Source organism: Nocardioides sp. NPDC058538 (genome assembly GCF_042719275.1).
In the GTDB taxonomy this organism is placed as follows: Bacteria; Actinomycetota; Actinomycetes; order Propionibacteriales; family Nocardioidaceae; genus Nocardioides.
Genome location: NZ_JBHXNY010000017.1, coordinates 56235 through 112463, shown reverse-complemented (window position 1 = coordinate 112463; position 56229 = coordinate 56235). Strand labels below are relative to the sequence as shown.

Genomic DNA, 56229 nt, shown 5'->3' with positions numbered 1-56229 from the left:
TCGATCCAGGGTCGTGCGCATCTGCTCGGACGCGGAGTCGCCCAGGCGGGTGAACGCGGGGGTCAGCAGTGGGGCCACCATCCTGGCCATGCCTTTCAGCTCGAACTCGGCCACGTAACGCACAGAGGTGCCGCCCGTGGCTGTCGGTACGAAGGTCATCGTGTCATGGGCCACGACAGTCTTGTTCTCGCCGCGGAGCACGATGCGCGCGCCGGGTTCGTAGACCTCCACCACGTAGGTGAGATCGGTGTCGCGCCCGAGGAAACGAGAGGTGTTCGCGTACGCCGTGCCCACCTCTCCGTCCCCGGAGACGCGGTCGGTGCGAACCGTGCCCGGGTCCCACTCCTCGGTGTTGGTGAAGTCGGCCAGGAAGTCGAACACCTGGGCGGTCGGTGCGGAGGTCTCCACGGTTCGATCGATCCTCATGTCGTGCCCCTTTCAAACCTTTGACATACCTTGTACAAACATTGTACGTTCAATCTCAGAAACTAGCCAGCGGCCATGCCGTGGCCTGACGAGGGAGTTCCCATGAGCCGAGCGGCCCAAACACCGCGGCCAACGGTTGCCGTGATCGGTGGCGGAGTCTCGGGCCTGACCGCGGCGTACCTCCTCGGCCGCAGTCATGACGTCACGCTCTTCGAGGCCGAGCGGAGGCTCGGTGGCCATGCGCACACCCACGATGTCCCGACCGCGTCGGGAGCCGACCTCCGGGTCGACAGCGGCTTCATCGTGATGAACGAGCGCACCTATCCGAACCTGCTCCGCCTCTTCGCAGAGCTCGGCGTCGAGACTCGGCCGACCGAGATGAGCATGAGCATCGACTGCGCCGACTGCGGGCTGTCGTACGCCGGCGGCAAGGGGCTGGGCGGCATTCTGGCCGACCCGCGTCGCCTCGGTGACCCGCGCTTCCTCCGCATGCTGGCGCAGGTGCCGCGGTTCCACCGTCGCGCCCGCCGTCTCCTCGAGACCGACAGCGACCTGACGTGGGGGCAGTTCCTCGACGAGGGCGGTTTCAGCGACTACTTCGTCCAGCACTTCGCCGTGCCGCTGGTCTCCTGCGTCTGGTCGTGCGGTGACGAGGACGCCGCCGCCTACCCGGCGCGGCACCTGTTCGCCTTCCTCGACCACCACGGGATGCTCCAGGTGACCGGGTCGCCGACGTGGCGCACGGTCGTGGGCGGCTCCCGTGCCTATGTGGACAAGATCGCCGAGCAGGTGGGTGAGGTCCGTATCGGCGAAGCGGTGAGCGCCGTGGAGCGGCACGCAGACGGGGTCGAGGTGCGCACCGAGACCGGGTCCAGGCACTTCGACCGCGTGGTCCTGGCGACCCACGCCGACCAGACCCTGCGGCTCCTGGCCGATGCGTCCCCGGAGGAGAAGGCGGACCTGGCGGCGATCGGGTACTCGCGGAACGAGACCTGGTTGCACCGCGACGCCACCCTGCTGCCGGCCTCGCCCCGTGCCAGGGCATCGTGGAACTATCGCCTCGCCTCGTGCGGCGGCGGCGCCGACAAGGTCGTCGTCAGCTACTGGATGAACCGGCTCCAGGGTCTCGAGGACAACGTCGAGCATGTGGTGACGCTCAACGCCACCGAGCACGTCGACCCGGCCAAGGTCACCGCACGGATGAGCTATGAGCACCCGGTCTTCACCACCGAGGCGGTCGCGGCGGCGGCCCGGCTGCGTACGGCCGGCGGACCTCGCCTGGCCTTCGCCGGTGCCCACCTCGGCTGGGGCTTCCACGAGGACGGCTGTCGCTCGGGCGTGGAGGCGGCAGAGTCGTTCGGGGTGACGTGGTGATCCCGTCGCCGGTCTTTCCCGAGGTTCCCGCGCTGGTCGTCGGTCATGTCGGCCACACCAGAGAGGTGCCGCTGCGTCACGCGTTCCGTCACCGCAGCTACCAGTGGCTGATCGACGTCGACGATCTGCCACGACTGCCGTTCTGGCTGCGTCCCCTGGCCGGGTTCCGGGCCGAGGACCATCTCGACGGGGGCTCGTCAGGACGTGGTGTCCGTGGCGATCTCGGCGTGTTCCTCGCCGGCCGGGGCATCGATCTCGCGCCCACCGACCGGGTGCTGATGCTGGCGAACGCCCGCGTTCTGGGCCATGTCTTCGACCCGCTCACCGTCTTCTGGGTGCAGTCGGACGACGGTGTGCTGCGCGCTGTCGTCTTCGAGGTGCACAACACCTACGGGGGCCGACACGCCTACCTGCTCGACATCGATCGAAGCGGGCACGCCAGCACCGACAAGGCCTTCTACGTCTCGCCGTTCAACGACATGGCCGGAACCTATGACATCCGGTTACAGGTCGACTCGGAACAGGTCGCCGTGACCGTCGGCCTCGACCGCGACGGCGGGCGCGTGCTGACCGCGACCACCCGCGGGACCCCGGAGCCCGCGACGCGTCGTGCGCTGCTGCGGGTCAGCCTCACCCACCTGCTGATGCCCCATCGGGTTAGCGCGCTCATCCGGTTCCACGGGATCCGGCTGTGGCTGCGCAGGTTGCCCATCGTCCCCCGTCCGACCCCATCGAAGGAGGTCACATCATGAGTGCAGAGCCGGCGTCGCTCGAGCTGCCGGTGCAGAGGGAGCCCGCAGCCGCCGTGGGCCTACGAGCCGGTGTCGCCAAGCAGATTCTGCGTCTGGTCACCCGGCAGGTCCCGGTCGACCTCGTGCTCCCGGACGGCAGCCTGCTCAACCAGCGAGGCGGGTCGCGTACGGAGGGGCGGCCGGGCATCGTCCTGCAGCGCCCGGAGTCGCTCTACCGACGACTCGCGGAGAACCCGAAGATCGGCCTCGGCGAGGCCTACACGGCCGGAGACTGGCACGCGGCCGAGGACACCGATCTCGCGGACGCGCTGGCGCCGTACGCCGAACGCCTCTCCGGGCTGGTGCCGGGCTGGATGCTGCGGCTGAGCCGCCTCGTCGACCTGCCGATCCCCGCCGACCAGCGCGGCGCCGTCGAGCACACCCAGGAGAACATCTCCGCCCACTACGACCTGGGGAACGACATGTTCGCCGCCTTCCTCGACCCCAGCCTCAGCTACAGCTCGGCGCTGTTCGACCGCAGCCGTCCGGTGGCCGATCAGGACCTGGAAGAGGCCCAGCTGCGCAAGGTCAACGCGGCCCTCGACCTGGCGGGCGTCGGTGCCGGTGACGAGGTCCTGGAGATCGGTACGGGGTGGGGGACCCTCGCGATCGAGGCAGCACGCCGCGGCGCCCGGGTCACCACCATCACGCTGTCGGTCGAGCAGGCGGCGCTGGCCCGGGAACGGATCGAGGACGCGGGGTACACCGACGGTGTCGAGGTGCTGGTGCAGGACTACCGGCACGTCGTCGGCACCTTCGACGCCGTGGTCAGCATCGAGATGATCGAGGCGGTCGGCGAGCGCTACTGGCCCGACTACTTCGCCGCCCTGTCCCGTCTGGTCCGTCCCGGCGGTGCGGTCGCCCTGCAGGCGATCCTGATGCCGCACCAGCGCTATCTGGCGACCCGGAACTCCTACGGGTGGATCCAGAAGTACATCTTCCCTGGCGGCCTGATCCCGTCCGCCACGGCGATCTCCGAGCAGGCCGGCCAGGTCGGCCTGAGCGTGACCCGCGCCGACAGGTTCGGCGTCGACTACGCCGAGACGCTCCGCCGCTGGCGCTCAGCCTTCCTGGCCGCGTGGCCGGCGATCCGGTCCGAGGCGTTCGACGAGGAGTTCCGTCGCACGTGGGAGTTCTACCTGGCCTACTGCGAGGCGGGCTTCCGAACCGGAGCCATCGACGTCGCCCAGATCCGGCTGGCGGCCGAGGACCGGGACCACTCATGACTACATCGGTGATGTGGTTCCGGCGGGACCTGCGGCTGGGAGACCATCCCGCCCTGCAGGCCGCGGCCGCCGAGGGACCGGTGGTGCCGCTGTTCGTGCTCGACCCGCGCCTGGCCGGCTCCGGGCGGAGGTGGGAGCGGCTGCTCGCCTCGCTCGCCGCACTGCGCGAGGAGATGGGCGGGGCACTGGTGATCCGTCAGGGCGACCCGGCCGAGGTGGTGGCCCAGGTCGCCGCCGAGGCCGGAGCGGGCCAGGTGCACGTCTCGACCGAGACGACCCCCTACGGCCGGCGACGTGATGGGGCCGTGGAGCAGCGGCTGGCGGATGCCGGCATCGGCCTGGTCGGCACCGGCAGCCCGTACGCCGTGACCCCGGACAGGATCCGGAACGCAAGCGGGGCCCCGTACCGCGTCTTCACGCCCTTCCTGCGGGCCTGGCGGGAGCACGGGTGGAGGGCGCCGGCCGGTGACGCTCAGGTCGAGTGGATGACAGAGCTCGAGTCGGACCCGCTGCCGGAACATCCCGAGCATCTGGACCAGGAGGCCGGCGAGCGTGCGGCACTCCACCGCTGGGAGGACTTCTGCACCGAGGACCTGGCCGGCTACGCCTCGGCCCGGGACCGGCCCGACCTCGACTCGACCAGCCGCATCTCGACGGCCTTGAAGTTCGGCGAGATCCATCCGCGTACGCTCCTCGCCGATCTGGATCAGCACGGCAGCGGTGCCTCAGGAGAGGACGTCGAGCGCTTCGTCGCGGAGCTGGCCTGGCGCGAGTTCTATGCCGACGTGCTCTGGCACGACCCCGGATCGGCCTGGCGTGACCTGCGGGACGGGCTGAGAGGCATGCCGTACGACGACGACCCCGAGCTGCTGGAGGCCTGGAAGGCGGGCAGGACCGGCTTCCCGTTCGTCGATGCCGGCATGCGTCAGCTGCTCGCGGAGGGCTGGATGCACAACCGCGTACGGATGGTCGTCGCGAGCTTCCTGGTCAAGGATCTGCACATGTGGTGGCCGGCCGGCGCCCGGCACTTCATGGATCATCTCCTCGACGGCGACATGGCCTCCAACAGCCACGGCTGGCAGTGGGCGGCCGGCACCGGAACCGATGCCGCGCCCTACTTCCGGGTGTTCAACCCGATCACCCAGGGACTTCGGTTCGACCCGCAGGGTGACTACGTCCGGCGCTGGGTACCTGAGCTGCGCCACCTTCCGGGAGCGGCCGCCCACGAGCCGTGGCGCCACCCCGAGGGCTTTACCAACGGCTACCCTGAACGCGTCGTCGACCATGCCGAGGAGCGCCGCGAGGCGCTGGCCCGACTGACAGAGCTGAAGGAATCGACCTCATGACTTTGTTGCGTACGGCGACCCACGAGTTCCGGCACACGGTGCCCGACGCGGCCGACGTCGTCTTCGACTGGCACGGACGACCCGGCGCGTTCCAGCGGTTGGTGCCCCCGTGGCAGCCGGTCCGGATCGCCGAGGAGGCTCGCGACCTCGCCGGAGGCACGGCGGTGCTCGAATTTCCCGCCGGCCGACGCTGGGTGGCTCAGCACCTGCCCGAGGAGTACGTCGCCGGCCGCAGCTTCGCCGACCGCCTGGTCTCCCGCCCGTTCCTGGTGCCGGTGTCGTGGCACCACCGCCACGACTTCGAGAGCACCGATGACGGCACCACCGTGGTCGACCGGGTCACGACGACGCTGCCGAGGCGGCTGCTCGAGCCGATGTTCGCCTACCGGAAGCGCCAGCTCGCCGACGACCTGGCGGCTCACCGCTCGGCGGCCGGCACACCGCGGCTCACCGTGGCGGTCACCGGCGCATCCGGGCTGGTGGGGAGCGCGGTCTCTGCCTTCCTGACGACCGGTGGAAACACCGTGGTCCGCCTGGTGCGCCACCGGCCGACCGCGCCGGACGAGCGGGCCTGGGACCCGGACGACCCCGACCCGGCCTCGCTGGCCGGAGTCGACGCCGTCGTCCACCTGGCCGGGCACAGCATCGCCGGCCGTTTCACAAACAGGCACAAGGAGCTGATCCGCGACTCACGCATCGGGCCCACCCGCCTGCTGGCCCGGGCCAGTGCGGAGGCAGGGGTGGGGGTCTTCGTCTGCGCCTCGGCGATCGGCATCTATGGAGCCGACCGCGGCGACGAGGTCCTCACCGAGGACTCCACCCCCGGTGAGGACTTCCTCGCCCACGTCGTCCGCGACTGGGAGGAGGCGGTGCTGACGTCGGCGGATACCGGGATGCGGGTCGTCCTGGTGCGCACCGGGATCGTGCAGAGCCCGCGAGGGGGAGCTCTGCGCCTGCAGCGGCCGCTGTTCGCCACCGGCCTCGGCGGCCCGATGGGGTCGGGGGAACAGTGGCAGTCCTGGATCGCGATCGACGACCTCGTCGACATCTACCACCGGGCTCTGGTGGATGAGGGCCTCTCGGGCCCGGTGAACGCCGTCGCGCCGGAGCCTCTGCGGCAGCGTGCCTACGCCGCTGCCCTGGGCCGAGCGCTGCACCGCCCCGCGATCCTGCCGACACCGTCGTTCGGTCCCCGTCTGCTCCTGGGCAGGGAGGGCGCGCAGGAGGTGGCCTTCGCCAACCAGCGGGTGGCCCCGCAACGACTCCTCGGGCTCGAGCACCGCTTCCGTTTCGTCGATGCCGAGCAGGCGCTGCGACACGTCCTCGGGAGCGTGCGCGCATGAGCGGGGCCTCAGCACCTGACCAGGGTCTCGACCGCGTGCTCGACCGCACGGTCGTGCTGGGTTACTCCCGCCTCGGCTACGCGATCCGTCGTCGTCGCTGGGCCGAGGGTGACCCGCGCCCCGAAGCGCTGGCAGGGCGGACCGCCGTGGTCACCGGCGGCGGTAGCGGTCTCGGCGAGGCCACCGTGCTGGGCCTGGCCAGGCTCGGTGCGCGCGTCCACATCCTCGTCCGCTCGCCCGAACGCGCCGCACCCGCGGTCGCACGGATCGAGCGTCTGCTGCGCGTCGAGGGGCGGGCCGCCGAGCTTCGGACGGAGCGCTGCGACGTCTCGGATCCGGCCATGATCGACGCGTTCGCCGAAGAGTTCTGCGCTCGTGACGGCGGCCGCACCGCTCTCGATGTGCTCGTGCACAACGCAGGGGTCATGCCGCCCGAGCGGACCGAGTCGGTCGAGGGCCACGAGCTGTCCGTCGCCACCCATGTGCTCGGGCCGATCCGGCTGACCGAGCACCTGCTGCCGGCCCTGCGCCGCTCGGAGCGCGGCGCCAGGCAGGTCTTCGTCGCCTCGGGCGGGATGTACACCCAGCCCCTTGCCGTAGACGACCCGGAGTTCGAGCAGGGCACCTACCAGGGTGCCGTGGCCTATGCGAGGTCCAAGCGCATGCAGGTCGAGCTGGCGCCGATCCTCGACCGGCGGTGGTCACCGGACCGGATCTCCACCTTCGTCATGCACCCCGGCTGGGCGGACACACCGGGCCTCGCCCGATCGCTCCCCGCCTTCCGTACGTTGAGCCGACCGCTGCTGCGCCCGGCCGAGGAGGGCGCGGACACGGCGGTGTGGCTCGCGGCCACCGAGCCCGTCCCGCCGTCCGGCACCTTCTGGCACGACCGTCGCCAGCGGCCGACGAGCTATCGCTCAGCGACCCGCCCGGGCCGCGGAGATGCCGAGGCGCTGTGGACCTGGGCGGCGGCTGCCGCCGGCCTGGACTAGCTCCGATGTCACCCCACGCATTCACCATCCCTACTCGAAAGGCCCGGCCATGCGCTCCGCGCTAGCAGCTCTCGCACAACTCACCACGAGAAAGGCCACGGCATGGCTGGTCCTGGTGATCACCGTCCTCCTGGCCGGTGCGGTGATGGTCGTCGGTTCTTCCCTGGAGTCCGCCAGCTCGGCGCCTGACCCGCTGCCGGCGGACGCCGAGTCGGCCCGGGTCGCCGAGCTCCAGCAGAGCTTTCCGGGCGGGGACGTGCTGCCCGCGGTTGCGGTGGTCGAGCGTGACGGTGGGCTGACCGCGGAGGACCGGGCGTGGGTCGCCGAGGTGTCGCAGAGTTGGGCCGAGATCACCGGGAACGAGGTCTCGCCGCCGATCCCGGCGACCGACGGCGATGCCCTGATCGTCGCCATCGACGTCGATGCCGACGTGACCGGACTCGATCTCACCGAGCTCGTCGGTGAGCTGCGGGAGACGGTCGACGAGGACCGGCCTGACGGCCTCACGGTCCAGCTCACCGGAGGTGCCGCCTTCGCCGCCGACATCTCCTCGGCGTTCGAAGGCGCCGACGTGCGGCTGCTCCTCGTCACCGCAGCGGTCGTCGCCATCCTGCTGATCCTGACCTACCGATCGCCGGTGCTGTGGCTCGTGCCCCTGATCGTGATCGCGGTCGCCGATCGCACCGCCTCGGTGGTGACCCAGATCGTCGCGGACTGGACGGCCAGCGGGCTGGACGGCTCGACGTCGGGGATCACCAGCGTGCTGGTCTTCGGTGCCGGCACGAACTACGCCCTCCTGCTGGTCTCGCGCTACCGCGAGGAGCTCCGGCGGCACGCCCACCACCGCGATGCCCTCGCCGCCGCGGTGCGCGGTTCCGCCGAGGCGATCGTGGCCAGCAATCTCACCGTCGTACTCGCACTGTTGGCCCTGGTGTTCAGCGTCGCTCCCAACACCCGGTCCCTGGGGGTCTCGGCTGCGATCGGCCTGCTGGTCGCCCTGCTCTTCGCTCTCTTCGCCCTCCCCGCCGCGCTGTCGTTGTTCGGTCGTGGCCTGTTCTGGCCGTTCGTGCCGCGCAACGGCGAGGACGAGAAGTCTCGCGACGGTGTCTGGTTCCGGATCGCCCGCACCGTGGTGAGCCGACCGGCAGTGGTGCTGGCCGTGGCCGCGGTGATCCTCGGCGTACTCGCCTCCGGGCTCCTGGGCGTCAAGGTCGGGCTCTCGCAGACCGACCAGTTCCGTGTCGACGCCGAGTCCGTCGACGGTCTGGACACCCTCTCGAAGCACTTCCCGCCCGGTGCCTCCGATCCGGTGACGATCGTGGTCGGCGCCGACGAGGCCGACGCGGTTCTCGCCCAGGTCAACCAGATGGACGGCGTCGACAGCGCTCGCCCGTCGGGCGAGAGCGGCGACCTGGTGAAGATCACCGCGACGCTGGAGGACGCACCGGCGACCCCGGAGAGCATCGAGACGATCGAGACGATGCGCAGCGAGCTGGCCGGGACCGGCGCTCTGGTCGGTGGCAGCGTGGCCAAGGACCTGGACAGCCGCAACGGCGCCGAGCGTGATCTCAAGGTCGTCGTGCCGTTGATCCTGCTGGTGGTGCTGCTCGTGCTCTTCGCGGTGCTGCGGTCGATCGTGACGCCGCTGGTGCTCGTCACCATCAGCGTGATCGCCACCTTCGCCGCCCTCGGCCTGGGCGCCTGGATGAGCACGCATGTCTTCGGGTTCCCTGCGCTCGACGTCAGCACACCGATCTACGCCTTCCTGTTCCTGGTGGCGCTCGGCGTCGACTACACGGTGTTCCTCGTCCTGCGGGCGAGGGAGGAGACCGCCGAGCACGACACCGTCGATGCGATGGTCATGGCGGTCGGGCTGACCGGTGGCGTCATCACCAGCGCCGGCATCGTGCTGGCCTCGGTGTTCGCGGTCCTGGGTGTGCTGCCCCTGATCACGCTGACCCAGGTGGGCCTGATCGTGGGCCTGGGCATCCTGCTGGACACCTTCCTCGTCCGCACCGTGGTGGTGCCGGCGGTCTTCGCCCTGGTCGGCGACAAGATCTGGTGGCCCGCCCCGATCGCCCGCCGGCACTCCAAGGAACCGCTGGTCAGCGACCCGCGGTGAGCACGCGCGCTGCCTCCCGGCCGGCGTCGGCGTTGAGGACGCCGGCACGGGAGCCCGCGAGCTTGGCGGCGATGTGCTCGTCGACGGTGACGTCGCGGTAGAGGCGGGGGTGCTCCTCGTCGACGAACCCCGGCAGCGGGCCGATGATCGCTTCGGCGTCGCCGTCGAAGAAGTACGCAGCCGACCGGCGTCGCTGGATGGTGCCAGCGACGATCGGCGGCTTGACCCGGTGCAGGGTCGAGAGCCACTGCTCGTTGGTCAGCCGGGTCGTGAGGTCGCCGAGGTTGATCAGCAGCGCCCGCTCGGCCGGGCTGACGTCGTGCCACTCGCCGCCGTGCAGGACCTGGAGGCCCTTGACCCGGTCGGCCCACAAGATCGTGACGATGCCGTAGTCGGTGTGCTCGCCCATCCCGATCATGTCCTCGTCGACCTCGACCCGGGTGCCTTCCGGGAGGGCGTAGTTGTTCATCCGCAGGACCTCGATCGGGTGGGCCGCGAGGCTCGCGATCGCGCCGTGCTCCAGGTCGAGCGCGTCCTCGAAGATGGCGACCATGGTGCGCGCGACCCGGGCGGCCTCGGTGCGCCAGGCGTCGATGCGCGCCTGGAAGTCCGGCACCGCGGGCCAGGTGTTCTCCGCGTAGTGCGCCGCGACGAGATCGGCGTCGGGGTGGTCGGAGACCGATGAGCCGAGGTTGAAGGCCTCGAAGAAGTCCTTCATCCGCGTCTCGGACTGGACGCCGGCGCTGAGCGCGAGCGCCTCCGACTTGGGCGGGGTGTAGCCACGGTTCTCGGCGGCAGGGCGGCGCCACCGCGCCTTCTCCGCCGGCGGCAGGGCGAAGAAGTCGTCCATGGCCGCGGCGAGACCAACGGCCGCGGACGGCGCGACGCCGTGGCCGAAGATCTGGATGAAGCCCACCTCACGGCAGGCGGCGTCGATGGCGGCCGCGACGGCCGCCTTCTCCTGGGGCGTTCCGCCCTGGACGTACGCAGCGATGTCGACGGCGGGGACGTGGAAAGTGCTCACGGTGTTCTCCCTGTTCGGAGCAGACGGGTGGTCGTGGCCCGGAGGTGTCCGCTTTCCCGGCCTAGGGCGTGTCTGGCCTTGCTGTCCGTTGAACTCGGGCGCCACCACCGTAGAACGCCGAGGTTTCCGCGCTATTTCGGGCCGAGATGCTCGCCGAAGAAGGCGAGGATGCGCCGCCAGGCGTCCTCCGCCTCGGGCTCGGAGTAGTTGAAGCCGACCACGCGCTCCAGGGTGGGGGCCGGCGTGGGGAAGCCCCAGTCGTTCATGAAGCTGTGCCCGACGTCTGGATAGTCCTTGACGTCGTGGGGCACGTCGCCTGCGGCGAGCGCCGCCTCGACCTTGGCCGCGGCGCCGGGCAGGAGGCGGTCCTTGGCGCCGTAGCTCGCGACCATCGGGCACGAGGAACTCAGCGCGGACAGGCTTCCGGGCAGCACCCCGTAGTTGGGCGCGGCAGCGTCGAAGATGCCGCGCGGAGCCAGCAGGAGCGTGAAGCCGCCGCCCATGCAGAAGCCGACGACGCCGACCTTGCCGGTGCAGCGTGGATCCTCGGCGAGATGGTCGCGAGCGGCGATCAGATCGTCGACCGCGGTGCCCTTGCCGGTCACCAGCGACCTCATCGTGCTCACGACACACCCGACCTTCGGGCCGCGCTCGTAGAGCGCCGGAGTCAGCGTCAGGTAGCCATTGGCCGCGAACCGGTCGCTGATCCGCTTGATGTCCGAGGTCATGCCGAGGATGTCCTGCACGACCACCACGCCGGGCCATGGCCCGGCACCCTCGGGCACCGAAAGGTAGCCACGCGTCGGACCCGCGGGAGCGGCATAGTCGATCATCGACATCTCATCACCTCGGTGCGATCCTCGCAGGTCCGACGATCCTGCAGGCCGGATGCCGCGCGACCCGATACGATTTCGTGGTGATTCGCCAGGCTCGGGGTCTTGACGGAGGCCGGGGTGCGCCATGAGGGCATGTTCGGTCCCAGGCTCCGCCGGCTGCGTGAGTCGCGTTCGCTGACACAGGGCGCGCTGGCGCGGGCCGCGGGGATCAGCGTCGCCTCGGTCCGCGACCTCGAGCAGGGGAGGACGAGGCGTCCGAGGGCGGCCTCGCTACGTGCGCTCGCCGAGGCGCTGGACCTGAGCGCGGAGGAGACGGCCCGGTTCGCCGAGGCCTTCACCCCCGCCCGCGAGGCCGACGGCGCGGTGGTGAGCATCGCCGTCCTCGGCCCGACCGTCGTGGTCCGCGACGGAGTGCCGGTCGAGATGGCCGATCAGGTCGGCCTGCTGCTTCGGCGGCTGGCCCTGGAGCCGGGGGAGAAGGTCGGGCGCGACGAGCTGCTCGACCTGCTGTGGCCCGAGCTCACCTCTGCCGAGTCGGGCAGGCGGCTGGCCCAGCTGCTCCGGCGTCTGCGCGCCCTCGTCGCACCGATCGTGGTCACCCAGGATGGCAGCGCCCTCCGCCTCGGCGCCTCGGCCGACGAGCTCGACCTGGTCCGCTTCCGTGAGCTGGCCATGACCGACGAGATGGCCCCGCTGACCGAGGCCGTCGGCCTGTGGCGTGGGCGTCCCGACGGGTTCGACCAGGCGCCCTGGCTGTCGAGCACCATCGAGGACGAGTACGTCGCGGTCGTGCTCAGATGGGCGACCCTCGGCGTCGCCGAGGGCTTGGCCATCGAGGCGCTCCCGGTCGTGGGCGAGATCGCCCGGTTGCGGCCGCTGGACGAGCCGTTGTGGGCGGCGTACGTGAAGGTGCTGGCGGCGGCCGGGCGGCAGGCGGAGGCGCTCGCCGCCTACGAGACGGTCCGGTCCATGCTGGCCGAGGAGCTCGGGCTGGACCCGAGCCCGGTCCTCGAGGATGTCCGCCAAGGGACGCTGGAGGGCCGCTGGCACACCCGGCGCCCGACGCTGGTCGAGGGCGCGCGCCGGCGGGACGTACCTCGGGAGGTGCCGGCGGCGCCGGCGCTGATCGGGCGTGACGCCGAGCTCGCGATGCTGGCGGCCGGGCTCGGCGAGGGCGGCGGTGCCGCGGTGCTGGTCACCGGGCCGGCCGGCTCCGGGAAGAGCGCGCTGGCGCTGACCGCCGCGGCCAGGCTGAGCGGCGACTTTCCCGACGGCCAGCTCTACGCCGACCTCCATGGCGTCTCGGGTGAGCCGGTCGACCCCGGCACGGTGCTGCGGCGCTTCCTGCGTTCGCTCGGCCTCTCCGGCCAGCAGATCCCGACCGACGCCGCCGACGCCGCGGCCCTGCTCCGCAGCGAGCTCTCCGACCGCCGGATGCTGATCGTGCTGGACAGCGTCGACAGCCCCGGCCAGGTCATCCCGCTGCTGCCCGGGCTCGGCGCCAACCTGACGATCCTCACCAGCCGCCACCGGCTGCCGGCCCTCGCGGGCACGATCGACCTGGGCCGCCAGATCCACCTCGGCGAGCTCAGCACCGACGCCTCCGTCCAGCTCATCGGTGCGATCGTCGGCCATGAGCGCGTCGCCGCGGCGCCGCACGCGAGCGAGTCGCTGGCGCGGGCGTGCGGCCGTCTCCCGCTGGCGCTCAGGATCGCCGCGGCCAGACTGCTGAGCCGCCCGGAATGGTCGATCGAGACGTACGCCGACCGGCTGAGCGAGAGCTCCCACCGGCTCGCCGAGCTGGCCGTCGGCGAGGTGAGCGTGGCAGCCAGCCTCGAGATCTCCTACGCCGCGATGCCCGCCGAAGCGCAGCGCGCGTTCCGGCTGTGCTCGCTGATCTCGGCCTACGACTTCGACCCCGCACCCGCCTGCGCCGTCCTCGACCGCGATCCGGACACCACGCAGCGGCTGCTCGAGGACCTGGTCGACGCCAACATGCTGCAGACGGCCAGTCCCAACGACAGAGCCGCCGACGGCGTCGGGCGCTACCACTACCACGACCTGCTCCGGCTCCACGCCGGCGATCTGGCCACCGCCGACCCCGAGCGGCCGCTGGCGCAGGGCCGGCTCGCCGACTGGCTGCTGGACACCACGGTCAGCGCCGCCGACACCGCCTATCCCGGCCGTCTGCGCGCGCTGGAGATCGAGCCTTCGCCCGACAGCCGCTTCGACTCGGCTGGGCAAAATGCCTCGGGCTTCGCTTCGGCCGACGACGCCCGCACCTGGCTCGACCGCGAAGCCCAGCTCCTGATCGCGTTCTCGAAGCAGGCGGCGACCGACCCAAACCGGCGTCATTACGCCTGGAAGCTCGTCGACCAGGCCCGGATCCACTACCGCACCCGCCTCGACGTGACCACCTACCTCGAGCTCGTGACGGTCGGGGCCGAGGCCGCCATGCTGGAGGACGAGGCGCGGGCCGAGGCCTTCCTGCGTACGCTGCGAGCCGATGTGCTCGGGGTCCTGGGGAGGATGGAGGAGGCCTGGGCGGAGTCGGACCGCGCCTGGAGTCTGCTCGACACGATCGGGTGGCCGCAGGGTCTGGCGTTCGCATCGATCGTCGACGGTCACCGCCACCGGGTCGCGGACTCCGGCCGCGAGGCCGAGGTCGCCTACACGCACGCGCTGAAGATCCTCGGCGACGTCGAGGGCAGCGAGGGGCTGCGGGCCTGGGCCCATCAGGCCCTCGGCATCGCCTGCACCGAGCAGGGCCGATTCGAGGAGGGACGCGTCCACCATCTTCAAGCGGTCGAGCTGAGCGAGGTGCAGGGCAGCGCGACCCCGCTCGAGCTCGCGACCCTGGCCGCGGCCGAGCGCGCCCTCGGCCTGCTCGACTCAGCCAGCGACCGGCTCGAGTCGGCGCTGGCGCAGGCCACCCGCAACCGGAGCCCGTTCGCCGAGGCCAACGCGCTCGAGGAGCTCAGCCTGCTCGCCCTGGTCCGTGGCGACCATGCCTCGGCGCTCGAGCTCGCCGAGCGGGCCCACCTGACCGCGCGGGCCCACGGGGACGTACGTTTCGTCGCGTCGACGGCGTGCAGCTATGCCGCCGCCCTCGATGCGACCGGGAACCACCGTGATGCCGCCGAGACGTTTGAGTACGCGGTCCGGCTCAGCCACACGCACGTCGCCTCGTTCACCGAGACTCGTGCTCGGATCGGGCTGGCCCAGGCGCTCCACGCGGAGGGCGACACCACGGCCGCCAGGGTCCACGCCCGCCGCGGCAGGCAGCTGGCCGCCGAGCACGGCTTCGCGCCGTTGCGGCGCGAAGCCGACCGGGTGCTCGGGCAGCTCTAGTCCACCTTGGACGGGTGCTTGGCCAGCGGGGTGACCTGCACGTCCATGTAGGGGAACAGCGGCAGGCCGGAGAGGATCTGGTGGAGCTCGTCATGGGACTCCACGTCGAAGACCGAGAAGTTGGCGTACTCCCCGGCGATCCGCCACAGGTGCGGCCACTTCCCGGCGCGCTGGAGCTCCTGGGCGTAGGCCTTCTCGCGGGCGATCGTGTCGTCGCGGACGTCCGGATCCAGGTCGTGCGGGATCCGGACGTCCATGCGTACGTGGTAGAGCATCAGCCGCGAACCGGGTCGAGGACGAAGCCGTAGTCGACGCTCACCGAGCCGTCGTCGCCTGCGACGGGCGCGAGCACGAGCTCGGGCTTGACGGCCGAGGCGATGTCGTCGTCGTTGTGCTCGTCACCGGGGAAGTAGAGCTGGGCGGTGAGCAGCTCGTGACCCGGGGCCGACACCTTGACGTGCAGGTGCGCGGGACGCCAGGCGTGCCAGCCGGCGGCGGCGATGAGCTTGCCGCAGGAGCCGTCGGTCGGGATCTGGTAGGGCGCCGGCTGGATCGTGTGGATCTCGAAGGCGCCGTCGGCCCCGAGGCTGAAGCTGCCACGCAGGTTCCACTCCGGGATGCCGGGCGCGAACTGCGAGTAGAAGCCGTCGGCGTCGGCGTGCCACAGCTCGACCTTGGCGCCGTCGAGCGGGGTGCCGTCGGTCGAGGTGACCGTGCCGGTCCAGGTCAGCGGGGTGCCGGCCTCGCCCTCGCGCATCGGGATGGTGCCGTTGGCACCCTGCTCCGGGGCATCGGGGACGTAGTAGGGGCCCTCGATGGTGCCCTTGTTGCCCTCGCGGTGCTCGGTGGCGACCTTCTCGACCTCGTGCTCGACCCAGACGTCGAGGAAGAGCGGCCACTCGCCGTCCTTGCCGACCTGGATCAGCCATGCCTTGAGGGCGTTGAACTCGTCGTAGGTGACCTTCTCCTCGCGGATCGTGTCGTAGACGGCGTCGAGCACGCGCCTGGCGAGCCGGTCGACGCGCTCCGGCGGGGTGTCCTTGACGGCGTCGAAGGGCGACTTGTCGGCGGCGAACCGCTCGGTGGCGGAGGCGCCCGAGGCGGCCGCGGAGGCTGCCTCGGCGGACTCGAGGGTCTGGTCGGTGGTCATGGGTGTGTCCTCTCGTGTTGCGGTGTGGGGTCTGGTGTTCAGTTGTCGGTGCGGTAGTGATCGAGCTTGTCGGCATCGATCTCGACCCCGAGGCCGGCACCAGGACGTACGGCGAGCTCGCCGTCGCGGATCTCGAGCGGCTCGGTGAGCAGGTCATCGGCCATGTCGAGGAAGTTGGAGAGCTCACCGGCGCGGCGGGAGGTGAGCCGGTGGGCCGCGCCGAAGGCGATCGAGCAGGCGCTGCCGAGCTGGCCGTCGATCTGGTTGCCCATCACGACCTCCAGCCCGAGGCCCTCGGCGAGATGGAGCACCTGCTGCGACCCGGTGAAGCCGGTGCGCGCGGTCTTGATGCTGATCGCGGTGGCGGAGCCACCGAGCACCTCGCGGGTCACGTCGGCCGCCGTCGGGACCGACTCGTCGGCGATGAACGGCACGTCCACCTGGCTGACCAGCCAGCGCCGCCCGAGCACGTCGTCGGCGGGGTTGAGCTCCTCGGCGAAGAGCAGGTCGAGGTCGGCCATCTGCTTCATCGCACGGGCGGACTCGGCCGCGGTCCAGCCGCGGTTGCCGTCGACGTACAGCTCGATCTCGGCGCCGAACCGCTCGCGCAGCGCACGGACCACGGCGGTGTCGAGCTCGATGGGGGAGCGGCCGACCTTCACCTTGAACGTCGAGATCCCGTACGTCTCCCGCATCCGCTCCGCCTCGGCGACCATCGCCTCGGGCCCGTCGAAGCCGAGCATGTGGGAGACCCGCATCCGATCGGTGAAGGCACCGAGGAGGTCGACGACCCGCAGGTCCAGGGTCTTGCCGAGGGCGTCCCACATGGCCATGTCGACGGCGGCCTTCGCGGTCGGGTTGCCGACGGTGCGCTCCATCAGGACGCGGGCGGTCTCGCGCTCGAGCAGGGTGAGCCCGGCGAGCTGTGGGGCGAAGAGCTGGTCGATGACGGCGATGATCCCGGTCTGGGTCTCGCCGTAGGTGAACGGCCGCGGCGGCGCCTCGGCGACACCCACGACACCGTCGTCGGTGTGCACCCGGACGAGCACGTGCTGGGCGGTGTGGACCTCCCCCGAGGCGAAGCGCAGCGGCTTGCGGTAGGGGATGGCGAACGGGATCGCCTCGATCTTGGTGATCTTCAAGATTGGACTCCGAATCGGGGAGCTTCCAGACGGGGTGCGGTGAACAGGTCGGCCGCCTCGAGGACCTCGATGACGGCGTCGACGACGGGGTTGTCGTCGTCGGTGCGGTAGGCGAGGGAGAGCTCGACGCTGCCCGCGTCGAGCAGGTCGCGGAAGATCACGCCCTCCAGCGGAAGGGCCCGGACCGAGGCCGGGACGACCGCCACGCCGAGGCCCGCGGCGACCAGCGCCAGCAGGACCGCGGTGCTGGGCGCCTCGTGCTCGCGGCGCGGCACGAACCCGGCCTCACGGCAGCTGCGCAGGACGGCCTCGTTGACCGCCGAGTCGCGGGCGCTGTAGGCGATGAACGGCTCGGTGCGCAGGTCGGCCAGGGCCACGACGGGCTCGACGGCGAGCCGGTGGTCGACGGGGATGGCGAGCGCGAGGGGCTCGACCTCGAGGGTGCGCAGGGTCAGTCCCTCGCCGGTGGCGGGAGGCCGCAGTACGCCGAGGTCGAGCGCCCCGCTCTGCAGGCGCTCGCACTGGGCCGGTGTGAGCAGGTCGGCATGGATCTCGAGTGCCACCTCGGGCAGCTCGCGCTTGACGACCCGGGCGATGCCGGGCAGGTGCGAGAACGAGGCGGTGCCGGTCAGGCCGAGGCGGACCAGGCCGTGGCGGCCGGCCCCGATGCGGCGTACGCCTCGAACGCTGTCGTCGACGGCGGCCAGCACCCGCGCGGCCTCGGTGCGCAGGAACTCGCCGGCCGGGGTGAGGGAGACCTGCCGGGTCGTCCGGGTGAAGAGAGTCACGTCGAGCTCGGACTCGAGCTGGCGGATCGCCTGGGAGAGCGCCGGCTGGGCGATGTGCAGCTGCGCCGCGGCCTGCCCGAAGTGGCAGGTCTCGGCGACCGCGGCGAAATACCGCAGGTGGCGTAGCTCCATGAAGCGCTCCTCACGAGGTGGTGATGACCGCCACACTAGGTCTGCGATAGATAAACAACAAGGACGAAACTGCCACCTATTGATCGATTCGAATGATCAATAGGTGCCTAGGTCGGAACTGGGCATTCGCCTGGTGTGACGGCCGCCACGTCTTGCGAGGGTGTGGTGACCGTCACCCGTTGGAGGCATCACCATGACCGCACCGCTCACCGAGAGCCTGGGCCACATCGAGAACGTCCTGTCGGACGCCGTGGTCGAGGACCGCGAGGCCGGGATCTACCGCGCCAACCGCCGGATCTTCACCGACGAGGAGGTCTTCGAGCTGGAGATGAAGCACATCTTCGAGGGCAACTGGATCTACCTCGCCCACGAGAGCCAGGTGCCCGACCCCGGCGACTACTTCACCACCTACATCGGGCGGCAGCCGGTGATGATCACTCGCGACAAGGACGGCGAGCTGCACTGCATGATCAACGCCTGCGCCCACCGTGGCGCGATGCTGTGCCGGCGCAAGACCGACAACCGGATGACCTTGACCTGCCCGTTCCACGGCTGGACGTTCCGCAACGACGGCGCCCTGCTCAAGGTCAAGGACCCCGACGACGCGGGCTACCCGGAGAGCTTCAACACCGAGGGCTCCCACAACCTCACCCACGTGGCTCGCTTCGACAGCTACCGCGGTTTCCTGTTCGGCTCGCTCAACCAGGACGTACTGCCGCTCGAGGAGCACCTCGGCGACACCGTCAAGGTGATCGACATGCTCGTCGACCAGTCGCCGGACGGGCTCGAGGTGCTGCGCGGTTCCTCGACCTACACCTACGACGGCAACTGGAAGGTCCAGGCGGAGAACGGCGCCGACGGCTACCACGTCACCGCCACCCACTGGAACTACGCGGCGACCACCTCACGCCGCAACACCGGCGAGTCGAAGAACACGACCAAGACCGTCGACGCCGGCAGCTGGGGCAAGGCGGGTGGCGGCTACTGGTCCTACCCGAACGGCCACCTGTGCCTGTGGACCTGGGCGGCCAACCCCGCCGACCGGCCGCTGTGGGACCAGATGGACGTGCTCAAGGAGAAGTTCGGCGAGGCCAAGGGCGAGTTCATGGTCAAGGGCTCGCGCAACCTGCTGCTCTATCCCAACGTCTATCTGATGGACCAGTTCTCGACCCAGATCCGGCACTTCCGCCCGATCTCGGTCGACCAGACCGAGGTCACCATCTACTGCATCGCTCCCAAGGGCGAATCGCCTGCGTCGAGGGCCTGGCGGATCCGGCAGTACGAGGACTTCTTCAACGCCTCCGGCATGGCCACGCCCGACGACCTGGAGGAGTTCCGCTCCTGCTTCCTGACCTACCAGGCCTCCGCCGCACCGTGGAACGACATGAGCCGCGGTGCCGAGCACTGGCTCACCGGACCCGACGAGGTCGCCGAGGCGCTGGACATGCCCGGGGTCATCTCGGCCGGGGCGAAGAACGAGGACGAGGGCCTCTACCCGGTCATGCACGCCCAGTGGACCGAGCAGATGCGTACGGCCATCGCGAACGAGAAGGGCAACTGATCATGACGCTCACGCAGAACTCGGCTCCCGCCGGGGCGAAGCTCATCACGCACACCATGATCGAGCAGTTCCTCTACCGCGAGGCGCGCTTCCTCGACGACCGCGAGTTCGAGAAGTGGCTCGAGTGCTACGCCGACGACGTCGTCTACTGGATGCCCTGCTGGGACGACGCCGACCTCCTCACCGAGGACCCGCAGACCGAGATGTCGCTCATCTACTACCCCAACAAGGGTGGTCTGGAGGACCGCGTCTTCCGGATCCGTACGGAGCGGTCCTCCGCCACCTCGCTGCCCGAGCCGCGTACGTCGCACAACATCAGCAACGTCGAGGTGATCGAGCGCCGCGGTGACCTGGTCGACGTGCGCTTCAACTGGCACACCATGTACTTCCGCTACAAGAGCGTCGATCCCTACTACGGCACGTCGTTCTACACGATCGACTTCTCCGGCGAGCAGCCGCTGATCCGCCGCAAGACCGTGGTGCTGAAGAACGACTACATCCACCACGTCGTCGACATCTACCACGTCTGAGGCGCCTGCGATGACTGCAATCGCTGAGCCCATTTCTGGCGAGACCACGACCCACCAGGTCGCGTTGTCCTTCGAGGACGGGGTGACCCGGTTCATCACCGTACGTGAGGACCAGACCGTCGCCGACGCGTCCTACCGGCAGCGGATCAACATCCCGCTGGACTGCCGCGACGGTGCCTGCGGGACGTGCAAGGCGCTGTGCGAGTCGGGGGAGTACGACGGCGGCACCTACATCGAGGACGCGCTGTCGCCGGCGGAGGCCGCCGAGGGGTACGCCCTGCCGTGCTCGATGAAGCCGCGCTCGGACCTCGCGCTGCAGATCGCCACCACCTCCGAGGTCGCCAAGACCGGTGCCGCGAGCTACACCGGCACCGTCGTCGGCCTGGACCGGCTGAGCCCGACCACGGTCGAGCTCTCCATCGACATCCCCAACCGCGGCGAGCTGGCCTTCCTCCCGGGGCAGTACGTCAACATCGCCGTGCCGGGCACCGAGGTGACCCGGTCCTACTCCTTCGCGAACGCCCCGCACGAGGAGCGGCTCGTCTTCCTGGTCAAGCTCACCCCCGGCGGTGCGATGTCGACCTGGCTGACCGAGCGCGCCGCCGTCGGTGACGAGGTCACCTTCACCGGCCCGAACGGCTCCTTCTTCCTGCGCGAGGCGCGCCGGCCGGTGCTGATGCTGGCCGGTGGCACCGGGCTCGCGCCGGTGCTCTCGATGCTGCGCCAGCTCGAGGTCGACGGCTGCGACCGCGGCGGCCGGCTGGTCTACGGCGTCAGCACCGACGACGACCTGGTCAAGCTGGAGGAGGTGCGCGAGCTCGTCTCGCGGCTGCCCGGGTTCAGCTGGGACCACTGCGTCTCCGACCCCGCCTCGACCGCGGCCAACAAGGGCTACGTGACGAGCCTGATCGGCGCCGACGACCTGCACGACGGCGACGTCGCGATCTACCTGTGCGGCCCGCCGCCGATGGTCGAGGCGGTGCGTACGCATGTCGCCGACGCCGGTCTCGAGCCCACCGGGTTCTACTACGAGAAGTTCGCCCTCGCCGTCCCAGCCGCCCCGTCGGTCGAGCCCGCGAGCGCAGCGAGCGGTGTCGAGACCAACACAGTCGCGGCGCTGATCGAGTCCCCCGAAGCACGGACCATCGGCGGTCAGGAGGTGTTCGCGGTCGGTGACTCTGTTGGTCTCGACACCCCTCCGCCTAGCGGCTCCGGGGGCTCGACCAGCCGGGGTGACAGCTCGACCGACGATGGCGACCGGATTCGCCGCATCGCCGGCCAGCTGGTGCTTCCTCCGCTGGTCGAGCCCGGACACGCAGTGGCCGGTGTCGAGACCAACACGGTCGAGGATCTGATCCAGTCCCCCGAGGCGCGTGGCATCGGCGGTCAGCTGACGTTCGCTCGAGGCGACTCTGTTGGTCTCGGCACGCCTCCGCCTAGCGGCTCCGGCGGCTCGACCAGCGGAGGCGCCGGCTCGACCGGCGGGGACACGACCGCGGATGGCTACACGATCGGTGAGGAGCACCCGGACATCTCCGCGTCCGACGCGATCTTCGAGGCCCGGGCGGCGCTGGAGGTGGGGGCGCTCGATCTGACCATCGGGCGGCTCGACTCCCGGCAGCTGGCCGGCTACCGCCTGCTCGCCGAGTCCACCCTGCCGTACGTGGACGGTGACCGGTTCCTCGACGCCCACGGCTACACCGAGTCGAACGCGGCCTTCCACGACTACCTGTTCACCCTCACCGGCAACAGCCACCTGCTGGCCGCCTACCAGGCGCTCGGGGTCAAGGGCCGGATGGAGGACGTGCTGCGCAACGCCACCTGGTGCCACCCGCGGTGCACCCAGGACCACCTCGACATCGTCGAGGCCTTCGAGCGCGGCGACCGAGCGGCCGCCCGTGAGCTGATCAAGGCCCACAGCGAGCGGTCCAAGGAGACGATGCGGCGCGCGATGGCCGAGTCGGCCGCCGCGACCAGGCCGCGGTTCACCTCCCCCGGCCGGTTCGCCGGCCAGGTCGTGGTGATCACCGGCGCGGCCCAGGGCATCGGCGCGCAGGTCGCGCGACGGGTGGCCGCCGAGGGTGGCAAGGTAGTTCTCGCCGACCGCTCGCCGCTGGTAGCCGAGGTGGCCGAGGAGCTCACCGGCCAGGGCGCGACCACCAGCGCGGTCGAGTGCGACCTCGAGCACTACGAGGGCGCGGCCGCGCTGGTCGATCGGGCGCTGGAGACGTACGGCCGGATCGACGTGCTGATCAACAACGTCGGTGGCGCGATCAACTTCAAACCGTTCACCCAGTTCACCGCCGACCAGATCGACGCCGAGATCACCCGTTCGCTGATGACCACGCTGTACGCCTGCCGGGCCGCGCTGCCGGGCATGGTCGAGCGCGGGCACGGCGTCATCGTCAACGTCTCCTCGGCCGCGACCCGCGGCATCCACCGGATCCCCTACTCCGCGGCGAAGGGCGGGATCAACGCGATCACCGCCTCGCTCGCGCTGGAGTACGCCGGGTCGGGTGTCCGGGTCACCGCGACGGCCCCGGGAGGTACGGAGGCTCCGCCGCGCCGGATCTCCCGGGGCACACCACAGCCGCGTACCGACACCGAGAAGGCGTGGTTCCAGGCCCACATCGACCAGACCCTCGAGACCTCACTGATGCACCGCTACGGCACGCTCGACGAGCAGGCCGCCGCGATCTGCTTCCTCGCCTCCGAGGAAGCCTCCTACATCACCGGCACGGTCCTTCCCGTCGCCGGCGGTGACCTCGGCTGAGCCACCAGGTCCTCTCTCGGGGCCGTCCCTCCCTTCGCGAGCACGCTCGCGTCACCCATGGAGATCACCCATGTCCGAAAACACCGATGAAATCACTCGGGCCAAGACCGGGCGCCAGCTCGCCTGGGTCGTCGCGCTCTCCGCGCTGGCCCTGATGTTCGACGGCTACGACCTCGTGGTCTACGGCACGGTGCTGCCGACCCTGATGGCTGATCCCGGGCAGATCGGGCAGCTATCCGCGGGCCAGGCGGGCACGCTCGGCAGCTACGCGCTGGTCGGGGTGCTCGTGGGCGCGCTGAGCGCCGGCGCGGTCAGCGACCGGATCGGCCGCCGGAAGGTGGTGCTCGCCAGCATCACCTGGTTCTCGCTCGGGATGGCCGCGACCGCGTTCGCCCAGTCGATCGCCGTCTTCGGCATCCTCCGCTTCCTCACCGGCCTCGGGCTGGGGGCCATCCTGGCCACCGTCGGCGCCCTGGTCGCCGAGTTCGCGCCGCCGGAGCGGAAGAACCGGCTCAACGCGATCGTCTACAGCGGCATCCCCGCCGGTGGCGTGACCGCCTCCGTGATGGCGCTCATCATCGACCCGAGTGGCTCCAACTGGCGGATCCTGATGGCGATCGGCGCCGCCCCGCTGGTGCTCCTGCTGCCCTTCGCGATCGCCAAGCTGCCCGAGTCTCAGCTGTGGCTCGACTCCCGCGGCCGGGTCGCGGCGACCGACACCGCCCAGGAGGCGGTCGGCTTCAGCGCCCTGGCGCGCCGCCCGCTCGCGTTCCCGACGATGGTGCTCGGGCTGATGAGCTTCTCCGGTCTGCTGCTCACCTACGGCCTGAACACCTGGCTGCCGAAGATCATGGAGGACAACGGCTACGGCAAGGCGTACGCACTCACCTTCCTGCTGGTGCTCAACGGGGGCGCCATCTTCGGTGGCCTCCTCGCCTCGTACGTCGCCGACCGAACCGGCGCCAAGAAGGTGGTCTCGACGACCTTCGTGCTCGCCGCCCTGATGCTGTTGCTGCTGCCCCTCGGGCTGCCGCTCGCAGTCCTGTTCCCGGCCGTCGCGATCGCCGGCGTCGGCACGATCGGTACGCAGGTGCTCATCTACGGACTCGTCGCCAACTACTACCCGACCCGGGCCCGCGGCGCGGGCGTCGCGTGGTGTGCCGGGTTCGGCCGGCTGGGCGGGATCGTCGGACCGATCATCGGCGGGGCACTGGTCGCCGCCGGGGTGGGTGGCACCACCGCCTTCCAGATCTTCGCGGGCGTCGCGCTGCTTGGTTCCGTCGTGGCCGTGGCTGTGCCGCGGTCCCCCGAGGAGACCGTCGTGAGCGTCACGCTCGACGACGGCGTACCGGCATGAAGGGGGCCTAGGGTGTGACCGTGCTCATCGAACGAGCTGGGTGTGTCGGTCGCGAGGAGGAGCTCGTCGAGCTCACCTCGCGGCTGGCAGCCACCCGCACCTCCGGCTCCGCCGCCGTACTCGTCCTCGGCGACCCGGGCCTGGGGAAGACCGCGCTGCTGCGCGGCCTGGCCGACCGGGTCGGCACGCCGGCGCTGAGGGCCCGCGCCGGTGCGTGGGAGCAGGATTCGCCCGGCGCGGTGCTCCGCCAGCTGCTCGGAGATGAGCCGCCGGCCGACCCGGTCGCCGCGGCCGATGCCCTGATCGCGCGAGCCCTGGCCGGGTGTGTCGACGAGCCCGGACTGGTCCTGGTCGACGACGGCGACCTCGCCGACACCTTCTCGCTGCAGGCGATCGCCTCCGCGCTGCGTCGGCACCGCGACGCAGCGGTGCTGGTGGTGCTGGCGGCCACCCGCAGCACCGCGTTCCTCGGCGAGATCGCCGCCGAGACCGTACGCATCGAGGGGTTGGACGCGGCCGCGGTCGGCGAGCTCGCCTCGCTGCGCGGACGGGTCCTGCACCCGTCGATGGCCGAGGTCCTCGCCCGCCACACCGCGGGCAGCCCCCGGGACGCGGTCGCGTTGCTCGACGAGCTCCCGCCGACCCGTTGGGCACGGGCCGACACCCAGCTGCCAGCGCCGGTCCACGTACGCGACGAGGTCCAGCTCGCCCTCGCCGGGTGCGGCTCCGCCGGACGTGCCCTCGCCGAGGCCTTGGCGATCCTGGGAGAGGACACGTCGCTGGGTCAAGCCGCGGCCCTCGCCGGGCTCGAGGACCCGCTCTCCGCGGTCGACGCCCTGGCCTCGGCCGGGCTCGTCGAGGCCACCCGCGACCACCGCCCCCGATGGCGTACGCCGCTGGTCGCTGTCGCCGTGCTGGCGACGATGGGCGCTCGCCGGTCCGCCGACGCGCACCAGCGCGCAGCCGCGATCGTCGACGACGAGGTCCGCCGGGCGCGGCACCTCGTCGCCGCGACCCCGCTGCCCGACGCCGAGCTCGCAGAGGAGGTCGCCCGGCTGGCGCAACGGCGCGGCGACGAAGGTGCCTGGGCGGAGGCCGCGGCGCTCTACCGCGACTCCAGCCGGCTCACCGAGGACCCCGTGCGGCGCGACGACCGGCTGATCCGCTCCGTGGACGCCCTGGTCGCAGCCGGCGACGGCATGGGCGCGGCAGCGCTGGTGCCCGTGGTCGAGAGTCTGCGCGAGACGCCGCTGCGCGACGCGGTGCTCGCCTATCTGGCGATCCTGCGCGGCCGCGCCACCGAGGCCGAGGTGCGGCTCAAGCGCGCCTGGGACATCGTCAACGCCGACCGGGAGCCGGAGACCGCCGCCCTGATCGCCACCCGGCACGTGCTGCACTCCCTGGCACTGTGCCGGGGCGCCGAGCTGGTCACCTGGGCCGACCGGGCGATCTCGCTGGCCGGCCGCGACTCGGCGGCGGGCGTCGAGGCGGCGGCGATCCGTGGGCTCGGGCTGGCGATGGCCGGCCGGTTCGAGGAGGCCCACGAGGCGTACACCCAAGCCGCCCGTCGTGTCGGGCACAGCGCCCAGACCCAGCGGGTCACGATGGGCCGCGGCTGGCTCGATGTGCTCGCCGACGAGCCCGACGAGGCCCGCAGCCGCCTGGAGGGGGTCACCGACCCACGGGTCCTCGGCGGCTCGACCCGGATCTCGATGTGGGCCCTGGCCTGGCTGGCGCGGGTGCAGTTCCTGACCGGCGAGGGCGACGCGGCCCTGCAGACGGTCGCGGCCGGGCGGGCGCTGGCCGCCGAGTCGGGCATCGCCCTGGTCACCCCGCTGCTGGAGTGGACAGCCACCGAGACCCACCTGCTGCGCGGCAGCTGGGAGGAGGCCGCCCGCACCGCCCGCGCCGCCGAGATCGGGGCGCAGGGCTACGAGATCATGCGCGTGCCGGCGCTGCTCGCCCGCGCCCACCTCGCCGAGGCCCGCAGCGACTTCCGTGCCGTCCTCCGCATCCTCGAGCCGCTCACCCAGGCCCCGGCCGGCAGCGCGCTGACCGAGCCGGCCATCTGGCCCTGGGCCGAGACGTACGCCGCCGCACTGATCGCGGAGGGCCGCCTGGACGAGGCCGATGAGTTCCTCCGCCCGCACGAGACCCGCGCGCGTGAGGAGCAGCACCGCTCCGCCCAGGCCAGGCTGGCCACCGCTCGGGGCCGCTGGCACGGGGCCCGTGGCGACCTCGCCGGCGTCCGGGACACGTTCGACCGTGCGCTCGGGCTGCTCGACGGAATGCCGCTGCGCTACGAGCGCGCCCGGGTCACCTTCGCCTACGGTCAGGCGCTGCGTCGCGCCGGTCGTCGTCGTGACGCCGAGGCGCTGCTCTCCTCCGCGCGCGATCTGTGGGACGGACTCGGGGCGCTGACCTACGTCGACGCCGCCCAGCGCGAGCTGCGCGCCGGGGGAGTGCGGTCACCGCGCGGCCAGCGCGGGCCGGTGGACCTGACCCCGCAGGAGGAGACCGTCGCCGAGATGGTCGCCTCGGGGCTCTCCAACCGCGAGGTCGCCGCGCAGCTCTTCGTCTCGCCCAAGACCGTGCAGTACCACCTGACCCGCATCTACGCGAAGCTCGGCGTACGCAGCCGGACCGAGCTCGCGGCGATGGCGGCCGAGCCGACGGAGGAGCCATGAGCACCGACCTCGACGTCCGGTACGCACCGACAGGCCTGAGGCGCGACCTCGGCCGCCACGAGCTGGTCAACGGCTTCATCGGCTTCCTGTTCTCCTGCACCGGCCCGGTCGCGGTGATTCTCGCCGTCGGCCAGGGAGCCGGGCTCTCCGCCGGTGTCGTCGCCTCCTGGGTGAGCGCAGTCTTCTGCCTCAACGGGGTGCTGACGGTCATCGCCTCGCGCTGGAGCCGGCAGCCGCTGGTCTACTTCTGGACGATCCCCGGCACCGTGGTCGTCGGCCAGGCGATGGCCGCCGGCACCACCTGGCCGGAGACGGTCGGCGGCTTCATCATGGCGGCGCTGCTCCTGGTCGCGCTGGCCCTGACCCGTCAGGTCGACCGGGTCATGCACCTGCTGCCGATGCCGATCGTGATGGCGATGGTGGCCGGTGTCTTCCTCCGCTTCGGCACCGACCTGGTCCTCGCCGTCGACCGCGACCTGGCGATCGCCGGACCGATGGTGGCCGCCTTCGTCGCCGTGAGCGCGGTCCCACGGCTCGTCCGCTGGCTCCCGGCGGTGCTGGTCGCGCTCGCGGTCGGCGCGGTCGCGGTGAGCCTCGCCGACCGACCGGCCGTCGAGGTCTCCGGCCGCTGGATGATCGACCCGGTCTGGACCGCGCCGGTCTTCACCGGGTCCGCCTTCATCGAGCTCACCATCCCTCTGCTGATCACCGTCCTGGTCGTCCAGAACGGCCAGGGCATGGCGGTCCTGCGGGCAGCCGGCCACGACCCGCGGATGAACCAGGTGACCGGCTGGTGCGGGGTGACCTCGCTGGTCGCAGCCCCGTTCGGCGGCGTGTCCACCTGTCTGGCCGGGCCGACCAACGCGCTGGTCACCGCCTCGGGCGAGCGACGACGGCACTATGCCGCGGCGATCTGGTGCGGCGTACTCGCGATCGGGTTCGGCCTGCTCGCTCCCGGCATGGTGCGGGTCATCACCACCATGCCCGAGGCGTACGTCGCCGTCCTGGGCGGGCTGGCCATGCTCAAGCCGCTCCAGGGCGCCTTCCAGACCGCCTTCAACGGGCCGTACGTCACCGGCGCGCTGGTCACCTTCCTGGTGACCGTCGCCGACATCACCGTCGTCAACATCGGCTCCGCCTTCTGGGGGCTGGTGGTCGGCGTCGCGGTCAGCGTGCTGCTCGACCGCGACGGCCGAATCAACAGCAGGGAGAAGTCATGACCACCACCGACACCACCTATCCCGACGCGACGATGCGCTACGGGGCCACCGCCCGTCAGGTCGCCGACGTCTTCGAGCCGGCCGAGGCGACCGACTCGCTCGTACTGCTGCTCCACGGCGGGATGTGGCGCGACTCCGACCGGATGCGGACCTGGTCTGCGGGCCGGGCGCTGGCCGAGGCGGGCCATCTGACCGCGACGGTGGAGTACCGGCACGGACCCGGCGAGTGGCGGCAGGCCTTCGAGGACATCGAGACCGCGATCGAGTCCATCCAGCTCAGCGGCCGGGAGTGGACCATCCACAACGACGCACCCCGCCGGATCACCCTGGTCGGCCACTCCTCCGGCGGCCAGCTCGCCCTGAGGGCGGCCTCCCGGGAAGGCACCCTCGTCACCGGTGTCGTGGCCCTGGCTCCCGCCGCCGCCCTCGCCGCGATGAGCCGGGACGGCCTCGGCGACGGCGCGGTCGAGGAGTTCCTCGGCGGCACCTCGGCCGAGACGCCCGAGGCGTACGCCGCAGCAGATCCGCTCGGCCTCACCCCACACGTCCCCGTGCGGATCCTGCACGGCGCCGCCGACACCGTGATCCCGCTCGCGATCTCCGAGCGCTACGCGGCAGCACACCCCGGCGTACGCCTGGAGGTGGTCGACGGCGCCGACCACGCCGCCTGGGGCGACCCGACCTCGACGGCCTGGCCACACCTGCTCACCGCGGTCAGCCAGGTCTGACGACGACGTCGTCGGCCCGCTCGCCGGCGTCGGGGTAGAGCGCCAGGATCAGAAGTACGCCGACGACCAGGCCCACGAGCTGCGCGAGGACGAACGGAGCCACCGACCCCGGCGCGATCCCGGCGAAGGTGTCGGAGAAGACCCGGCCGATCGTGACCGCCGGGTTGGCGAACGAGGTGGAGCTGGTGAACCAGTAGGCGGCGCCGATGTAGCCACCGACCGCGGGCGCTGCGAGGGCGCCGCGGCCGCTGCGTACGAGGGCGAAGATCAGGGCCACGAGACCTGCCGTGGCGACGATCTCTGCCACGAAGTGGCCGCTGGTGGCGCGGTCCTTGGTCGAGAGCGTGACCGCGTCGAGGTCGAACATGACGTTGGCCAACACAGCGCCACCGATCCCACCCGCGATCTGGGCCACCACGTAGGCGCCGACCTCGACAAGCGAGAGCCCCTTCCCGGCGCGCCGGCCGAGCGAATTGCCTCGGGCTCCGCTTCGGCCGAGGAACCAGTCGGCCAGTGAAACCACCGGGTTGAAGTGCGCCCCGGAGACCGGGCCGAACATCAGGATCAGCGCGGCCAGTCCGAAGACGGTCGCCATCGAGTTCTCCAGCAGCTGCAGGCCGACATCATCGGGGGAGAGCTGCTGGGCGGCGATGCCGGATCCGACGACCACGGCGACGAGCAGGGCGGTGCCCAGGAACTCGGCCAGCAGGCGGCGCGGGAGGGAAGAGATCACGCTCGCATTCTTGACGTCCGAGGATTACTCAGTCAATATTGAGTCAATGGAGGTTGAAAGACAGCCGGAGCTGGAACGCCGGGCGAAGATGCACGCAGCGCTCGGTGATCCGGTGCGACTTCGGATCGTCGACAGCCTCCAGATGAGTGATGCCTCCCCCACGGAGCTCGCCGGGATGCTGAATGTCTCGTCGAACTTGTTTGCTCACCACGTGCAGACCTTGGTGAGCGCAGGCGTCGTGTCCCGTCATCATTCCGAGGGCGACGGGAGACGCACGTACCTGCACCTCGAGCAGGACGCGCTCGAGAGCCTGGGCACCGCGTCCCCCGTGGCGGTGCCCAGGCGTGTCCTGTTCGTGTGCACCGGCAACTCGGCCAGATCGCATCTGGCCGCGGCGCTGTGGCGCCAGGTCAGCGCGATCCCGGCCGCCTCCGCCGGCACCCACCCCGCCGAGCAGATCAATCCCGGGGCGGTCGATGTCGCATCCCGCCACGACCTGGAGCTCCCCATCGTCGATCCCCGTCATCTCGACGACGTGCTCGACCCGGACGATCTGGTGGTCACCGTCTGTGACCGCGCCCATGAGACCCCGAAGGTCCGCGGCGAGCTGCACTGGTCGATCCCTGACCCCGTGGGCGATGGCCCCGAGGCCTTCGACGCCGCGTACCTCGAGCTCGAGCGCCGAATCAGGACGCTCGCCTCCCGTTTCGATTCCTGACCCCCACATCCCCTCGCCCCAGGAGTGCCTCGATGAGCGCTGATGCATCACCGACCGACAACAAGCCGGGCGTCCTCTTCCTCTGTGTCGAGAACGCCGGCCGTTCCCAGATGGCGCTCGGCTTCTTCGCCCACTACGCCGGCGACCGGGCGATCGGCTGGTCCGGTGGCTCGGCGCCTGCCGCGGCGATCAACCCGGTCGCTGTCGAGGTCATGGCCGAGCTCGGGATCGACATCTCCGGGGAGTTCCCGAAGCCGTGGACCGACGAGGTCGTACGCAGCGCCGACGCCGTCATCACCATGGGCTGCGGCGACGCCTGCCCGTTCTACCCGGGCAAGCGCTACGAGGACTGGAAGGTCACCGACCCGAAGGGCGGCGACATCGACCACGTACGCGGCATTCGGGACGAGATCGAGCAGCGGGTGCTCGCCCTGCTCGGCGAGCTCGGCGTGAACCCTGAGCGTTCGATCACGAGAGCGTGATCGGCGCCCGGCTGATCGTGAAGATCTCCTCGCTCGGGGCGGGGGTCCCGCAGCAGCCGCCGTTCTTGGTGCTGTCCGGGTCGTCGAAGACCCCGGCGCCGCCGCAGACCCCGGTGTCCGGGAGCTCGAGCTCCACCCGGGCGGCTGCATCGTGGTCCCCGGCGAGCTCGGCCACCACGCTGCGTACCTGCTCGTAGCCGGTCATCGCCAGGAAGGTCGGCGCGCGGCCGTAGGACTTCATCCCGACGAGGTAGAGGTCGGGCTCGGGCTGGGCGAGGTCCTTGGCGCCGGTCGCGCTGACCGAGCCGCAGGAGTGCAGGTTGGGGTCGATCTGGACCGCGATGTTGCGCGGCGCCTCCAGCGTCGGGTCGAGGTCGAGGCGCATCTCGCTCAGGAAGCCGAGGTCGGGGCGGTAGCCGGTGAGCACGACGATCTGGTCGGCCTCGATGACGCGGCCGTCCTCGGCGATGACGGTGGCACCGTCAATCTGTTCCGTGCGGAACCCGGTCACCAGCTCGACCGTGCCTTCCTGGACGGCCTTCTTGGCACGTACGCCGAGAGCGCCCCGCTCCGGGAGCTCGTCGGCCTCGCCGCCACCGAAGGTGTTCGTCGAGACCGCGCGGCGGATCGCCCAGGTGATCTTCGTGCCCGGGTGGTCCCTGGCGATGGCGGTGAGCTCGTTGACGGCGTTGAACGCGGAGTCACCCGCGCCGATCACGACCGTGTGCCGGCCGGCGTACGCCTCGGGGTGGGCGCGGTCCGGAACGGCGTAGCCGAGCGCGCCCGCGGCGTGGGCAGCCCTCTCGCCGAGTGCCGGGAGCCCGTCAGCGCCGGCCGGGTTGGGGCGGCGCCAGGTGCCGGAGGCGTCGATGACGGCGCGCGCCTCGATGCGCTCCTCGGTGCCGTCGGCGCCGGTCACATGGAGGACGAACGGCTGCTCGGCGCGGTCGGCGTCGACCAGCCGGTCGCGGCCCCTACGGGAGACGCCGGTGACCGTGGCGCGGTAGCGGACGTGGTCCCCGAGGGTGTCGGCAAGTGGGACGAGGTAGCCCTCGCGCCACTGCGCACCGGTCGGGTAGCCCTTCTCAGGTGCGACGTGGCCGGTCGGCTCGAGAAGCCGGGCAGCAGCCTTGTCGACCAGCTCGGGCCAGGCCGAGAAGAGGCGTACGTGGCCCCACTCGGCGACGGCTGCAGCAGGCTCGCTCCCTTGCTCGAGCACGAGCGGGGTCAGGCCACGCTCAAGGAGATGGGCGGCGGCCGCAAGGCCCTGGGGGCCGGCGCCGATGACGGCAACGGGAAGATCGGTCATGATGCTCCTCAGATTCAAGAACGTCGATATGACGGCGACCCTAGGCGACGTATCGACGTTCGTCAATATCGTTCGGTAGACTCGTCCTCATGACCGTTCTTCCCGTGCTCCCGTCCGCCGCCGTCGCGTGCTGCTCGCCGGTGACCGCAGGCGTTCTCGACGACGAGCAGGCCGAGGCGCTGGCGCGGATGTTCAAGGCGCTCGGTGACCCCAACCGGGTCAAGCTGCTCTCGATCATCGCGGCCGCCGAGGACAAGGAGGCCTGCGTCTGCGACCTCACCGAGCCGGTCGGGCTGTCCCAGCCGACGGTCTCCCATCACATGAAGCTGCTGGTCGAGGCCGGGCTCGTCACCCGCGAGCAGCGCGGCCGGTGGGCCTACTTCTCCATCGTCCCCGGCGTCCTCGACTCGCTCGCGGGCGCGCTGGCGTCCAGCTCCTAGAGTGCCGGCCGCGGCTCACCTGGTCGCCGCGGCGATGACCTCCAGCAGCCGGTGGTGGAGCTCCATGAGCTCGTCGACGCCCATGCCGAGGCGCTCGACGATCGCGGGCGGGATCTTCTCGGCGTCGTCGCGCAGGGCACGTCCGCGGTCGGTCAGTACGACGGCGAGCGAGCGCTCGTCGTGCTGGTTGCGCTCGCGCCGGATGTAGTCCTGGGCCTCGAGGCGTTTCAGGAGCGGGGAGAGGGTGCCGGGGTCGAGCTGGACCTTTCGGCCGAGCTCGGAGACGCGGAGCGACTCCTCTTCCCAGAGTGCCAGCATGACCAGATACTGCGGGTGGGTCAGGCCCAAGGGCTCGAGCAGGGGCCGGTAGAGGCCGATGACGCTGCGGGCGGCCACGGCCAGGCCGAAGCAGACCTGTTGATCGAGCGCGAGCGGGTTCTCGATCTCCGAGAGGGAATCCTTCTTCGTCGGCATGTGAGTTAGCGTACCAATAGTTGGTGCACAAACAGTTGGTCTGGTAAGTATGAGACTGTGAACGATCAACCGCGACGACCACGCCACCTGATGGACCCGGACAACCCGATCCGGCCCGTCAACGACAAGTCGCTCACTCACGTGAAGCAGTGGGTCGCGTCCGTCCTCGTCGTGTTCACCGTCGCCCACCTGGCGGTCGGGCTGGTCATCGGGGCCGTGGCGATCGACCCGATCTACCAGAGCTCGCGGATCGGCCTGTGCATCATCGCGGCGGCCTTCGGGGTGCTGGGCCTGGCCGGCGGGTTCCTCATCCACCGGCGCAGCCCGCTCACGCCCTGGCTGATCCTCGGGATGCTGCCCGCCGCCGTGGGCCTCTGGATCGTGCTGCGCTGAGGGCGACGCCTGATCTAGGGCGTCAGAGCGAGGCGCCGCCCTCAGCGGGGAGCGGGTCAGAACAGGTCCGGCACGGTCCAGCCGTCCAGGTCGTACTCGGCCAGGAACTCGTCGGCGAGACCCTTCATCGCGTCCACCCCACCACGGTTCTGGGCGGCGAAGAGGAGCTCGGCCTTCACGTTCTCGTGGTTGCCGGAGTAGTTGCGCTCGTAGAGCTCGTGACGGCCACCGAACTCGGAGCCGATCGAGTCCCACAGCGCCTTCATGACCTTGACCCGGTCGACGGCGGTGATGCCGTTGGAGCCGCGGACGTACTTGTCCAGGTACGGCCGCACCTCGGGGCTCTTGAAGTCGGCGGCGCCCGAAGGCAGGTAGATCAGCCCGGAGGCGACGTCCTGCTCGATGATCTCCTTGACCCGCGGATAGCCGTGGATCATGAACATCCGGTACGTCAGGCCGTACTCCAGCTTCGGGATGACCGCGTCGCCGACCCACGGCTCGGGGTCGCGGGCCATCGACTCGGTCAGCGACCAGAACAGGTTGCGCCAGCCGATCACCTCACCCACCCGGGTCTGTACGCCGCGGAAGCCGCCCGAGCCGGTGGCGTCGAGCGCCTTCATCAGCAGGCCGGCGATGAAGTCGAGCTTGACGGCCAGGCGGGTGCAGCCCTGGAAGGTGAACCGCGGCAGGAACCCCGACTGCGGGAAGAACGAGTTGATCCGCTCCACGTCGCCGTACATGAAGACGTTCTCCCAGGGCACCAGCACCTTGTCGAAGATGAAGATGGTGTCGTTCTCGTCCATCCGGCTCGAGAGCGGGTAGTCGAACGGCTCGCCGTTCATGGCCGCCTGCTCGGTGTAGGAGGAGCGGCAGATCAGCTTGATGCCGGGGGCGTCCATCGGGACGGTGCAGATCAGCGCGAACTGCTTCTTACGGATCGGCAGGCCGTAGTGGGCGATGAAGTTGTAGTTGGTGATCGCGCTGCCCGTCGCCACGACCTTCGCGCCGGAGACGATCAGGCCGGCGTCGGTCTCCTTCTCGACCTTCATGTAGACGTCGCCGACCTCGTCCGGTGGCAGCTGGCGGTCGACCGGCGGGTTGATGATCGCGTGGTTCCAGTAGAGGACCTTCTCCTGGGACTCGCGATACCAGCGCTCGGCGTTGTCCTGGAACGGGGTGTACAGCTCCTTGTTGGCGTGCAGGGTGCCGAGGAAGCTGGCCTTGTAGTCGGGCGAGCGGCCCATCCAGCCGTACGTCATCCGGGACCAACGAGCGATGGCGTCGCGCTCCTTGAGCAGGTCGGCGGAGGACGTCGGCGTCTTGAAGAACGGCATCGTGACGCCGCCGTTGCCGGTGTCGGTCGGCACGGTGAGCTCGTCGACGTGCGGGCCGGTGTGCAGCGCGTCGTAGAGGCGCGCGGTCATCCGCACCGGGTTACGGAAGGCCGGGTGCGTGGTGACGTCCTTGACCCGCTCGCCGTGCAGGTAGATCTCGCGGCCGTCACGCAGGCTCTCGATGTACTCGTCGCCGGTCATCGGGCGGGAGGCGAAGTTCGTCTGCTGGTTGACGGGCGAATCGGCGGCCGGGTTCACGGTCGGCGGACCGTCGGACTGGGACTCCGGGGCGAGGGCGTCGGTCATATTTCTCTCCTTGGTCTGGTTGTTGGTTGGCGTCAGTAGTGGGTGGATCGCGGGATCGCGGGGACATCGATGGCGGTGAACGACGTGGTCGCGTCGAACCAGCCGGTGCTGGGGTCGTCCTGGCAACCGAGCCAGACCACCTCCGAGGACGGGTTGCCGATGTGGTGGAAGGCGCTGTCGTGGAAGAGCAGCGGCTTGCGGTCGGTGGTGATCACCTCGACGACCTCTCCGAGGAACAGCACGTGGTCCCCGCCGTCGTCGGTACGCCACGGTCGGCACACCAGCGTCGCGGCCGTCCCGCCGAGCCGCGGCGCCGTCGCGCCCTCGCGCCAGGGGAGCGGGTCGCTGCCGGGGCGGCCGGCGAAGTGCATGGCGACATCGCTCTGGTCGGCGGCGAGGACGTTGACCGCGAAGGCCGCGCCCTCGAGATAGGCGGCCGCCTTCGACGTACGTGTCATGGCGACCTGCACCAGCGGCGGATCGAGCGAGATCGGGGTGAAGGCCGTGACCGTGGCGCCGTGGTGGGCGCCGTCGGGGGTGCGGCAGGTGATCACGGTGACGCCGGTCGCGAAGCGGCCGAAGGTCGACCGCAGGGTGCGTGGGTCCATGGAGCTCCTCCTTAGTCGGGGCCGCGGATCTGTGGTGGCGGTCACGTCGGAGGAAGACGCTAGATCCGGATCACGAGGGCGGCGATCCGCTCGGCGAACGGGCTATCCGGATTGCGCACCGGGTTTCAGGACGCTCTCGGCGACGCCTGGATGCGCTGTTACTGTGAAGGACGTCACTAGGGGGTGGCAGATGAGCGTGACCGGCACTCTCACCGCGTCGTCCGGGTCGTCCGGCGACATGGAGACCTTCTCCGAGGAGGTCTCCCAGGCCTACTTCCCCCATGCCCTGATCATGCGCGGCAAGCCGGCCCGCCCGGCGGAGCTGCGCGCGGTCGACCTCGGCCCGGTCCGGCTGACCCGGATCGGCTGGGGTGCGGAGGTGTCGGTGGAGTCCGACCACCCGGGGGCCTGGGCGGTCAACGTCCCGCGAAGCGGTGTCCTCGAGGCCAACGTCGGTGGTGCACACGTGCTCTCGCTCGACGGTCAGGCGACCGTGTGTCCTCCCGACCGGCCGACCAAGATGACGCGCTGGTCGGCGGACTGCTCGATCGTCGGGATGAGGGTCGAGCGTGACTATCTGGTCGAGGAGGTCGCGGCCCTGGTCGGGCTGCACACCGACCGGCTCCCCGCCCAGCTCGACCTGCGTGCCCACGGTGCCCGCGCCTGGATCGGCCTGCTCGGCTCGCTCGGCACCGAGGCGATGCGCAACCCGGCCCTGGTCGGCGACGAGCGGGTGCGTCGCCGGTTGGCGGGGACGCTGACCGCGGCGTTCGTCGCCGCCTGCTTCCCCGAGGAGCCGGCCGTCGGCTCAGTCCAGCCCCGCATCGTCTCCCGCGTCGTCGAGGCCATGGAGGCCGACCCGGCGCGCGAATGGGCCGTCTCCGATCTCGCTCGCGAGGCCGACGTCGGCATCCGCCGCCTCCAGCAGGGCTTCCAGCGCTACCTCGGCCGCACTCCGACCCAGAAGCTGCAGGAGATCCGCCTCGAACGTGTCCACGCCGACCTCATCGCCAGCCGCGGCGACACCGTCGCCGAGGTCGCCCACCGCTGGGGCTTCACCCACCTCGGCCGCTTCGCCGCCGCCTACCGCCAGGCCTACGGCGTAGCTCCCTCGCAGACCCTGCGCTGCCGCTGACCCGATCGATGCCGAGTCGGCTCGTCATAACGAGCATCGACTCGCCATCATTTCTCGTCAGTTCGCGCCGACTCGACCAGGATGGCGAGGGCGCGGGAGAGCAGCGGGCTCTCGTCACCGGCGCGGGTGGCGGCGACGAGCTCGACGCCGGGGGTGCCGGTGAGGGGGACGTACACGACGCCCGGGACGGCGAGGGCCGCGGTCGGCTCGGGGACGATGGCGACCCCGAGGCCGGCTGCGACGAACGTGACCAGGGTGGACGTCTCGGCGACCTCGTGGGCGATGTGGCTGCGGATCCCGGCGGAGTCGAAGAGGTCCTGGATCATCGCGTTCATCGCCGAGCGGCCGCCGCCGGCGTGGATGACGAGGCCCTCGCCGTCGAGGTCGGCGATGCGTACGCGGCGCCGGCCGGCGAACCGGTGGTCCTTCGCCATCGCCACCAGCAGGTTCTCCTGGCGCAGGTGGGTGATCGAGAGACCGGGGCCGGGGGATGGGGTCGTGGGCAGGGGGCGGAGCAGGCCGAGGTCGAGGGTGCCGTCGGTGAGTGCCGCGGCCTGGTCCGGCGAGAGCATCTCGCCCCGGAACCCGAACTCGACCTCGGGCAGCTCGGCGCGCAGGGTGCGCGCGAGGGCCGGGAGCAGCGAGTAGGTCGCCGACCCGACGCATCCGATCAGCAGTCGTCCGCGCCGCCCCGAGGCGATGCTCGCGGCCTCGTGGGCGGCGGCGTCCACGGCACCGAGGATCTCCCGCGCCCGTTCCAGGTACGCAGCCCCGGCCGGGGTCAGGTCGACCCGTCGTGTCGTCCTGGTGAGCAGGGTCAGGCCGAGCTCGGCCTCGAGCTGGCGGATCTGCTGCGACAGCGGCGGCTGCGCCATGTGGAGCCGCTCGGCCGCCCGGCCGAAATGCCGCTCCTCGGCGACCGCGACGAAGTAGCGAAGATGGCGCAGCTCCATGCACTCATATTCGCAGAGTCTCAGTCGTCCGGCACGCCTCGGCCGACCGGGCTGACGTCTCGGCTCAGGCTGGCAGCGAGTCGCCCTGGACGGCCTGGATGTCCAGCTCCACCTTGAGGGTCGTGCCGATGGCGGCGATGCCGGCGGCGACGGCCTGGTTGTAGTTCATCGCGAAGTCCTCGCGGCGCAGCTGGGCGGTGGCGCGGAAGGCGGCGCGGGTGCCGCCCCAGGCGTCGGGGCCGGTGCCGAGGTAGGCGACGTCGAGGTCTACGGAACGGGTCTGCCCGTGCATCGAGAGCTCCCCGTGGACGGTCCAGCGGTCCGGTCCGGCCGGGGTGAGGCCGGTGGAGCGGTAGACGATCTGGGGAAACGCCTCGACATCGAGGAAGTCCCCGCTGCGAAGGTGGTCGTCGCGCATCCGGTTGCCGGTGTCGATCGAGGCGGCACGGATGACGGCCTCGACGCGGGATTTCTCCAGATGGTCCGGCGCGATCTCGACGACCCCGGCGAAGTCGGTGAACCGGCCGCGCACGTTGGAGATGCCCAGGTGCTGCGCGACCGCGCCGACCGTGGAGTGGGCGGGGTCGATCGTCCACGGCCCAGGGGCCGGGAGCGACGTGTCCCCCTGACGAGTCAGGGTGACCGTGCCGAGCGCAGCCGTCCCCGAGGCCGTGACTATCGCGGTCGCCGCCGTGGGGGACCAGCCGATCGCGGTGACGATCGCGACGTACGGCCCGGGGGCGAGGACGGTGTCGTCGGTGACGACACCGTCCTCGTCGGCCTCGGCGCGCAGCACCTGACCGCCGGCCGTGTCGGTGAGGGTGACGATCGCGTGCGCCACGGCCCAGCCGTCGCGGGTGCGGATCTGTGCGGTCAGTGCCATCGCGGATCAGTCCTCGGGGTGGGAGAGGACGATCTCGTGGCCGTCCACACCGTGGCCGGTGAGGCTCACGGCGCCGGCCGCCGGCGGGTAGCTGGTGGCCAGGACCGTGTAGTCCCCGCTGTCGAGATCGGCGAAGGCGTACGCCCCGTCCGGGCCGGTCGTCGCGGTCCCGGACACGTTGCCGGCCGCGTCGACCAGCGTCACCCTGGCATCGGCGAGGGGCCCGAAGGCCGCCTTGACGACACCGGTCAGGCGGGCGCCGGTGGCCATCTCGACCTCGATCCGGGTCAGGCCGGTGGCGCCGATCTCGATCGGCACCGCGCGCGGGCGGTAGCCCTCGGCGTTGACCGCGACCGTTGCCGGTCCCGGGACCAGCTCGTCGATGAAGAAGGTGCCGTCCGCGACGGTCGTTCCGGTGGAGAGCAGGTCGCCGCGTACGTCGGTCACGATCACCATCGCGTCCTTGATCGGCGCGCCGTCCTCGCCGCCGCGCACGATGCCCTTCAGGCCCGTGGTGCCGCTGAGCAGGAGGTCGTACGCCACCGGCTCACCGGCAACCACCACCGTGGAGGCCTGCGGCTGGAAGCCGTCGGCCGAGGCGATCAGGACGTATGTCCCCGACCCGGGCGCGTCCACCGCGTAGGAGCCGTCGGCGTGGGCGACCGAGCGGCCGAGCTGGCGCCCGGAGAGCGAGATCAGCGTGACCGCGGCGTGCGGGATCGGGATGCTTCCGGCGCCGCGGACGAACCCGTGCAGAGCGATCCCGTTGCCGACCGGCGCGGGGGCAGCGTGCTGCTCGGGCACCCCGGCGACGGCCTCGGCGACCGCGGCGGGGCGGTCGACCTCGGCAGCCTCTGCGGCGGCCTGGGCGAGCCCGCCCTTGGTCTTCAGCGGAACCTCCTTGATGAACACCACGAACAGCAGTGCGATGACGGCTACGCCCGCGGCGACCATGAAGATGTCGGCGATGCCGTGCCCGTACGCACTCTCCAGCACCGACCGCAGCGGCTCGGGGACCTTGTCCATGTCCGGGATCTCGCCCGAGGTGCCCTGGGCCAGCGCGGCGTAGCGCGGACCGAGGTCGGCCAAACCGTCCTGGACATAGTCGGTGACCCGGTGGGCCATCAGCGCGCCGAGCGCGGAGACGCCCATCGCGCCGCCGAGGCTGCGGAAGAACGTGACCATGGAGCTGGCCGCGCCGAGGTCGGCGGGTGCGACCTGGTTCTGTGTGGAGAGGACCAGGTTCTGCATCGTCATGCCGACGCCGAGGCCGAGGATCGCCATGAAGACGGCGACGTGCCAGTACTCGGTGTCGTAGCGGATCGTGCCGAGCAGGCCAAGCCCGCCGACGATGAGGGCGGCGCCGACGACGAGCCAGGCCTTCCACTTCCCGGTGCGGGTGATGACCTGGCCGGAGACGGTCGAGGAGAGGAACAGCCCTGCGATCATCGGGATGGTCATCACGCCGGCCATCGTCGGCGACTCGCCGCGGGCCAGCTGGAAGTACTGGCTGAAGAAGATCGTGCCGGCGAACATCGCCACGCCGACGAAGAGGGAGGCGAGCGAGGAGAGCGTGATCGTCCGGTTGGCGAAGAGCCGCAGCGGGATGATCGGCTCCTTGGCCCGAGACTCGACGAGGACGAAGATCAGCAGGAGCAGCACGGAGCCGCCGACCATGGCCGCGGTCTCCCAGGAGGCCCAGTCGTACTTGTCGCCGGCGAAGGTGACCCAGACGAGCAGCAGGCAGACGCCGGCGGCCATGAAGAACGCGCCGGCCCAGTCGACCTTGACGCCGTCGCGCTTGATGACGGGCAGGTGCAGGGTCTTCTGCAGCACGATGAAGGCGATCACCGCGAACGGGATGCCGACGTAGAAGCACCAGCGCCAGCCGAGAGAGTCGGCGTCGGTGATGACCCCGCCGATCAGCGGGCCGCCGACGGTGGCGACCGCGAAGACGGCACCGAGGTAGCCCGAGTAGCGGCCGCGCTCACGCGGGGAGATCATCGCGGCCATGATGACCTGCGCCAGAGCGGTCAGACCGCCCATGCCGATGCCCTGGATCGCCCGGGCAGCGATGAGCTGACCCGGGTTCTGGGCGAAGCCGGCGACGGCCGAGGCCGCGACGAAGAGGACCAGCGCGATCTGCATGAGCAGCTTCTTGCTGAACAGGTCGGACAGCTTGCCCCAGAGCGGGGTGGTGGCCGTCATGGTCAGCAGGGAGGCGGTGACCACCCAGGTGTAGGCCGACTGCCCGCCGCCGATGTCGGCGATGATCTCGGGCAGAGCGTTGGAGACGATCGTGGAGGAGATCATCGCCACGAACATGCCGAGCAGCAGGCCCGAGAGCGCCTCCATGATCTCGCGGTGAGACATCTCGCCATGGGAGGTGGGTGAGCCCTCGGACGGGCGTCCCGGTGGACCGGCGTGAGTCCGCGCGGCTGTCGTCGTTGCCATGGACTTCCTTTCTGGTGGTGCTGCCTAGTTGCTGGTGGTGCCGCAGTGGCCGAGGCTGTCGCGGAGCTTGGTGACGAGCCGTACGAGTTCATGTACGTCGCGCTCGTCCCAGCCGCTGAGCCGGTCTGCGATGAGGTCGGTGAGCTGGTGGGAGGCGTTGTCGAGCAGGTCGCGCCCGGTGTCGGTGAGACGGAGGATGCGGGAGCGGCCGTCGGCCGGGTTGGGAGAGCGCTCGATCCAGCCCTGGTCGGCGACGCACGCCACGTGTCGGCTGGTCACCGAGATGTCCACGGCGAGCAACTCGGTGAGCTCGCTCATGGTCATGTCGCCGTGTCGACGCAGCATCGTCAGCACCCCCGCGGAGCCGGCCGACAGCTCGGGCGGAAGCCTGCGTACGAGGCCCTTCCGTACGGCTCCGACCTCGCTGAGCTGGTGGATCAGCTCCTGGTACGTCGCGTGCCCGATCATCATCCCTCCAAGTTGGTTGACTTTTACAACCATATGGAGGATAGGGGTCCAATGCAAATCCGGCAGGACCCGGGCGTGTTGCTAGGCGACGGTGCCGCGGGCCGCCCAGGCCGTCGCGGTCACCGTGAACGGGCCGTTGCCCAACCGGCGCCTAGCAACCTCCTCGAGCGCGGTGCGCCCGGCATCGTCGAGGGACTGCACGTAGTCGCCCGCCGGTCCGACGCCGAAGGTGTACGGGTCCCACCAGTCCTCGAACGTGGGGTGGGTGACGCGGACCACCAGGCCGCTCGGCTCGACCTTGCGGAGGCCGACCTTCTTGAACAGCTTCTCCAGGTCGCCCAGCCGGGAGCCGGCGAGCAGTGCCTCGTCCTCGGCCTCCGGGTCGATCTCGTGCACGCACGCCCAGAACGGCGCGACGGCACCGGTGTCGCCGTCCCACACGCACGCCGCGACGGTGCCGCCGGGCCGGGTGACCCGGACCATCTCGTTGATGCCGGCCTCGGGGTCGGTCATGAAGTGCACGACGAGCTGGGCCAGCGAGGCGTCGAACCAGTTGTCGTCGAAGGGGAGCGCCTCGGCCACGCCGGTGTGCACGTCCACCCTGGCCAGCGTCCTGGCGACCGCCTCGATGAACGGGGGCGACGGGTCGACGGCGGCCACCAGGTGGGCCTCGGTGAGGGTCACCAGGACACGGGTGAGCGTGCCCGGTCCGCAGCCGACGTCGAGAACGCGCTGGCCCATGCTGACCCGGGCGAAGTCAGCGAAGTGAGGTGCGAGGGGTTCGGCGTAGCGCCCCATGAAACGGGCGTACCTCTCGGCGGCGACGTCGAACCCCATGCCTCAGGCTAGGACCGCCGTTCGCAGCGTCGACAGCCCCAAGTTCGGTATCTACAGGGCTAGTGGGTCGAGGGCGTCGTCGCGATCTCCGAGCGGTCGCCGGACCACATGGTGTGGAACGTCCCGTCCTTGTCGACGCGCTTGTAGGTGTGCGCGCCGAAGAAGTCCCGCTGGCCCTGGATGAGTGCGGCCGGGAGCCGGTCGGCGGCGAGCGAGTCGAAGTAGGCGAGCGCCGAGGAGAACCCGGGGGCAGGTACGCCGGAGGCCGCCGCGATCCCGACGACGCGCCGCCACGCCTCCTCGCCGGACGCGACCGCATCGGCGAAGTAGGGGTCGACCAGCAGCGTCTCCAGGTCGGGCTTGGTGGCGTAGGCGTCCACGATCCGGTTGAGGAAGCGGGCCCGGATGATGCAGCCGGCGCGCCAGATCTTGGCGAGCGCACCGAGGTCGATGTCCCAGCCGTACTCCTTCGCCCCGGCCACGATCAGGTCGAACCCCTGCGCGTAGGCGACGACCTTCGAGGCGTAGAGAGCCGCGCGTACGTCATCGACGAACGTGTCGGGGACCGCGGGGGCCTTCGGGCGGTTGGTCACCGAGGCCCGCATCGCGCCGCGCTGGGCCGGCTTGGAGGAGACCGCCCGGGCGAAGACGGCCTCGCCGATTCCGGAGACCGGGATGCCGAGGCCGAGCGCGTTCTGCACCGTCCAGACGCCGGTGCCCTTCGAGCCCGCCTCGTCGAGGATGACGTCCACGAGCGGCTGGCCGGTCTCGGCGTCCTTCTGAGCGAGCACCTCCGCTGAGATCTCGATCAGGTAGGACTCCAGGTCGCCGGTGTTCCAGTCCTTGAAGACGTCGACGAGCTGCTCCACCGAGAGCCCGCCCACCCGCCGGAGGAGGTCGTAGGCCTCCGCGATCAGCTGCATGTCGGCGTACTCGATGCCGTTGTGGACCATCTTCACGAAGTGGCCCGCGCCGTCGGTCCCGACATGGGTCACGCACGGCTCGCCCTCGGCCACCGCGGCGATGCTCTTCAGGATCGGGCCGAGCGTCGTCCAGGCCTCGGGCGATCCGCCGGGCATGATCGAGGGCCCGTTGAGCGCACCCTCCTCGCCACCGGAGATGCCGGTGCCGACGAAGTTCAGGTCACGCTCACGCAGCTCGCGCTCGCGCCGGATGGTGTCGTTGAAGTTGGCGTTGCCGCCGTCGACGATGATGTCGCCCGGCTCGAACCGTTCGGCCAGCTGCTCGATCACCGCGTCGGTGCCCTTGCCCGCCTGGACCATGATGATCGCCGTACGCGGCTTGGCGAGCGTCGCCACGAAGTCGTCGATCGTCTCGGAGGCGAGGAAGCCCGCCTCCGGGTGCTCGGTGATGAGCTCCTCGGTCCGGGCGTAGGTGCGGTTGTAGACCGCCACCGTGTTGCCCTCGCGAGAGGCGAGGTTGCGGGCCAGGTTGGACCCCATCACGGCCAGGCCCACCACGCCGATGTTCGCGCGGCCATTGTCGTTGTTCGGCATCGTGCTCCTCGGTTGAGTCGGTGATGCCATTCAACTCTGCTCGTCAAGCAGCGGCGCTGGGCGGCTCGGCACGGAAACGCGCCGGCCGTCCATCCACGCCGAGCACCTTCCAGGACCACCGCGTCAGCGGCGTACGCAGCCCGAGGTTGTCGAAGAGCATCCGGACGTCGGCGAAGAGGTGGCGGCGGAACGCGGCGGCCTCGGCGCCGGTGCCCCAGACCTCGCGGACGACCGAGTCGGGCAGCCCCATGAGCTCGCGGTCGGCGCGCGAGGGGATGATGATCGCGTCCGAGCCCAGCCGCATCGCGAGCGGGGTGAGGATGCCGAGGGCCAAGCGTGAGACCGGGTTGAGCGAGGGCGCGTGCTCCTCGAGCCAGGCGTGCGCGAAGCCGATGTGGCGGGCCTCCTCGGCGATGTGGATGGCCATGATCTGGTCCAGGAGCGGGTGGGTTCCGCCGGCGCGCATCGCCTCCTTCTGCACGTGGTCGATCGGCTCCTCGCCGGCCAGGATGATGGCGAAGAAGAGCGCCGGGTAGAGCCCGCCGAGATGGCCCACGAGCGGGATGGAACGCATCAGCCAGCCCGGTGCGCCCGCGACGTCGGGGCAGACCCGGTTGGTGAACTCCTGGAACATCTGGATGTGATGGGTCTCCTCGGTGAGCTCGTGCATGAAGTAGCGGAACTCGGGGTCGCCGTTGTCGACGCCCATCAGGAACTGGGTGCCGCCGAGGAGGAGCAACTGCTCGAACTGGGAGCCGGTCTTCACCATGGCGGTGAGGCGGTGCCGGCCGACCTCGATCTGCCGTGCCTTGGGCAGCGACTGGTACCAAGGATGGGCGCCGAGCATGTCGAGCGTGGGCAGGATCCAGCGCTCGTCGTCCTCGGGCAGCGCCATCTCGGGCGCGTCCCAGTCGACGTCCTTGAAGGCGTTGAAGTACATCTCGACCGACGCCTCCGACAACGTACGCAGCGTCTCGTCGTACTCCCTGCGGGGCACGGGCCTGGTCGGCGTGATCATCCGGACCGGGGTGCCGGCGACCGCACCCACGTAGCCACCGATCGAGCGAAGTGTCTGCACAACCATCCGAGCCTCCTTGCACGACGTTGATACGTCACCAAGGTACATGGGATTTGTGTACCAGGAAACAGGTTCGGCGCGAGTGTCCCGCTCAGCAGATCTCGGCGGCGAGGGCCTTGCGGACGCCGGCGACGAGGTCCTCCGGCGTCCTGGCCGGGCGGTCGAAGGTGGTGCGTGCGCTGTGCGCCCCGCCCTCGTCGACCCACTGGAACTCGAAGCCTTCGGCGCAGAGCCCGGTGATCTGGGCCGCGAGGATCGTGTCGACCGGGATGTAGGAACGGGTCGCGACCGCCTCGCGGAGGTCGTTGCCGTGGTGGTTGTTGAGATGGTCCTGGTTACGGTGGAGCACGCCGTCGTTGAGGTCGAGGTCGCGGTCGGTGAAGGCGTCGAGCGGGATCGGCGCCGCCTCGCCGGTCGGCCGGACCAGCATCACGTTGGAGACGTCCATGACCACCTCCTCCCACTCCGTCTCGCAGCACGTGCAGGCATCCGTACTCAGCCACCTCAGGGTCCCGGTCAGGCGGACCGCCTCGCCGTTGCCGAGCACGCCCTGGAGGACCAGCACGACGTGGCTGCCTCGTCGACCGGCGTACGCCATCCGTTGCTCGGGTGGGCACAGGAAGGTCGGGCGCCCGCCGTCGTCGGCGAAGCCCTGCATCTCCAGCTCCTCCATCGAGTAGGGGATGCCGTCGATCACCACGCTGCCGCCACGGGGGCAGGACAGGATGCTGCGGGCAATGCTGGCGGTCGAATCCATGGCGCCTCCTGTTTAGGTAAGGCTTACCTAAACACGACTACGGCGGATCGGGCAAGAGCCGCCGCTCACATCGTGGTGCTCGCGTCTACCCAATCCCGGTGAGCGGCCATCGCGGCGCCCAGGCGCTGCCGGGTGCACGCCTAGCGTGCTGGTCACATCCCTCTGAAAGCAGCAGCGGCGAGCGCTGACCCCGACCGGCACCGTGGTGCTGGTCGGAGGCGAGCACGGCGGCAACCTCACCGGCGGCATGAACCGATCCCTCGGGGCGCTCCTGCTCACGCCGTTCATCAGGCAGCGGTTCGCCATGTACGTCGCCAAGGAACGCGCCAGCGACCTGGAGCGCCTCGCCGGCTTCTTCGAGGCCGGCACCGTCGTACCGAGCCTCGGCCACACCTTCCCGCTCGACAGGGTCCCGGAGGCGATGCGTCTCCTCGACTCCGGCCGCGTACGCGGCAAGGTCGCCATCACCACGACCTGAGTCCTGCCAGGGACGGCCGCTTCAGATCGTGAACTATCCGGCCGGTGGAGCCGTGGCTAGCGTCGAAGGTGATCCGGTCGACCGACCGGACCTTCTCGGGCACACGAGAGGGGGAACTCAGCAATGACCGTCACCGACATCGACACCGACAAGCTGATGGCGTTCGTCTTCAGGGCTGTCGACGAAGTGGGTGCGACGCTCAACGCGGCTCTGGTCGTGATGGGCGACAAGCTCGGCTACTACCGCGACCTAGCGGCGAACGGGCCGTCCACCGCCGAGGAGATGGCCCGGCGTACCGGAACCGTCGAGCCCTACGCCCGGGAGTGGCTGCGGGCGCAGGCCGCTGGCGACTACCTGACCTACGACGCCGAGACCGACCGCTTCACGCTGCCCCCTGAGCAGGCCGTGGCACTGACCGTTGAGGACAGCCCGGCGTTCCTGCCCGGCTTCTTCCAGATCGCCCTCGGGACCGTGCACGACACCACGCACATCATCGAGGCGGCCCGCATGGGCACCGGCGTCGCGTGGGGAGACCACGACACCGACGTGCACAACGGCTGCGAGCGGTTCTTCCGCCCCGGCTACAACGCCAATCTCATCCCGGACTGGCTGCCCGCGCTCGAGGGAGTCGTGCCCAAGCTGGAGGCGGGCGCGACCGTCGCCGATGTCGGCTGCGGCCACGGGGCATCGACGATCCTGATGGCGAAGGCCTACCCGCGCTCGACCTTCGTGGGGTACGACGCCCACGGCCCGTCCATCGAGATGGCCCGCCAGCGCGCCGCCGACGCCGGTGTCGCCGACCGGGTGCGCTTCGAGACGGCCACGGCCCAGTCGTTCGGCGGCGAGGGCTACGACCTGGTCACGATGTTCGACTGCCTCCACGACATGGGTGACCCGGTCGGCGCTGCCCGCCAGGTGCGCGCCACGCTCGCGGACGGCGGCACGTGGATGATCGTCGAGCCGAAGGCCGGGGACCACGTCGAGGACAACTTCAACCCGGTCGGACGGGCCTACTACGGCTTCTCGACGCTGCTCTGCACGCCGGGATCGGTCTCGCAGGAGGGCGCCGCGGCACTGGGCACCCAGGCGGGACCCGCACGGATCCAGCAGGTGACCGCCGATGGCGGGTTCAGCTCCTTCCGCACCGTCGCCGAGACACCGTTCAACCTGGTCTACGAGGTCAGGGCCTGAGGCACTCGGGGCCGTCTGGTCGCACGCTGACCGGGCGGCCCCGCGGGCCGTTCAGAAGCCGATCGGCAGACCGGCGTAGTTCTCCGCGAGCCCGGCGGCGGCGTGCTCGCTGGAGGTCACCCAGCGCAGCTGGGAGAGCTGGAGCTGGGTGTCGAACGGGTCTTCAGCGGTGTGCAGCATCGTGGTCATCCACCAGGAGAAGTGGGTGCAGCGCCAGACGCGGCGCAGCGCCGTCTCGGAGTAGTCGTCGGCCAGTCGCGGGTCGCCCTTGAGCAGCGCCGCCAGCGCGGGCGCCAGCAGCGCGACGTCCGCGACCGCGAGGTTGAGCCCCTTGGCGCCGGTCGGCGGGACGATGTGGGCGGCGTCACCGGCCAGGAAGAGCCTGCCGTGGCGCATCGGCGTGGAGACGTGCGAGCGCATCGGGAGGACGCTGCGGTCGGAGATCCGGCCCGGCTGCAGGCTCCAGCCGTTCTGGCCGTGGCCGAGCCGCGCGGCGAGCGCGTCCCAGATCTGGTCGTCGGACCAGGTCGCCGGGTCAGTGCCGTTGGGCACCTGGAGGTAGAACCGCGAGACGCTCTCCGAGCGCATCGAGTGCAGTGCGAAGCCGTCGGGGTGCCAGGCGTAGATGAGCTCGTCGGTCGAAGGCGCGACGTCGGCGAGGATGCCGAACCAGCTGTAGGGGTAGGTGCGGTCCCAGCTCTCCCGGGCCGGGATCGCGACGCGGCTGGGGCCGAAGGAGCCGTCGCAGCCGACGATGACATCCGCCCGGATCCGCTGGGGGATCCCGGCGGCGTCGGTGAAGGTGACCGAGGGCCGGTCGGACTCGATGTCGTGCAGCGCGGTCTCGCTGACCTCGTAGTGGACGACCTGCCCGGCGGCCCTGCGGGCCTCGATCAGGTCCTTCTGCACCTCGGTCTGGCCATAGACGTAGACCGCCCGGCCGACCAGGTCGACGAAGTCGAGGTGGTGGCGCTCCTCGGGCCACTGCAGGTAGATCCCGCGGTGCTTGTCGGCGTCGCGGGCAAGCCGGTCGCCGAGACCGACCTCGGTGAGCAGATCGACGCTCGACTGCTCCAGGATCCCGGCGCGGATGCGGGCCGCGACGTACTCCTCCGACCGGGTCTCGACCACGACCGAGTCGACTCCGTCGGCGGCGAGGAGATGGCTCAGCAGCATCCCCGCGGGGCCGGCGCCGACGATCACAACCTGCGTACGTTCTTCTGCCATGGGGTGAGTCAACTCTTGATCGGGCAGCTGCCGCCAGAGCGCCCTTCCACTGAATGGAAAGCGCGCCTGCTGGGCGGATTCCCAAATAGCGCAGACGGGCTCTTGTGTCCGTGCCAACTCGTCCCTACGGTCGAGGCACCCCGATTGTGACCCGAGTCACAAACTACAGAAGGAGCGCCCCGATGCCCGACGTCCTCGCCGACCGCGCCGCCATCGAGTCCCAGATCGGCGACCAGACCATGGTCGACGTACTCACCAAGGTGGTCGCCGACCGCGGCTCCGAGCCGGCCTTCTCCGACCGGCACACCCCGGACGGCACGGGCTGGCGCACCCTGACGTGGGGCGAGCTGCACCAGCGTGCCCGCGAGCTGGCCGCCGCCTACATCGCTGCGGGTCTCCAGCCGGGGGAGTCGGTCGCGATCATGGCCGCGAACCGCATCGAGCACGTCGTCGCCGACATGGCCACGGTGCTCGCCGGCGGTGTCCCGATCAGCATCTACAACACCCTCGCGCCCGACCAGGTCGGCTACGTCGCCCAGCACGCCGACCCGCGGATCGTCGTGCTCGAGACCGACGACCACGTCGCCCGCTGGGCGCTCGGGCTCAAGCGCGAGGAGGTCGTACGCGTCGTCACCATCGACACCGCCGTGGAGGGGGACCCGCGGGCGGTCGCCTGGGACGACTTCGTGGCAACGGGTGCAGCGGTGCTGGCCGAGGTCGGCGAGGAGCTGGACGCGCGCAGCGCCGCGGTGACCCCCGACGACACGGTCACGATGCTCTACACCTCGGGCACGACCGGGCAGCCGAAGGGCGTGGTGCTCACCCACCGCAACATCGTCTTCGAGACGACCAGCTCGCTGACGGTCTCCGGTGTCGAGGAGCCGGGGGTGCTCGTCTCCTACCTGCCGTTCGCGCACATCGCCGAGCGGGTGCTCAGCCTCTACATCCCGCAGTTCAACGGCGGCCACGTCTATCTGGTCCAGGACCCCGCGCTGCTGCTCGGCACCCTCCAGGAGGTGCACCCGACCAGCTTCTTCGGGGTGCCGCGGGTGTGGGAGAAGATCCGCACCGGCGTCACCGCACTGCTCGCCGCCGAGACCGACGAGACCAAGAAGGCCGGTGTCGAGAAGGCGATGGCGGTCGGGCTGGCCTACGTCGAGTCGCAGCAGTTCGGGCAGACCACCTCGCCCGAGCTGCAGGCACAGTTCGAACAGGTCGACGCGGCCGTCCTGTCGACCATGCGCGCACTGCTCGGTCTCGACAAGGTCGAGTGGGCGGCCAGCGCGGCCGCGCCGATGCCGATCGAGGTGGCGAGGTTCTTCGCCGGCCTGGGACTGAAGATCTACGACGTCTACGGCATGACCGAGACCACCGGGGCGGCCACCGGCAACGGGCCGGAGGCCTTCCGGCTCGGCACCGTCGGCCGTGCCCAGCCCGGGATCGAGCTGCGCATCGCCGATGACGGCGAGATCCTGTTCCGGGGCCCGATCATGACCCCGGGCTACGTGGGCCGACCCGACGCCACCGCCGCGCTCTTCGACTCCGAGGGCTGGCTGCACACCGGCGACATCGGCTCGCTCGACGAGGACGGCTTCCTCACCGTGGTCGACCGCAAGAAGGAGATGATCATCAACTCCGCGGGCAAGAACATCGCCCCCTCCAACATCGAGAACCTCCTCAAGGAGAGCCCGCTCGTCGGCCACGCGATGGTGGTCGGTGACGGCCGTTCGTACGTCGTCGCCGTCCTCACCCTCGACGGCGAGATCGCTCCCGTGGTCGCTCAGAAGCTCGGCGTCGAGGCCGGCTCGCTCGCCGAGCTGGCCCAGCACCCGGTCATCCGGGGCGCCGTCGCCAAGGCCGTCGACGCCGCCAACGCCCGCCTCTCCCGCCCTGAGCAGGTCAAGGCCTTCGAGCTGCTCAGCCAGGAGTGGACCGCCGAGTCCGAGGAGCTCACCCCGACCCTGAAGCTCAAGCGGCGCGTGGTGAGCAAGAAGTACGCCGACGTCATCGACGGGCTCTACGCCGCGCAGGAGTGAGTGCTGCCGCTCGCCGCAGGTAGTCCGGGACGATCCGGTCCGTTACTCATGGGTAGATGGGCTGGAACGTCCCGGACTACCTCTCGCGGTCTTGCACCGCGGCCTAGAGGTCAGCGCGCCACCGGCGCGGCGACGCCGTTCAAGCGGCTCACCTCCTCGTCGGTGAGCCGGAGGGCGCCGGCGGCGATGTTCTCCTCGAGGTGAGCGGGATCGGCGGTGCCGGGGATGGCGAGCACGTGCGGGCCCTGGTGGAGCGTCCAGGCGAGGCGTACCTGCGAGGGGGTGGCGGAGTGCGCCGCGGCGATGGCCCCGACGACATCACGACCGGTCTCGTCGGGGGCGGCGCCAGGGACCGCGCCGGCGACGGCGGCGCCGATAGAGTTGAAGGGCACGAACGCGACCCCGTGCTCGCCGCACAGCCGCAGCAGGGCGTCGTCCTCGCGGCGGGTGGTGAGCCCGTACTGGTTCTGTACGCAGGCCACCGGCCCGATCGCGAGCGCCTCGGTGAGCTGCTCGGGGCCGATGTTGGAGAGGCCGACGTGCTCGACCAGGCCCGCCTCGCGGAGGTCGAGCAGGGCGCCGAAGTGGGCGGCGACCGATCCGGTGCCGCGCTCGCGCCCGACACCCCAGCGCAGGTTCACCAGGTCGAGGTGGTCGAGGCCGAGCTGGCGGATGTTCTCCTCGACCTGGTGGCGCAGGTGCTCGGGTCGGTCGTCGGACTCCCAGGCGCCGTCACGGCTCCTTGGGGTGGGGCCGACCTTGGTCGCGATCACCAGGTCCTCGGCGTACGGCTGGAGGGCGGTCGCGATCAGCTCGTTGGCCGAGCGTGTCGGGGTGAAGTAGATCGCCGCGGTGTCGATGTGGTTGACGCCGAGCTCGACGGCGCGGCGGAGGACGGTGATCGCGTTCTCGCGGTCGGGTGCGATCGGGGTGGAGAGGTTGCCGATCAGGCGCATCGCGCCGAAGCCGATCCGGTTGATCCGCTTGTCGCCGAGCTGCCAGGTGCCGGCGGCACCGGCGGTGATGTGGTTCGTGGTCATGCCCTCCAGCGTCGCGACCCGCCGCGGCGTACTCACGCGCTTGGCAGGTTGTTGCCGATTGCCGGCTCGCGCCTTGGTGGGCGGGGGAGAATCGATGCCGTGACCAACACGGTGGGGACGATCCGGACGGGCGGCACCGTCGCCGTCGTACGCGGCGAGGAAGAGCTCGTGCGGCGCACCTCGCACCTGTTCGCTGCCGCCACCGACATCGCCTGTGCGGCGATCGATCTGCGCACCTGGTCGGCCGCGCGAACCGAATCCGGTATCAGGGCCGCGCTGTGCGGTCGCGACGGAGCCGAGGTGCGGCTGCGGAAGGTCTACCGGCCCAACGTGCTGCTCGACCCGGTCTCCGCCGCACATCTGCGCGAGATCCGCGACGTCCGCGGCGCCCAGATCCGGATCACTCCCGACGAGATCAACGAGACGATCCTGATCGACCGCCGGGTCGCGATCCTCGCCGGCGACCTGCGCCTGGGCCAGCGCAGCTTCAGCATCGTCACGCAGCCCGAGGTGGTCCAGGGCGTCACCTCGCTCTTCGACGCGGCCTGGCGCTCGGCGACGACGGTGGACGCCTATGACGCCCGGATCGCCGAGCTGCGCGACATCGCGCCTCAGGTGCTCGACCTGCTGGGCCGAGGCGTGAAGGACGAGGCCGCGGCGCGCACCCTCGGGCTCGGCGTACGCACCTACCGGCGTCGGGTCGCCGAGCTCATGGAGGCGCTCGGCGCCGGGTCCCGGTTCCAGGCGGGCGTGCGCGCCCGAGAGCTCGGGCTCGTCTGACCGTTCCGGTCAGCGGTGTCCGGATCCTGACGCCGGAGTCACTTTCTCAGGGGCCGCCCGGTAACGTCGAGGACGACTTGTTCGGGCGGGTCAGGAGGTCAGCAATGCGTTGCTTCATCGTCGTCAAGGAGCGCAGCGACGCCGAGAAGTGGGACTGGGTTCTGACCGGTCCAGGGCTGCACGCGGCGGGATCGCTCGGTGCCCGCGGGACCGAGGACGCGATCATCGCGGCGGTCGGGGCGGCGTACGACTCGCTGGAGTCGCTCGCACCGGTGCAGGTCGTGGTCGCGCTGCCGTCCAACTCGCGGTTCTGGATACTGACCGACGAGATCGCGGACGCCTATCCCGGGGTCACCGTGGTGCCGTTCGCCGACGAGGACGCGGGCATCCGCGCGGAGGCGGTGGAGGCGATGGCGATCCATCGGGCCGGCCCGATGCCGCCGCTGGTGGTGGCGACCGACGGCTCGGCCCATCGCGGGTTCATCGGCTGGGGATGGCTCGCCGGCGACGGTCAGCACGGCTTCGGCCGGCAGGTGCCCAACGCCCGGATCCGCGATCCGCAGTCGCTGGTGGTCCTGGCCGAGCTGCAGGCGATCGCCGAGGCGGTGCGGGCGCTGCCCCGCCGCACGCTGACCATCCGGACCGACTCACGGGTCGCGCTCGCGATGATCGAGGACTGGCTCCGAGGTGAGCTGTCGATGCCGAAGGGCTACGAGAGCGAGCACCGAGCCGAGCTCGCCGGTCTGACCCGGATGCACGACGACCTGTGCCGCGAGTCCGATCGGCTCTCGTTCGAGTGGGTGCGCGGCCACGTCGGCGAGGCGCTCAACGAGGGTGCCGACTCGCTCGCGAAGCTCGCCCGGCGCTTCGCCGAGGGGACCTGGGGGCTGACGGCCGACGAGGTGCCCGGGCGGGCACGCGCGATCGCGGAGACGTTCGCTGCGCCGGTGGCCTCTGGCTCCGCAACCGCCGGATAGATTGCTTCGGGCTTCGCTTCCGCCAGGTAGGTTCGGCCCTCGTGAACGCTTCTACGGTCGCCATCGCCCCCGACGAGCCCGCGCAGCTCCGCGCGCGGCTCGATGCGCTGGGCCTGGACGGCATCTTCGACGTACACACCCACTTCCTGCCCGCGCGGATGCTCGACAAGGTGTGGGCCTACTTCGATGCGGCCGGGCCCTTGACCGGTCAGCCGTGGCCGATCGCCTATCGGCACTCCGAGGAGGAGCGGCTCCGGGTGCTGCGGGAGCTCGGCGTACGTCACTTCTCGGCGCTCACCTATCCGCACAAGCCGGGGATGGCGGCATGGCTGAACCAGTGGGGCGCGGAGTTCGCGGCGGACAAGCCGGACTGCCTGCAGTCGGCGACGTTCTACCCGGAGCCGGGTGCGGGTGACTATGTGCGCGAGGCCGTCGAGGCGGGGGCGCGGATCTTCAAGGCGCACGTCCAGGTCGGCGACTACGACCCCAACTCGCCGCTGCTCGACCCGGTCTGGGAGGTCCTTTCGCAGTCGCGTACGCCGCTGGTGATCCACTCGGGTCACGGGCCCGCTCCGGGGCGGTTCACCGGGCCCACCGGCATGGAGGCGTTGCTCGGACGCTATCCGGATCTGGTGCTGATCGTCGCTCACATGGGCCTGCCGGACTACTCGCGCTTCCTCGACCTGGTGGAGAAGTACGACGGCGTGCACCTGGACACCACCATGGCCTTCACCGCCTTCACCGAGGCGTCGACGCCCTTCCCGGCCGAGGAGCTGCCGCGGCTGAAGGCGCTGGGCGAGCGGGTCCTGTTCGGGAGCGACTTCCCGAACATCCCCTATCCCTATCTCGAGGCGGTCGACGGGGTCATCGGTCTCGGGCTCGGTGACGAGTGGACGCGCGGGGTGCTCTACGAGAACGCCGCGCGGCTCTTCGGGTTGCCGCCGGCCGGCTAGTGGTGCGTCCTGGAAGTTCCTGGATGCTTGGCGTCGTCAGGGTGCGTGCATCGCAAGGCGGCGTCGTGAAGTCATACCGGGCGTCTTCCGAGCGGCGCCAACGCGGCGAGGTGCGTGCCATGGCGGCGCGAAGTGCCTAGGAACTTCTGGGACGTGCCGCTAGGCCACGGCGGTCTCGTCGTAGCTGTCGGTGAGGAGCTGGACGATGTCGGGGACGCCGAGCGCGAGCCGGTTGAACCGCGGTGACTCGGCGGCGACTTCCAGGTGCTTGGCGAGCTCGACCTCGTCGCGGGCCCACGGGATCAGGCCGGCACGGTCCAGGTTGACCGAGTTGGCGGCGCCGTGGCCGGAGATCGAGCGGTAGGTGATCACCGGCGTGCCCGAGGCCAAGGCCTCGAGCGAGGTGAAGCCGCCGGCGTTCTGGACGACGCAGTCGCTGGTCGCCATCAGGGCACGTACGTCGGTGCGCCAGCCGAGTGCCACGACACCGGGGATCCGCTCCAGGCGGCGCTTGAGACAGGGGTCGGTCGCGCAGAGGACCACCGGGGTCATGTCGCTGTGCTCGAGGATGTCGCGGGCGGTCTGCTCGAGCGCACCGGCGCCCAGCGAGCCGCCGGTGACCAGCGCCCGCGGACCCTCCAGGTCGAGGTCGGCGAGTGGATCGGGGAAGAACTGCCCCGGCACGTACGCCGCCCCCGGCGGGACCAGCGGCTGGACGACCGCCGCGGTGCCGCCGAGCATGCGCGCCTCACGTGCGGCGACCTCGTGGATGGCGAGGTTGAGGTCCATGCCGGGGTTGATCCACAGCGCCGGGACCGCGGCGTCGGTGAGGTAGGTGACCGCGGGCACGGTGAGCTGTCCGCTGGTGCGCAGGTGGCCGATGACCTGCGAGCAGAACGGGTGGGTGGAGATGACCAGGTCGGCGCCGCGCATGGCCTCGGTGAGGTTGCGCGTGGAGAGACGCAGGAGCTGGTTGAACGGCTTGTGGAGCGGGCGCCCCGGCATGACCAGGCTCATCGTGGTGCCCCACGAGTCGGGGCTGACCTGGAGCTGCATCTTGTAGCCGACCTTCAGCCCGTGCCCGAGCCGCCAGGGCATCAGGTCGACGAAGTCGAAGATCTCGACGTCGCATCCGGCCTCCCCGAGTGCTCGTGAGATCTCCCGGGAGGCCGAGTTGTGGCCGGCGCCGTAGCTCGCGGAGATGATCGCCACGCGGGGAGCCGTGCCGGGCCGGATGTGAAGGAGGGGCCCGAGCCGCTCCGAGTCGATGGACATGCGCCGGATTCTGTACGCACGTTGTGACGTTGTGGTGAACAGGGGCACCCCGGCGCGTCACTCTTCACCATCGGTTCGTCTCCCCGAACCTGCGGGCGTTCTATGGTTCATCCTGTGATCACGCCCCGGGCACTGCGCACTCGAGCGCGGTCGGCGGTTGCCGAGCTGGGCGGTGGCCCCTCGGCGGTGGCGGCGGTGATGCGCAGCGTCGTGGCGGGGTTCGCGCGGGCACGGGGGATGGTGCTCACCGATGCCGCCCTCGATGCCGCTGGGTTGTTGTCGTGCGCGGACGGTCCGAAGTCGGATCATCTGCTGTCGAACTATCTGTTCCTGGATGGGGCCGCGGTCGACGATCTGGTTCTGGAGGAGATCGGTTACGTCTACGAGGCGCTCCTCGAGGTCTCCTCGCGGCGCGACAACGGCGTCCACTACACCCCGCCCGAGCTCGCCGACGAGGTCGTCGCCCACGCCCTGGCGCCGGTCGCCTCCGCAGA

50 protein-coding genes (2 of these 50 running past the window's edge) are annotated in these 56229 nt (G+C 70.7%); 27 read left to right on the top strand and 23 right to left on the bottom strand.

All coding sequences use genetic code 11. The features are described 5' to 3' along the window. Nucleotides 1-426, bottom strand: partial view of an SRPBCC family protein gene (locus ACFWQC_RS16670; RefSeq protein ID WP_378680024.1) — the 5' portion only. Its footprint begins 12 nt before the window's first position; 426 of the gene's 438 nt are visible here — the first part of the coding sequence; it begins with the start codon at nt 424-426; its stop codon lies beyond the left edge, outside the window. A gap of 102 nt (nt 427-528) precedes the next feature. On the opposite strand from ACFWQC_RS16670, the gene ACFWQC_RS16665 reads away from it, so the two are divergent. The 7 genes from ACFWQC_RS16665 (at nt 529) to ACFWQC_RS16635 (ending at nt 9620) form a co-directional block, all read left to right on the top strand. Then, nucleotides 529-1800: an NAD(P)/FAD-dependent oxidoreductase gene (locus tag ACFWQC_RS16665; RefSeq protein ID WP_378680021.1), complete on the top strand. Its 1272-nt coding sequence runs from the start codon at nt 529-531 to the stop codon at nt 1798-1800. Next, entirely contained in the window at nt 1797-2552 is a 756-nt protein-coding gene (locus ACFWQC_RS16660; protein WP_378680018.1) for a DUF1365 domain-containing protein, read from the top strand. Before ACFWQC_RS16665 ends, ACFWQC_RS16660 begins: the two co-directional genes overlap by 4 nt. Next, nucleotides 2549-3817: a class I SAM-dependent methyltransferase gene (locus ACFWQC_RS16655; RefSeq protein WP_378680015.1), complete on the top strand. Its 1269-nt coding sequence runs from the start codon at nt 2549-2551 to the stop codon at nt 3815-3817. The genes ACFWQC_RS16660 and ACFWQC_RS16655 overlap by 4 nt, the downstream gene beginning before the upstream one ends. After that, nucleotides 3814-5163 (top strand): cryptochrome/photolyase family protein, encoded by a 1350-nt coding sequence (locus ACFWQC_RS16650; protein ID WP_378680013.1) that lies wholly within the window; start codon nt 3814-3816, stop codon nt 5161-5163. Before ACFWQC_RS16655 ends, ACFWQC_RS16650 begins: the two co-directional genes overlap by 4 nt. Continuing rightward, nucleotides 5160-6506 carry a TIGR01777 family oxidoreductase gene (locus ACFWQC_RS16645; RefSeq protein WP_378680011.1) on the top strand — a complete coding sequence of 449 codons (1347 nt, stop codon included), beginning with the start codon at nt 5160-5162 and terminating at the stop codon, nt 6504-6506. Before ACFWQC_RS16650 ends, ACFWQC_RS16645 begins: the two co-directional genes overlap by 4 nt. Continuing rightward, complete coding sequence (locus tag ACFWQC_RS16640) at nt 6503-7498, top strand: SDR family NAD(P)-dependent oxidoreductase (RefSeq protein ID WP_378680008.1); 996 nt, start codon at nt 6503-6505, stop codon at nt 7496-7498. Before ACFWQC_RS16645 ends, ACFWQC_RS16640 begins: the two co-directional genes overlap by 4 nt. Before the next feature lie 115 nt (nt 7499-7613). Further along, nucleotides 7614-9620 carry an MMPL family transporter gene (locus ACFWQC_RS16635; protein WP_378680005.1) on the top strand — a complete coding sequence of 669 codons (2007 nt, stop codon included), beginning with the start codon at nt 7614-7616 and terminating at the stop codon, nt 9618-9620. Here the strand turns inward: ACFWQC_RS16635 and ACFWQC_RS16630 are convergent. Next, on the bottom strand, nt 9604-10644 hold the full coding sequence (locus ACFWQC_RS16630; protein ID WP_378680003.1) for an isopenicillin N synthase family dioxygenase: 1041 nt from the start codon (nt 10642-10644) through the stop codon (nt 9604-9606). The genes ACFWQC_RS16635 and ACFWQC_RS16630 overlap by 17 nt on opposite strands. 131 nt (nt 10645-10775) lie before the next feature. Further along, nucleotides 10776-11483 (bottom strand): dienelactone hydrolase family protein, encoded by a 708-nt coding sequence (locus ACFWQC_RS16625; RefSeq protein ID WP_378680000.1) that lies wholly within the window; start codon nt 11481-11483, stop codon nt 10776-10778. 99 nt (nt 11484-11582) lie between these two features. Here ACFWQC_RS16625 and ACFWQC_RS16620 point away from each other — a divergent pair, with 99 nt between their 5' ends. Beyond that, entirely contained in the window at nt 11583-14831 is a 3249-nt protein-coding gene (locus ACFWQC_RS16620; RefSeq protein ID WP_378679998.1) for a BTAD domain-containing putative transcriptional regulator, read from the top strand. Here the strand turns inward: ACFWQC_RS16620 and catC are convergent. From catC to ACFWQC_RS16600, 4 genes are read right to left on the bottom strand one after another with little or no spacing between them, the layout of a single operon-like run. After that, nucleotides 14828-15106 (bottom strand): muconolactone Delta-isomerase, encoded by a 279-nt coding sequence (gene catC, locus ACFWQC_RS16615; protein WP_008361945.1) that lies wholly within the window; start codon nt 15104-15106, stop codon nt 14828-14830. The two genes, ACFWQC_RS16620 and catC, sit on opposite strands and share 4 nt — an antisense overlap. Beyond that, nucleotides 15106-15981, bottom strand: coding sequence for a catechol 1,2-dioxygenase (gene catA, locus ACFWQC_RS16610; RefSeq protein ID WP_378679995.1), 876 nt, complete (start codon nt 15979-15981; stop codon nt 15106-15108). Before catA ends, catC begins: the two co-directional genes overlap by 1 nt. Before the next feature lie 38 nt (nt 15982-16019). Next, a complete protein-coding gene (locus tag ACFWQC_RS16605; protein ID WP_378679992.1) occupies nt 16020-17123 on the bottom strand; it encodes a mandelate racemase/muconate lactonizing enzyme family protein in 1104 nt (367 codons plus the stop codon). Next, complete coding sequence (locus tag ACFWQC_RS16600) at nt 17120-18043, bottom strand: LysR substrate-binding domain-containing protein (RefSeq protein WP_378679989.1); 924 nt, start codon at nt 18041-18043, stop codon at nt 17120-17122. The genes ACFWQC_RS16605 and ACFWQC_RS16600 overlap by 4 nt, the downstream gene beginning before the upstream one ends. 193 nt (nt 18044-18236) lie before the next feature. On the opposite strand from ACFWQC_RS16600, the gene benA reads away from it, so the two are divergent. The 7 genes from benA to ACFWQC_RS16565 all read left to right on the top strand — a co-directional run bounded on the left by benA (nt 18237) and on the right by ACFWQC_RS16565 (nt 28899). Next, nucleotides 18237-19604 (top strand): benzoate 1,2-dioxygenase large subunit, encoded by a 1368-nt coding sequence (gene benA, locus ACFWQC_RS16595; RefSeq protein ID WP_378679987.1) that lies wholly within the window; start codon nt 18237-18239, stop codon nt 19602-19604. 2 nt (nt 19605-19606) lie between these two features. Further along, the gene (gene benB, locus ACFWQC_RS16590) at nt 19607-20134 is read left to right on the top strand and encodes a benzoate 1,2-dioxygenase small subunit (protein WP_378679984.1); all 528 of its coding nucleotides are present in this window, start codon (nt 19607-19609) and stop codon (nt 20132-20134) included. 10 nt (nt 20135-20144) lie between these two features. After that, on the top strand, nt 20145-22907 hold the full coding sequence (gene benC / locus ACFWQC_RS16585; RefSeq protein WP_378679982.1) for a benzoate 1,2-dioxygenase electron transfer component BenC: 2763 nt from the start codon (nt 20145-20147) through the stop codon (nt 22905-22907). Nucleotides 22908-22977: 70 nt separating this feature from the next. Beyond that, a complete protein-coding gene (locus ACFWQC_RS16580) occupies nt 22978-24264 on the top strand; it encodes an MFS transporter (protein ID WP_378679979.1) in 1287 nt (428 codons plus the stop codon). Nucleotides 24265-24284: 20 nt separating this feature from the next. Beyond that, the gene (locus ACFWQC_RS16575; RefSeq protein WP_378679976.1) at nt 24285-26951 is read left to right on the top strand and encodes a LuxR C-terminal-related transcriptional regulator; all 2667 of its coding nucleotides are present in this window, start codon (nt 24285-24287) and stop codon (nt 26949-26951) included. Continuing rightward, nucleotides 26948-28171, top strand: coding sequence for a benzoate/H(+) symporter BenE family transporter (locus ACFWQC_RS16570; RefSeq protein WP_378679972.1), 1224 nt, complete (start codon nt 26948-26950; stop codon nt 28169-28171). The genes ACFWQC_RS16575 and ACFWQC_RS16570 overlap by 4 nt, the downstream gene beginning before the upstream one ends. Next, nucleotides 28168-28899: an alpha/beta hydrolase family protein gene (locus ACFWQC_RS16565; RefSeq protein ID WP_378679969.1), complete on the top strand. Its 732-nt coding sequence runs from the start codon at nt 28168-28170 to the stop codon at nt 28897-28899. Before ACFWQC_RS16570 ends, ACFWQC_RS16565 begins: the two co-directional genes overlap by 4 nt. Here the strand turns inward: ACFWQC_RS16565 and ACFWQC_RS16560 are convergent. Further along, nucleotides 28886-29632 carry an aquaporin gene (locus ACFWQC_RS16560; RefSeq protein WP_378679967.1) on the bottom strand — a complete coding sequence of 249 codons (747 nt, stop codon included), beginning with the start codon at nt 29630-29632 and terminating at the stop codon, nt 28886-28888. The genes ACFWQC_RS16565 and ACFWQC_RS16560 overlap by 14 nt on opposite strands. A gap of 10 nt (nt 29633-29642) precedes the next feature. Between ACFWQC_RS16560 and ACFWQC_RS16555 the strand changes: the two genes are divergently transcribed. Continuing rightward, the gene (locus ACFWQC_RS16555; RefSeq protein ID WP_378679964.1) at nt 29643-30350 is read left to right on the top strand and encodes an ArsR family transcriptional regulator; all 708 of its coding nucleotides are present in this window, start codon (nt 29643-29645) and stop codon (nt 30348-30350) included. A gap of 32 nt (nt 30351-30382) precedes the next feature. Then, the gene (locus ACFWQC_RS16550) at nt 30383-30832 is read left to right on the top strand and encodes an arsenate reductase ArsC (protein ID WP_378679961.1); all 450 of its coding nucleotides are present in this window, start codon (nt 30383-30385) and stop codon (nt 30830-30832) included. Here the strand turns inward: ACFWQC_RS16550 and ACFWQC_RS16545 are convergent. After that, nucleotides 30819-32141 carry an NAD(P)-binding domain-containing protein gene (locus tag ACFWQC_RS16545; RefSeq protein WP_378679958.1) on the bottom strand — a complete coding sequence of 441 codons (1323 nt, stop codon included), beginning with the start codon at nt 32139-32141 and terminating at the stop codon, nt 30819-30821. The two genes, ACFWQC_RS16550 and ACFWQC_RS16545, sit on opposite strands and share 14 nt — an antisense overlap. An 89-nt stretch (nt 32142-32230) precedes the next feature. On the opposite strand from ACFWQC_RS16545, the gene ACFWQC_RS16540 reads away from it, so the two are divergent. Beyond that, the gene (locus ACFWQC_RS16540) at nt 32231-32581 is read left to right on the top strand and encodes an ArsR/SmtB family transcription factor (RefSeq protein WP_378679956.1); all 351 of its coding nucleotides are present in this window, start codon (nt 32231-32233) and stop codon (nt 32579-32581) included. Nucleotides 32582-32596: 15 nt separating this feature from the next. Here ACFWQC_RS16540 and ACFWQC_RS16535 read toward each other — a convergent pair whose 3' ends face one another. Further along, entirely contained in the window at nt 32597-33055 is a 459-nt protein-coding gene (locus ACFWQC_RS16535) for a MarR family winged helix-turn-helix transcriptional regulator (protein WP_378679953.1), read from the bottom strand. A gap of 57 nt (nt 33056-33112) precedes the next feature. On the opposite strand from ACFWQC_RS16535, the gene ACFWQC_RS16530 reads away from it, so the two are divergent. After that, the gene (locus ACFWQC_RS16530) at nt 33113-33448 is read left to right on the top strand and encodes a hypothetical protein (RefSeq protein WP_378679951.1); all 336 of its coding nucleotides are present in this window, start codon (nt 33113-33115) and stop codon (nt 33446-33448) included. Nucleotides 33449-33504: 56 nt separating this feature from the next. Here the strand turns inward: ACFWQC_RS16530 and ACFWQC_RS16525 are convergent, their stop codons facing one another. Continuing rightward, on the bottom strand, nt 33505-35088 hold the full coding sequence (locus ACFWQC_RS16525; protein WP_378679948.1) for a 4-hydroxyphenylacetate 3-hydroxylase family protein: 1584 nt from the start codon (nt 35086-35088) through the stop codon (nt 33505-33507). Between the two features lie 32 nt (nt 35089-35120). Further along, on the bottom strand, nt 35121-35696 hold the full coding sequence (locus tag ACFWQC_RS16520; protein WP_378679946.1) for a flavin reductase family protein: 576 nt from the start codon (nt 35694-35696) through the stop codon (nt 35121-35123). Nucleotides 35697-35886: 190 nt separating this feature from the next. Between ACFWQC_RS16520 and ACFWQC_RS16515 the strand changes: the two genes are divergently transcribed. Next, entirely contained in the window at nt 35887-36831 is a 945-nt protein-coding gene (locus ACFWQC_RS16515) for an AraC family transcriptional regulator (protein WP_378679943.1), read from the top strand. A gap of 47 nt (nt 36832-36878) precedes the next feature. On the opposite strand, the gene ACFWQC_RS16510 is transcribed toward ACFWQC_RS16515, so the two are convergent. The 8 genes from ACFWQC_RS16510 to ACFWQC_RS16475 all read right to left on the bottom strand — a co-directional run bounded on the left by ACFWQC_RS16510 (nt 36879) and on the right by ACFWQC_RS16475 (nt 45778). Further along, the gene (locus ACFWQC_RS16510) at nt 36879-37784 is read right to left on the bottom strand and encodes a LysR family transcriptional regulator (protein ID WP_378679941.1); all 906 of its coding nucleotides are present in this window, start codon (nt 37782-37784) and stop codon (nt 36879-36881) included. A 64-nt stretch (nt 37785-37848) separates the two neighbouring features. Then, a complete protein-coding gene (locus ACFWQC_RS16505) occupies nt 37849-38667 on the bottom strand; it encodes a YceI family protein (RefSeq protein WP_378679938.1) in 819 nt (272 codons plus the stop codon). A 6-nt stretch (nt 38668-38673) separates the two neighbouring features. Further along, entirely contained in the window at nt 38674-41040 is a 2367-nt protein-coding gene (locus ACFWQC_RS16500) for an MFS transporter (RefSeq protein WP_378679935.1), read from the bottom strand. A 105-nt stretch (nt 41041-41145) separates the two neighbouring features. Beyond that, nucleotides 41146-41589 (bottom strand): MarR family winged helix-turn-helix transcriptional regulator, encoded by a 444-nt coding sequence (locus ACFWQC_RS16495; protein ID WP_378679932.1) that lies wholly within the window; start codon nt 41587-41589, stop codon nt 41146-41148. An 81-nt stretch (nt 41590-41670) separates the two neighbouring features. Continuing rightward, on the bottom strand, nt 41671-42426 hold the full coding sequence (locus tag ACFWQC_RS16490; protein WP_378679930.1) for a class I SAM-dependent methyltransferase: 756 nt from the start codon (nt 42424-42426) through the stop codon (nt 41671-41673). A 59-nt stretch (nt 42427-42485) separates the two neighbouring features. Next, nucleotides 42486-43943, bottom strand: a complete 1458-nt coding sequence (gndA, locus tag ACFWQC_RS16485; RefSeq protein WP_378679927.1) for an NADP-dependent phosphogluconate dehydrogenase — start codon at nt 43941-43943, stop codon at nt 42486-42488. Nucleotides 43944-43986: 43 nt separating this feature from the next. Next, nucleotides 43987-45027, bottom strand: coding sequence for a diiron oxygenase (locus ACFWQC_RS16480; protein ID WP_378679924.1), 1041 nt, complete (start codon nt 45025-45027; stop codon nt 43987-43989). An 85-nt stretch (nt 45028-45112) separates the two neighbouring features. Beyond that, complete coding sequence (locus ACFWQC_RS16475; RefSeq protein ID WP_378679921.1) at nt 45113-45778, bottom strand: DUF2470 domain-containing protein; 666 nt, start codon at nt 45776-45778, stop codon at nt 45113-45115. A gap of 184 nt (nt 45779-45962) precedes the next feature. On the opposite strand from ACFWQC_RS16475, the gene ACFWQC_RS16470 reads away from it, so the two are divergent. Both ACFWQC_RS16470 and ACFWQC_RS16465 read left to right on the top strand, forming a co-directional pair. After that, complete coding sequence (locus ACFWQC_RS16470; protein WP_378680044.1) at nt 45963-46256, top strand: zinc-binding dehydrogenase; 294 nt, start codon at nt 45963-45965, stop codon at nt 46254-46256. 123 nt (nt 46257-46379) lie between these two features. Further along, nucleotides 46380-47447, top strand: coding sequence for a class I SAM-dependent methyltransferase (locus ACFWQC_RS16465; RefSeq protein ID WP_378679919.1), 1068 nt, complete (start codon nt 46380-46382; stop codon nt 47445-47447). Between the two features lie 51 nt (nt 47448-47498). Here ACFWQC_RS16465 and ACFWQC_RS16460 read toward each other — a convergent pair whose 3' ends face one another. Further along, entirely contained in the window at nt 47499-48674 is a 1176-nt protein-coding gene (locus ACFWQC_RS16460) for a 4-hydroxybenzoate 3-monooxygenase (RefSeq protein ID WP_378679917.1), read from the bottom strand. Between the two features lie 182 nt (nt 48675-48856). Here ACFWQC_RS16460 and ACFWQC_RS16455 point away from each other — a divergent pair, with 182 nt between their 5' ends. Continuing rightward, a complete protein-coding gene (locus ACFWQC_RS16455; protein ID WP_378679914.1) occupies nt 48857-50710 on the top strand; it encodes an AMP-dependent synthetase/ligase in 1854 nt (617 codons plus the stop codon). 110 nt (nt 50711-50820) lie between these two features. Here the strand turns inward: ACFWQC_RS16455 and ACFWQC_RS16450 are convergent, their stop codons facing one another. Further along, nucleotides 50821-51750: an aldo/keto reductase gene (locus ACFWQC_RS16450; protein WP_378679912.1), complete on the bottom strand. Its 930-nt coding sequence runs from the start codon at nt 51748-51750 to the stop codon at nt 50821-50823. A 99-nt stretch (nt 51751-51849) separates the two neighbouring features. On the opposite strand from ACFWQC_RS16450, the gene ACFWQC_RS16445 reads away from it, so the two are divergent. The 3 genes from ACFWQC_RS16445 to ACFWQC_RS16435 all read left to right on the top strand — a co-directional run bounded on the left by ACFWQC_RS16445 (nt 51850) and on the right by ACFWQC_RS16435 (nt 54460). Then, nucleotides 51850-52530: a DNA-binding response regulator gene (locus tag ACFWQC_RS16445; protein ID WP_378679909.1), complete on the top strand. Its 681-nt coding sequence runs from the start codon at nt 51850-51852 to the stop codon at nt 52528-52530. A 104-nt stretch (nt 52531-52634) separates the two neighbouring features. Beyond that, complete coding sequence (locus ACFWQC_RS16440; protein ID WP_378679906.1) at nt 52635-53507, top strand: RNase H family protein; 873 nt, start codon at nt 52635-52637, stop codon at nt 53505-53507. A 41-nt stretch (nt 53508-53548) separates the two neighbouring features. Continuing rightward, nucleotides 53549-54460, top strand: a complete 912-nt coding sequence (locus ACFWQC_RS16435; RefSeq protein ID WP_378679903.1) for an amidohydrolase family protein — start codon at nt 53549-53551, stop codon at nt 54458-54460. A 159-nt stretch (nt 54461-54619) separates the two neighbouring features. Here the strand turns inward: ACFWQC_RS16435 and ACFWQC_RS16430 are convergent, their stop codons facing one another. Continuing rightward, entirely contained in the window at nt 54620-55735 is a 1116-nt protein-coding gene (locus tag ACFWQC_RS16430; protein WP_378679900.1) for a glycosyltransferase, read from the bottom strand. A gap of 114 nt (nt 55736-55849) precedes the next feature. Between ACFWQC_RS16430 and ACFWQC_RS16425 the strand changes: the two genes are divergently transcribed. Continuing rightward, nucleotides 55850-56229, top strand: partial view of an Eco57I restriction-modification methylase domain-containing protein gene (locus ACFWQC_RS16425; RefSeq protein ID WP_378679898.1) — the beginning only. 1831 nt of this gene lie beyond the right edge of the window; the window shows 380 of its 2211 coding nt (coding positions 1-380); its start codon is at nt 55850-55852; its stop codon lies beyond the right edge, outside the window.

What these genes read in the sequence shown, in the direction of transcription:
- ACFWQC_RS16520 (WP_378679946.1), bottom strand. Translation starts at nt 35,696, where the DNA reads ATGGACCCACGCACCCTGCGGTCGACCTTCGGCCGCTTCGCGACCGGC.
- benB (WP_378679984.1), top strand. Translation starts at nt 19,607, where the DNA reads ATGACGCTCACGCAGAACTCGGCTCCCGCCGGGGCGAAGCTCATCACG.
- ACFWQC_RS16570 (WP_378679972.1), top strand. Translation starts at nt 26,948, where the DNA reads ATGAGCACCGACCTCGACGTCCGGTACGCACCGACAGGCCTGAGGCGC.
- ACFWQC_RS16480 (WP_378679924.1), bottom strand. Translation starts at nt 45,027, where the DNA reads ATGGTTGTGCAGACACTTCGCTCGATCGGTGGCTACGTGGGTGCGGTC.
- ACFWQC_RS16510 (WP_378679941.1), bottom strand. Translation starts at nt 37,784, where the DNA reads ATGGAGCTGCGCCATCTTCGCTACTTCGTCGCGGTCGCCGAGGAGCGG.
- ACFWQC_RS16505 (WP_378679938.1), bottom strand. Translation starts at nt 38,667, where the DNA reads ATGGCACTGACCGCACAGATCCGCACCCGCGACGGCTGGGCCGTGGCG.
- catC (WP_008361945.1), bottom strand. Translation starts at nt 15,106, where the DNA reads ATGCTCTACCACGTACGCATGGACGTCCGGATCCCGCACGACCTGGAT.
- ACFWQC_RS16545 (WP_378679958.1), bottom strand. Translation starts at nt 32,141, where the DNA reads ATGACCGATCTTCCCGTTGCCGTCATCGGCGCCGGCCCCCAGGGCCTT.
- ACFWQC_RS16450 (WP_378679912.1), bottom strand. Translation starts at nt 51,750, where the DNA reads ATGACCACGAACCACATCACCGCCGGTGCCGCCGGCACCTGGCAGCTC.
- ACFWQC_RS16475 (WP_378679921.1), bottom strand. Translation starts at nt 45,778, where the DNA reads ATGGATTCGACCGCCAGCATTGCCCGCAGCATCCTGTCCTGCCCCCGT.
- ACFWQC_RS16430 (WP_378679900.1), bottom strand. Translation starts at nt 55,735, where the DNA reads ATGTCCATCGACTCGGAGCGGCTCGGGCCCCTCCTTCACATCCGGCCC.
- ACFWQC_RS16440 (WP_378679906.1), top strand. Translation starts at nt 52,635, where the DNA reads ATGCGTTGCTTCATCGTCGTCAAGGAGCGCAGCGACGCCGAGAAGTGG.
- ACFWQC_RS16565 (WP_378679969.1), top strand. Translation starts at nt 28,168, where the DNA reads ATGACCACCACCGACACCACCTATCCCGACGCGACGATGCGCTACGGG.
- ACFWQC_RS16535 (WP_378679953.1), bottom strand. Translation starts at nt 33,055, where the DNA reads ATGCCGACGAAGAAGGATTCCCTCTCGGAGATCGAGAACCCGCTCGCG.
- ACFWQC_RS16600 (WP_378679989.1), bottom strand. Translation starts at nt 18,043, where the DNA reads ATGGAGCTACGCCACCTGCGGTATTTCGCCGCGGTCGCCGAGACCTGC.
- ACFWQC_RS16515 (WP_378679943.1), top strand. Translation starts at nt 35,887, where the DNA reads ATGAGCGTGACCGGCACTCTCACCGCGTCGTCCGGGTCGTCCGGCGAC.
- ACFWQC_RS16550 (WP_378679961.1), top strand. Translation starts at nt 30,383, where the DNA reads ATGAGCGCTGATGCATCACCGACCGACAACAAGCCGGGCGTCCTCTTC.
- ACFWQC_RS16640 (WP_378680008.1), top strand. Translation starts at nt 6,503, where the DNA reads ATGAGCGGGGCCTCAGCACCTGACCAGGGTCTCGACCGCGTGCTCGAC.
- ACFWQC_RS16490 (WP_378679930.1), bottom strand. Translation starts at nt 42,426, where the DNA reads ATGGGGTTCGACGTCGCCGCCGAGAGGTACGCCCGTTTCATGGGGCGC.
- ACFWQC_RS16460 (WP_378679917.1), bottom strand. Translation starts at nt 48,674, where the DNA reads ATGGCAGAAGAACGTACGCAGGTTGTGATCGTCGGCGCCGGCCCCGCG.
- ACFWQC_RS16500 (WP_378679935.1), bottom strand. Translation starts at nt 41,040, where the DNA reads ATGTCTCACCGCGAGATCATGGAGGCGCTCTCGGGCCTGCTGCTCGGC.
- ACFWQC_RS16625 (WP_378680000.1), bottom strand. Translation starts at nt 11,483, where the DNA reads ATGTCGATGATCGACTATGCCGCTCCCGCGGGTCCGACGCGTGGCTAC.
- ACFWQC_RS16540 (WP_378679956.1), top strand. Translation starts at nt 32,231, where the DNA reads ATGACCGTTCTTCCCGTGCTCCCGTCCGCCGCCGTCGCGTGCTGCTCG.
- ACFWQC_RS16495 (WP_378679932.1), bottom strand. Translation starts at nt 41,589, where the DNA reads ATGATCGGGCACGCGACGTACCAGGAGCTGATCCACCAGCTCAGCGAG.
- ACFWQC_RS16650 (WP_378680013.1), top strand. Translation starts at nt 3,814, where the DNA reads ATGACTACATCGGTGATGTGGTTCCGGCGGGACCTGCGGCTGGGAGAC.
- ACFWQC_RS16465 (WP_378679919.1), top strand. Translation starts at nt 46,380, where the DNA reads ATGACCGTCACCGACATCGACACCGACAAGCTGATGGCGTTCGTCTTC.
- benC (WP_378679982.1), top strand. Translation starts at nt 20,145, where the DNA reads ATGACTGCAATCGCTGAGCCCATTTCTGGCGAGACCACGACCCACCAG.
- catA (WP_378679995.1), bottom strand. Translation starts at nt 15,981, where the DNA reads ATGACCACCGACCAGACCCTCGAGTCCGCCGAGGCAGCCTCCGCGGCC.
- ACFWQC_RS16665 (WP_378680021.1), top strand. Translation starts at nt 529, where the DNA reads ATGAGCCGAGCGGCCCAAACACCGCGGCCAACGGTTGCCGTGATCGGT.
- benA (WP_378679987.1), top strand. Translation starts at nt 18,237, where the DNA reads ATGACCGCACCGCTCACCGAGAGCCTGGGCCACATCGAGAACGTCCTG.
- gndA (WP_378679927.1), bottom strand. Translation starts at nt 43,943, where the DNA reads ATGCCGAACAACGACAATGGCCGCGCGAACATCGGCGTGGTGGGCCTG.
- ACFWQC_RS16580 (WP_378679979.1), top strand. Translation starts at nt 22,978, where the DNA reads ATGTCCGAAAACACCGATGAAATCACTCGGGCCAAGACCGGGCGCCAG.
- ACFWQC_RS16455 (WP_378679914.1), top strand. Translation starts at nt 48,857, where the DNA reads ATGCCCGACGTCCTCGCCGACCGCGCCGCCATCGAGTCCCAGATCGGC.
- ACFWQC_RS16645 (WP_378680011.1), top strand. Translation starts at nt 5,160, where the DNA reads ATGACTTTGTTGCGTACGGCGACCCACGAGTTCCGGCACACGGTGCCC.
- ACFWQC_RS16655 (WP_378680015.1), top strand. Translation starts at nt 2,549, where the DNA reads ATGAGTGCAGAGCCGGCGTCGCTCGAGCTGCCGGTGCAGAGGGAGCCC.
- ACFWQC_RS16525 (WP_378679948.1), bottom strand. Translation starts at nt 35,088, where the DNA reads ATGACCGACGCCCTCGCCCCGGAGTCCCAGTCCGACGGTCCGCCGACC.